At 52.4% G+C, this 42470-nt stretch carries 44 protein-coding genes, 1 pseudogene and 1 riboswitch; of the genes and pseudogenes, 26 read left to right on the plus strand and 19 right to left on the minus strand.

What is annotated here, in order from left to right:
• Nucleotides 1-191: 191 nt before the first annotated feature.
• The 6 genes from xerC to M0R33_RS20750 form a co-directional block, all read right to left on the minus strand.
• On the minus strand, nucleotides 192-1094 hold the full coding sequence (gene xerC / locus M0R33_RS20730) for a tyrosine recombinase XerC (RefSeq protein ID WP_292573796.1): 903 nt from the start codon (nucleotides 1092-1094) through the stop codon (nucleotides 192-194).
• Nucleotides 1095-1096: 2 nt separating this feature from the next.
• Nucleotides 1097-1786 carry a DUF484 family protein gene (locus tag M0R33_RS20735; protein ID WP_292573798.1) on the minus strand — a complete coding sequence of 230 codons (690 nt, stop codon included), beginning with the start codon at nucleotides 1784-1786 and terminating at the stop codon, nucleotides 1097-1099.
• Complete coding sequence (dapF, locus tag M0R33_RS20740) at nucleotides 1783-2613, minus strand: diaminopimelate epimerase (protein ID WP_366044417.1); 831 nt, start codon at nucleotides 2611-2613, stop codon at nucleotides 1783-1785. Before dapF ends, M0R33_RS20735 begins: the two co-directional genes overlap by 4 nt.
• Before the next feature lie 2 nt (nucleotides 2614-2615).
• The gene (gene lysA / locus M0R33_RS20745; RefSeq protein WP_292573800.1) at nucleotides 2616-3866 is read right to left on the minus strand and encodes a diaminopimelate decarboxylase; all 1251 of its coding nucleotides are present in this window, start codon (nucleotides 3864-3866) and stop codon (nucleotides 2616-2618) included.
• A gap of 2 nt (nucleotides 3867-3868) precedes the next feature.
• Nucleotides 3869-4021 (minus strand): lipoprotein, encoded by a 153-nt coding sequence (locus M0R33_RS24485; protein ID WP_366044419.1) that lies wholly within the window; start codon nucleotides 4019-4021, stop codon nucleotides 3869-3871.
• Nucleotides 4022-4182: 161 nt separating this feature from the next.
• Nucleotides 4183-4716: a septal ring lytic transglycosylase RlpA family protein gene (locus M0R33_RS20750; RefSeq protein WP_292573802.1), complete on the minus strand. Its 534-nt coding sequence runs from the start codon at nucleotides 4714-4716 to the stop codon at nucleotides 4183-4185.
• Between the two features lie 271 nt (nucleotides 4717-4987).
• On the opposite strand from M0R33_RS20750, the gene M0R33_RS20755 reads away from it, so the two are divergent.
• The 4 genes from M0R33_RS20755 to M0R33_RS20770 all read left to right on the plus strand — a co-directional run bounded on the left by M0R33_RS20755 (nucleotide 4988) and on the right by M0R33_RS20770 (nucleotide 8878).
• Entirely contained in the window at nucleotides 4988-6289 is a 1302-nt protein-coding gene (locus M0R33_RS20755) for an NAD(P)/FAD-dependent oxidoreductase (RefSeq protein WP_292573804.1), read from the plus strand.
• Between the two features lie 24 nt (nucleotides 6290-6313).
• A complete protein-coding gene (locus M0R33_RS20760; protein ID WP_292573806.1) occupies nucleotides 6314-6835 on the plus strand; it encodes a YcxB family protein in 522 nt (173 codons plus the stop codon).
• A gap of 299 nt (nucleotides 6836-7134) precedes the next feature.
• Nucleotides 7135-7686, plus strand: coding sequence for a FlgO family outer membrane protein (locus M0R33_RS20765; protein WP_292573808.1), 552 nt, complete (start codon nucleotides 7135-7137; stop codon nucleotides 7684-7686).
• Nucleotides 7687-7810: 124 nt separating this feature from the next.
• Nucleotides 7811-8878, plus strand: a complete 1068-nt coding sequence (locus tag M0R33_RS20770) for a TIGR03790 family protein (protein ID WP_292573810.1) — start codon at nucleotides 7811-7813, stop codon at nucleotides 8876-8878.
• Between the two features lie 55 nt (nucleotides 8879-8933).
• On the opposite strand, the gene M0R33_RS20775 is transcribed toward M0R33_RS20770, so the two are convergent.
• The 3 genes from M0R33_RS20775 to M0R33_RS20785 all read right to left on the minus strand — a co-directional run bounded on the left by M0R33_RS20775 (nucleotide 8934) and on the right by M0R33_RS20785 (nucleotide 10032).
• Nucleotides 8934-9320, minus strand: a complete 387-nt coding sequence (locus tag M0R33_RS20775; RefSeq protein ID WP_292573812.1) for a hypothetical protein — start codon at nucleotides 9318-9320, stop codon at nucleotides 8934-8936.
• A 61-nt stretch (nucleotides 9321-9381) separates the two neighbouring features.
• Complete coding sequence (locus tag M0R33_RS20780) at nucleotides 9382-9852, minus strand: RDD family protein (protein ID WP_292573815.1); 471 nt, start codon at nucleotides 9850-9852, stop codon at nucleotides 9382-9384.
• On the minus strand, nucleotides 9853-10032 hold the full coding sequence (locus M0R33_RS20785) for a hypothetical protein (RefSeq protein WP_292573817.1): 180 nt from the start codon (nucleotides 10030-10032) through the stop codon (nucleotides 9853-9855).
• A 192-nt stretch (nucleotides 10033-10224) separates the two neighbouring features.
• Here M0R33_RS20785 and pcnB point away from each other — a divergent pair, with 192 nt between their 5' ends.
• From pcnB to panD, 5 genes are all read left to right on the plus strand, one after another.
• Entirely contained in the window at nucleotides 10225-11652 is a 1428-nt protein-coding gene (pcnB, locus tag M0R33_RS20790) for a polynucleotide adenylyltransferase PcnB (protein ID WP_292573819.1), read from the plus strand.
• Nucleotides 11649-12149, plus strand: coding sequence for a 2-amino-4-hydroxy-6-hydroxymethyldihydropteridine diphosphokinase (folK, locus tag M0R33_RS20795; RefSeq protein WP_292573821.1), 501 nt, complete (start codon nucleotides 11649-11651; stop codon nucleotides 12147-12149). The genes pcnB and folK overlap by 4 nt, the downstream gene beginning before the upstream one ends.
• On the plus strand, nucleotides 12149-12958 hold the full coding sequence (gene panB / locus M0R33_RS20800) for a 3-methyl-2-oxobutanoate hydroxymethyltransferase (RefSeq protein WP_292573823.1): 810 nt from the start codon (nucleotides 12149-12151) through the stop codon (nucleotides 12956-12958). Before folK ends, panB begins: the two co-directional genes overlap by 1 nt.
• A gap of 4 nt (nucleotides 12959-12962) precedes the next feature.
• Entirely contained in the window at nucleotides 12963-13850 is an 888-nt protein-coding gene (gene panC / locus M0R33_RS20805; RefSeq protein ID WP_292573825.1) for a pantoate--beta-alanine ligase, read from the plus strand.
• Nucleotides 13851-13913: 63 nt separating this feature from the next.
• Nucleotides 13914-14294, plus strand: coding sequence for an aspartate 1-decarboxylase (panD, locus tag M0R33_RS20810; RefSeq protein WP_292573827.1), 381 nt, complete (start codon nucleotides 13914-13916; stop codon nucleotides 14292-14294).
• 44 nt (nucleotides 14295-14338) lie between these two features.
• On the opposite strand, the gene fliW is transcribed toward panD, so the two are convergent.
• A complete protein-coding gene (gene fliW / locus M0R33_RS20815; RefSeq protein ID WP_292573829.1) occupies nucleotides 14339-14797 on the minus strand; it encodes a flagellar assembly protein FliW in 459 nt (152 codons plus the stop codon).
• Between the two features lie 151 nt (nucleotides 14798-14948).
• Nucleotides 14949-15170: riboswitch (cobalamin riboswitch) on the plus strand.
• A gap of 109 nt (nucleotides 15171-15279) precedes the next feature.
• Here fliW and M0R33_RS20820 point away from each other — a divergent pair.
• From M0R33_RS20820 to cobD, 4 genes are read left to right on the plus strand one after another with little or no spacing between them, the layout of a single operon-like run.
• Nucleotides 15280-17097 carry a TonB-dependent receptor gene (locus M0R33_RS20820; protein WP_292573831.1) on the plus strand — a complete coding sequence of 606 codons (1818 nt, stop codon included), beginning with the start codon at nucleotides 15280-15282 and terminating at the stop codon, nucleotides 17095-17097.
• 16 nt (nucleotides 17098-17113) lie between these two features.
• Nucleotides 17114-17686 (plus strand): hypothetical protein, encoded by a 573-nt coding sequence (locus M0R33_RS20825; protein WP_292573833.1) that lies wholly within the window; start codon nucleotides 17114-17116, stop codon nucleotides 17684-17686.
• 42 nt (nucleotides 17687-17728) lie between these two features.
• Complete coding sequence (cbiB, locus tag M0R33_RS20830) at nucleotides 17729-18646, plus strand: adenosylcobinamide-phosphate synthase CbiB (RefSeq protein WP_292573834.1); 918 nt, start codon at nucleotides 17729-17731, stop codon at nucleotides 18644-18646.
• Nucleotides 18639-19655, plus strand: a complete 1017-nt coding sequence (gene cobD, locus M0R33_RS20835; protein WP_292573835.1) for a threonine-phosphate decarboxylase CobD — start codon at nucleotides 18639-18641, stop codon at nucleotides 19653-19655. The genes cbiB and cobD overlap by 8 nt, the downstream gene beginning before the upstream one ends.
• 14 nt (nucleotides 19656-19669) lie before the next feature.
• Here cobD and M0R33_RS20840 read toward each other — a convergent pair whose 3' ends face one another.
• From M0R33_RS20840 to M0R33_RS20850, 3 genes are all read right to left on the minus strand, one after another.
• Nucleotides 19670-20752: an AI-2E family transporter gene (locus tag M0R33_RS20840; protein ID WP_292573836.1), complete on the minus strand. Its 1083-nt coding sequence runs from the start codon at nucleotides 20750-20752 to the stop codon at nucleotides 19670-19672.
• A 114-nt stretch (nucleotides 20753-20866) separates the two neighbouring features.
• Nucleotides 20867-21244, minus strand: a complete 378-nt coding sequence (locus M0R33_RS20845) for a rhodanese-like domain-containing protein (protein WP_292573837.1) — start codon at nucleotides 21242-21244, stop codon at nucleotides 20867-20869.
• Between the two features lie 163 nt (nucleotides 21245-21407).
• A complete protein-coding gene (locus M0R33_RS20850; protein WP_292573838.1) occupies nucleotides 21408-22529 on the minus strand; it encodes an acyl-CoA dehydrogenase family protein in 1122 nt (373 codons plus the stop codon).
• Nucleotides 22530-23278: 749 nt separating this feature from the next.
• On the opposite strand from M0R33_RS20850, the gene M0R33_RS20855 reads away from it, so the two are divergent.
• On the plus strand, nucleotides 23279-24031 hold the full coding sequence (locus M0R33_RS20855) for a choice-of-anchor E domain-containing protein (protein ID WP_292573839.1): 753 nt from the start codon (nucleotides 23279-23281) through the stop codon (nucleotides 24029-24031).
• A 49-nt stretch (nucleotides 24032-24080) separates the two neighbouring features.
• On the opposite strand, the gene M0R33_RS20860 is transcribed toward M0R33_RS20855, so the two are convergent.
• The 4 genes from M0R33_RS20860 to M0R33_RS20875 are packed head-to-tail and all read right to left on the minus strand — an operon-like array spanning nucleotide 24081 to nucleotide 27659.
• A complete protein-coding gene (locus tag M0R33_RS20860; protein ID WP_292573840.1) occupies nucleotides 24081-25508 on the minus strand; it encodes an AMP-binding protein in 1428 nt (475 codons plus the stop codon).
• 3 nt (nucleotides 25509-25511) lie between these two features.
• Entirely contained in the window at nucleotides 25512-26804 is a 1293-nt protein-coding gene (locus tag M0R33_RS20865; protein WP_292573841.1) for a hypothetical protein, read from the minus strand.
• The gene (locus tag M0R33_RS20870; RefSeq protein ID WP_292573844.1) at nucleotides 26801-27043 is read right to left on the minus strand and encodes an acyl carrier protein; all 243 of its coding nucleotides are present in this window, start codon (nucleotides 27041-27043) and stop codon (nucleotides 26801-26803) included. Before M0R33_RS20870 ends, M0R33_RS20865 begins: the two co-directional genes overlap by 4 nt.
• Before the next feature lie 52 nt (nucleotides 27044-27095).
• Nucleotides 27096-27659, minus strand: coding sequence for an isoprenylcysteine carboxylmethyltransferase family protein (locus M0R33_RS20875; RefSeq protein ID WP_292573846.1), 564 nt, complete (start codon nucleotides 27657-27659; stop codon nucleotides 27096-27098).
• Nucleotides 27660-27739: 80 nt separating this feature from the next.
• Between M0R33_RS20875 and M0R33_RS20880 the strand changes: the two genes are divergently transcribed.
• The 8 genes from M0R33_RS20880 to M0R33_RS20915 are packed head-to-tail and all read left to right on the plus strand — an operon-like array spanning nucleotide 27740 to nucleotide 35202.
• Nucleotides 27740-28003: a phosphopantetheine-binding protein gene (locus M0R33_RS20880; protein ID WP_292573848.1), complete on the plus strand. Its 264-nt coding sequence runs from the start codon at nucleotides 27740-27742 to the stop codon at nucleotides 28001-28003.
• Nucleotides 28004-28005: 2 nt separating this feature from the next.
• The gene (locus tag M0R33_RS20885; protein WP_292573850.1) at nucleotides 28006-28626 is read left to right on the plus strand and encodes a hypothetical protein; all 621 of its coding nucleotides are present in this window, start codon (nucleotides 28006-28008) and stop codon (nucleotides 28624-28626) included.
• On the plus strand, nucleotides 28623-29252 hold the full coding sequence (locus M0R33_RS20890; protein ID WP_292573852.1) for an outer membrane lipoprotein carrier protein LolA: 630 nt from the start codon (nucleotides 28623-28625) through the stop codon (nucleotides 29250-29252). The genes M0R33_RS20885 and M0R33_RS20890 overlap by 4 nt, the downstream gene beginning before the upstream one ends.
• Nucleotides 29253-29255: 3 nt before the next feature.
• Nucleotides 29256-31559 carry an MMPL family transporter gene (locus M0R33_RS20895; RefSeq protein ID WP_292573854.1) on the plus strand — a complete coding sequence of 768 codons (2304 nt, stop codon included), beginning with the start codon at nucleotides 29256-29258 and terminating at the stop codon, nucleotides 31557-31559.
• Nucleotides 31556-32758, plus strand: coding sequence for a beta-ketoacyl-ACP synthase (locus M0R33_RS20900; RefSeq protein ID WP_292573856.1), 1203 nt, complete (start codon nucleotides 31556-31558; stop codon nucleotides 32756-32758). The genes M0R33_RS20895 and M0R33_RS20900 overlap by 4 nt, the downstream gene beginning before the upstream one ends.
• Nucleotides 32758-33492 (plus strand): beta-ketoacyl synthase chain length factor, encoded by a 735-nt coding sequence (locus M0R33_RS20905; protein WP_292573858.1) that lies wholly within the window; start codon nucleotides 32758-32760, stop codon nucleotides 33490-33492. Before M0R33_RS20900 ends, M0R33_RS20905 begins: the two co-directional genes overlap by 1 nt.
• 60 nt (nucleotides 33493-33552) lie before the next feature.
• Nucleotides 33553-33972, plus strand: a complete 420-nt coding sequence (locus tag M0R33_RS20910) for a hypothetical protein (RefSeq protein WP_292573860.1) — start codon at nucleotides 33553-33555, stop codon at nucleotides 33970-33972.
• A gap of 24 nt (nucleotides 33973-33996) precedes the next feature.
• Nucleotides 33997-35202 carry an NAD(P)/FAD-dependent oxidoreductase gene (locus M0R33_RS20915; RefSeq protein ID WP_292573862.1) on the plus strand — a complete coding sequence of 402 codons (1206 nt, stop codon included), beginning with the start codon at nucleotides 33997-33999 and terminating at the stop codon, nucleotides 35200-35202.
• On the opposite strand, the gene M0R33_RS20920 is transcribed toward M0R33_RS20915, so the two are convergent.
• Entirely contained in the window at nucleotides 35203-36201 is a 999-nt protein-coding gene (locus tag M0R33_RS20920; protein WP_292573864.1) for a hypothetical protein, read from the minus strand.
• 377 nt (nucleotides 36202-36578) lie between these two features.
• Between M0R33_RS20920 and M0R33_RS20925 the strand changes: the two genes are divergently transcribed.
• The 4 genes from M0R33_RS20925 to M0R33_RS20940 are packed head-to-tail and all read left to right on the plus strand — an operon-like array spanning nucleotide 36579 to nucleotide 39044.
• On the plus strand, nucleotides 36579-37133 hold the full coding sequence (locus tag M0R33_RS20925; RefSeq protein ID WP_292573866.1) for a flavodoxin: 555 nt from the start codon (nucleotides 36579-36581) through the stop codon (nucleotides 37131-37133).
• A gap of 2 nt (nucleotides 37134-37135) precedes the next feature.
• Entirely contained in the window at nucleotides 37136-37903 is a 768-nt protein-coding gene (locus M0R33_RS20930) for a 4Fe4S-binding leucine-rich repeat protein (RefSeq protein ID WP_292573867.1), read from the plus strand.
• Nucleotides 37893-38570 (plus strand): hypothetical protein, encoded by a 678-nt coding sequence (locus M0R33_RS20935; protein ID WP_292573870.1) that lies wholly within the window; start codon nucleotides 37893-37895, stop codon nucleotides 38568-38570. Before M0R33_RS20930 ends, M0R33_RS20935 begins: the two co-directional genes overlap by 11 nt.
• Nucleotides 38571-38585: 15 nt before the next feature.
• Nucleotides 38586-39044: an ankyrin repeat domain-containing protein gene (locus M0R33_RS20940; protein WP_292573871.1), complete on the plus strand. Its 459-nt coding sequence runs from the start codon at nucleotides 38586-38588 to the stop codon at nucleotides 39042-39044.
• A 411-nt stretch (nucleotides 39045-39455) separates the two neighbouring features.
• Here the strand turns inward: M0R33_RS20940 and M0R33_RS20945 are convergent.
• Nucleotides 39456-42359, minus strand: a pseudogene (locus M0R33_RS20945) (choice-of-anchor O protein); the annotation flags it as partial.
• Between the last annotated feature and the right edge of the window lie 111 nt (nucleotides 42360-42470).

Consider the following 42470-nt stretch of genomic DNA (forward strand, 5'->3'; position numbering starts at 1 on the left):
CCCGACACCAACGAACCACTTAAACACCGCCGCATCGCCCCGAGACTCCGTCAACCAAAACCAGTCAACCCCGAAGAGCCGCCCATTATACGGCCTCTTTCTTTCTCGTCAAGCAGTTATTTTCTGAAAACGCGGAAAAAACACATCAACCTACTTAGCTTATTGATGTAACGTGAATTTTTCTTTTTTGTTCAATCGATTTTCGACCGCTTGGCCCGGGGATGCGCCTTATCGTATACATTGGCCAAATGCTGAAAATCCAAATGGGTATAAATCTGGGTTGTGCTGACATCCGCGTGTCCGAGCAATTCCTGCACGGCGCGTATATCCTGACTGGATTCCAGCAAATGACTGGCAAACGAATGCCTTAACATATGCGGATGGATCTGTTCGGCCAAACCATTTTTACGACACCATTTTTCCAAGCGCAACTGCACGCTGCGCTGACCCAACCGCGCTCCACGCGCCGAAACAAATAAAGCTGGAGACTCGCAATCCGGCCGATAAGCCATCCATTGCTGAATTGCCTTGATTGCTTTCGATCCAACCGGCACCTGTCTTTGTTTTCCGCCCTTACCGTGCCGCACCCTTAAAAACCCATCCGACATACTCAAATCAGCATTATCAAGCATGACCAACTCGCTCAATCTGAGACCGGACGAATAGAATAATTCGAACATAGCCAAATCGCGGATTTCCAAAACGGAGTCCGGCTTGGCGTTTAATATGCCCGCAACCTGATCGACATCCAAGGTTTTTGGCAATTTTTTGCTTACTTTAGGTGCTTGTACACCTTGAGCAGGATTTTGATCGACTAACTGTTTTTTTAACAAAAACCTAAAAAAACTTCGAATTGCCGCCAATTCACGCTGTATTGACTTTGCGCCTATACCGGATTTATGTCTGGCGGCAACATACTGCCTGATATCTGTATTTGTTAAAAGCCGCCAACTACTTAAATCCCTCTCAGCACAAAACTTTTGCAAACGCACCAAATCACGACTGTAATTAGCCAAGGTATGTCCGGAAGCCCATTTCTCGCCGCGCATATAATCCAAAAACATTGCTATGGATTGCCGGGCTTCATTTACCATGTCTATTCCAAGTTTTGCAATAAAGAAATCAAACGCGTACCGACAATTTCACCCATCTGAGTCAGGAACACGCTTCCCATACTGTAATGAAACCGCCCCTCGTCTCGGCTGCCTATCGCCAGCAGGCCATCTAACTGTGTGTATAGCATGGGAATAATTGCGCACGAACGAACCTCGGCAGCTGCCTCGCCAAACAAAAACTGCGCTTGCGCTAATGTTGGTCGCCCGCACCTGGGCTGATGCCCCGATAATTCGCTTGAAAAATGCCCTAGACTCTTATCATCCGGATTCACAAACAGGTTGTTTAACGGCGAATCAGATTTTAGTTTGATAATCTTGACTGCCACGAAATCAGTTAAAAAGCTCTCTGCCAGCACTTCATTTAAATTAGCAATGGCCTCTTGCAATGAAGCAGCTTCCAGCATCGCCAATGTCAGCTCATGCATACGCTTAAAAGCCGCATCATTTTCGCGGGCTATATCAATCAGCGCAGTTAACTGATTCTCCTGTTCCTGATGCTTGGCCCTAAAAAGATCAAGCTGTTTAGCGATTAAGGAAATTGCATTTCCGCTGGGGTGCGGAATCAACATCTGCTCAAGCAAGCCTAAATGATTCTTAAAAAATCCCGGATGTTGCTGTAAATAGTCGACAATTTGCTGTTCGGCTAATTGCTCTTGCTGCTGCTCATTCATATCCGTATTTGTCCCTCGTAAACCGACACCGCCGGACCACTCATAAAAACCGGTTGCCCGCGACCGCCCCATTCAATCAATAAATCTCCGCCGGGCAAGCCAACAGACACACTACTATCGAGCAAACCCTGCTCAATCCCGGCCACTACAGCCGCACAAGCACCGCTGCCACAGGCTAATGTTTCAGCGGCGCCGCGCTCGTATACCCTTAGCTTAATCTGCCGCCGATTCACAATCTGCATGAAGCCTACATTAACTCTTTCAGGAAAAAGCTGATGCCGCTCTAACTGCGCACCCACGACCTCCAGGGGCGCGTTGCTCACATCAACCACCTGAATCACCGCATGAGGGTTACCCATGGATACCGCGGCAAATTTGATAACGCTACCATCGAGCTCCACAGGGTACAGCAATGCTTCATCCTCCATTAACAGCGGAACTTGCGCAGGAGCATGCTTTGGCGCGCCCATATTGACCGTCACTAGGCCATCCGCAATAAAGCGTAGCAGCAGCGGTCCGGCATCGGTATCAACCGTAACCTCATCTTTGTCGGTTAATTTTTTATCCCGAACAAACCGCGCAAAGCAGCGCGCACCGTTGCCACATTGAGCAACCTCGCCACCATCGGCATTAAAAATCCGGTATTTAAAATCAGCATTCTCTCTAACCGGCCTTTCCACCAATAAAAGCTGATCACAGCCTACGCCAAAATGACGATCCGCAATAAAACGAATTTGCTCGGCGGTTAAATGAATGACTTGATTGATGGCATCAATAACCACAAAGTCATTACCTAACCCATGCATTTTTGTGAAATTAATGATCATATTTAGACCGGCAACAGCTTTTCACCAGCCCACAACTGCTCGAAGCTCTCCCTGTCCCTAACTAAGTTGACATGCACTCCATCTACCATAACTTCTGCCGGACGTGGTCGCGAATTGTAATTTGAGCTCATGGTAAACCCATAAGCACCCGCCGACCGTATGGCTAGCAAATCGCCAGGCCTAATTTTCAATTCCCTGTTCTTCCCCAGAAAGTCTCCGGTTTCGCATACCGGCCCGACAATATCCCAGGTCAACGGCTCCGCAATACTGTCCGTGTCAGTCGGAATAATTTCCTGCCAGGCACCGTACAATGACGGCCGGACCAAATCATTCATCGCCGCATCGACAATCGCAAAATTTTTGCCCGCCGTCGGCTTCAGGTATTCCACTTTAGTCAGCAAAATCCCGGCATTTCCGACAATGGCGCGCCCTGGTTCCAACAAAATCTCGAAGCTCCTGCCCGCCAATTTAGCCAAGAGAGCCGATACATATTCAGCAGGCAGCGGCGGCCGCTCGTCTCGATAGCAGATCCCCAAACCACCACCCAAGTCCAGGTGATGCAAGCTTATTCCTTCTGAGCGTAGCTGATCGACCAATACCAACACCCTATCCATGGCATCCAGAAAAGGTGCGGTTTCAGTCAATTGCGAGCCGATATGGCAGTCGATACCCACTATTTTTATATGAGGCATTTGCGCGGCGCGGCGGTATTCATGGATAGCCGACTGTATGTCGACGCCGAATTTGTTTTCCTTGAGTCCGGTGGAAATATAAGGATGGGTTTTGGCATCGACATCCGGATTCACTCTAAAGGATACCGGCGCTATAACACCTAATTCTCCGGCCAAGCGATTGATTCTATCCAGCTCACCACTAACTTCTACATTAAAACAGCGAATACCAACCCGTAATGCCGCCCGAATTTCGTCCTCGCGTTTACCGACACCGGAGAACACAATTTTTTCAGGCATGCCGCCGGCCGCCAATACCCGCTGCATTTCGCCCATCGAAACAATATCAAAACCCGAACCCAAGCGAGCCAACACGTTTAGAACAGCTAGATTGGAATTAGCTTTGACGGCATAGCAAATCAAATGCGGATATCCGTTAAATGCATCATCAAATGCGTGCCAGTGACGTTCTAACGTGGCCCGGGAATAAACATAACAAGGTGTGCCGAATTTTGCAGCAATATCTTCAACAGCACGATCTTCGGCAAACAACTTAGTTTGTCGATAATTAAAAAAATCCATGATTATTGTTCTTCGTCGGGCGATTGTTTAGGAACGTAAACGGGAGGCTGACTATCGGGCAAGTACAGAGGACCAGTTTGGCCACAGGCCTGCATAAACACAGCCAATGAAACCAGGAAAAGTAGTGTGTTGACTCTCATAACTACGGCAATCATCCAAAACGCGGAAAGCTCCGCAATAAAGTTTTGGAAATATAGCACAGACCGCGCACTAAAAGCATGACCCAGAGCCCCGTAAAGACATGTTGCAGCCTTATCATGCCGCTAAAACAATACCCTCATTTTAAATACAGCCATTTTTTTAAAGTACTGAAACATTACGATTCCTCGCCCGAATCATCCATATATTCCACTTCAACTTCCGCCAACCCTTTAACACCTAATTGTTTTGCCGCAGCACGCGATAAATCGATCAGCCTATTTTTGTGAAAAGGGCCTCGATCGTTAACCGTCACCACAATAGATCGCCCATTTTTTATATTGGTTACTTTTACCTTGCACGGCAAAGGCAAGGTTTTGTGCGCGGCGGTCAATCGATTAGGATTGAACCGACTGCCCATTGCTGTCAGGTTACCTGATTCGGCACCATACCAAGAAGCAACGCCACGCATACGATATCCCTCCGCCGATAACAGGGGATAATATGTTTTACCGTTAATGGTATAGGGCTTGTTATAGGCCGCTTGACTATCGTAACCAGGCGTTTCCGCTCGATCCGGAATGGGCGGTTTCGGCGCATCGGAAGCACACCCCACCATCAAAATAATCAGTAAAATTTGCGGAATCAGGCGACTCAATAAGCCAGCAAAACGCCGCCAGTTCGCGCCTTCACCAAGAAATGTTTTCGTCATGGCGTAGCTCCTATGCCTAAGGATTGATATGTTTTTGAAGCAATGCCCGATCAATCTGACAAGCCAAACTTAACCGTCCATTAACTCCGCCGGTCGATTGTATAGGTACTCGGCTAATTGTTCGCCTGGATTAGCGGTTTTTGGGTTCAGCGTTTCAAACTCGGCCAGTCACGACGCGATTGGTTATAATGCCCGCCATGGAAATCAACAATAATAATGGACAATTTTTTATGCGCCTCAAGCGCCCGCCATCTTAAGGGGAAAGTACGACATGGCTGATGACATACACAAGATCCTGATTATCGGCGGAGGCGCTGCCGGCCTGGAATTAGCAACCCGTCTTGGTCAACAATTGGGCAAAACCGGCCTTGCGGAAGTTACCCTGCTGGATGCCGCATCCACGCATATATGGAAACCGCTGCTCCATGAAGTGGCTTCAGGTACCTTGGCGGAAGCTGAAGAAGTCGAATACTTGGCCCAAGCTCACCGCAACCATTTCCGCTTTCTGTTTGGCAGAATGGAAGGCCTGAATCGCGAAGCCAAGGAAATCATCGTCAGCCCCATCACCAATAAGCAAGGCGTCGAACTGATCCCGAGGCGCATCTTTAAATACGACACGTTGGTGATGTCGGTAGGCAGTGTCAGCAATACCTTCGGCATCAACGGCGTCGATCAAAACTGCATGTTCATCGACACCACCGCTCAGGCTTATCGCTTCCAAAAACAACTGGTCGAGACTTACTACATCCAATCGTACGCCAGTCAAAGCCATCAAAGAGACAAGCCTTTATCGATCGTGATCGTCGGCGCCGGCGCCACCGGTGTGGAATTATCGGCCGAGCTGCACGAAGTAACCAAATTACTGGCGACTTACGGCTTGGAAGGCTCAATCAAGGTCAATATCACCATCATCGAAGCCGCTAACCAGTTACTACCGGCCTTGCCGCCGCGACTGTCGCAAGCAACCCAGGAACAGCTGGTTAAACTGGGCATCAATTTGAAATTGGGCCGCCGAGTTACCGAAGTGACAGCGACCGCCGTGCACACTCATGACGGCGAAGTATTCGACGCGGACCTGAAAGTCTGGGCGGCCGGCATCAAAGCGCCGGACTGGATGAAAAACCTGGACGGCTTGGAAACCAATCATATCAACCAGTTGGTGGTCGATCAGACACTCAAAACTAGCGACGACAATATTTTCGCGATCGGCGATTGCGCTGCTTGCCAGTGGGTCGGTCATGGCGGCAACGTGCCACCGCGTGCCCAGGCCGCCCATCAACAAGCCTCGACCGTAGCGAAAACTATCGTCAACCGCCTGAAAAGCAAGCCGGCGGTACCGTTTGTTTATCACGATTACGGCTCGTTGGTGTCGTTGGGCAAATTCAGCACGGTCGGCAGCTTAATGGGCAGCCTGATGGGTACAGTTAGTATCGGCGGCTTTATTGCGTACGTAGTGTATTTGTCCTTATATAAGATGCATCAAGTTGCCATCCACGGCTATTTCCGTACCGCGATGCTGACACTGTCCAACCTGTTTCGGCGCAGTACCCACGCTAAAATCAAAATGCACTAACTTTAAACCCAAAGAGACAACTGAATGTTAGAAATAGAATACGAATTCCGCGAGAAAGATCTGGTCCACTTTAACGAATTAAGGCTGGCCAACGATCCGGTAATGCAGAAAAAAATCCGCCAGAATCGCTTATTGGTACCCGGCGTCATGCTGGTATTCGGCCTGTTTTACTATGTTTACTACGTCGACATGATGACCACCGCCTACATCACATTACTGGCGGTGGGCTGGGGTATTGCCTCCCCGTTTATCATGAAAATCGATCTGCGCCGACAATTTTTCGACAAATATACCGAGGCGGAAAAAAAAGCCATGTACGGCATCCATCAGTTAAAGATAGAACCCGAACATTTGCTGGAAAAATCACCCGGAGGCAAACATAAAACCCCCTGGAGCGACATGCTGCGCGTGGAAAGACATAAAGAATATGTCTACATCTACGTCGACATTGATGCCGCTATTGTCATTCCGCGCGAGACAGTCAAAAGTGGCGATCTGAAAGCGTTCGCCAAACAGGTGGAAAGCATGATCGATCGGTTAGGTTAAAACGCCGTCACGCCTCTGAATATATAACCGACAGGCATCGACACAATCCGCTTTGGTTTTGAATGGCCCATTGATTTTGTCCACGGTATAAAACCACCAACCCTGTTCATTCACAAAATAGCGGTCTTGCGGTTTGAATAACGGGTTGTGGGGTTTTTGGGTCCTCTGGATCATATATTCATTTTAGCAAGCTTTGACAGCGCGCAGCAGGTTGGGTTTGCTCTGCTACACTACAAACAGCATTGACTATCCAGCTAGTTTAAGTTCTAAATACCCACACTTTTAAAAGGAGATGCCTCATGAACAAAAAACCAATAATTGTTTCCTCGCTATTGGCGTTAACCCTGCTCGGCGGCTGCAGCTCATATTACCGCTACCAAAGCGAAGTGAAAGACGACGACTTGGTGGAAGTCAGTTACGAAGCGGTCGAACAATTGTTGCAACACCTGAAACAACCTTTGCCTAAAGGTAATCTGGTTGTAATCAATTCATTAGTCAACGTCGGTGATTTGGGGCAATCCATGCCATTTGGCCGTATCGTCTCCGATCAGATTTCTTCCGCCATCCATCGAAGCGGTTATCGGGTAATGGGCATGGAACTACCAACCGAAATTTTCAGCAAAAACGAAGCAGGCATTTTGGAATTGCCGGAAAAAACCAAACAAGCTTTGGATAATGTGCATGCGGATGCGCTGGTTATCGGTACCTATGCTGCCGGGCGCAAAAATGTTTATGTTTCCTTACGCATAGTAGATATTGCCAATCAAAACATTATCTCCACCACGGATTACTCCATTCCGATGGGCCCGGACGCCAGGGTTATGGCCTTACCTCCCGAGCCCAAGCAATAATCCCATTTTGATAGCGAGTGCATGCATTGCTGGTCCGCTTGCCATCCGCCTCTCCCTAGGCGGATTATCAAAATCAGGCTTATTTTAATAACTGCGGCATCATTATTGCTGCTGGGCGTAAACCATGTTTTTTTCTAATTCGATGCTCAGCCGATTAACCCTGATTTTGTTGATCGGCATCAGCATTGATTCAGTCCCGGCGCAGATCGCCCCGCTGTTTAGGCCTACTACAGCATTGGAAGCCAAAGATCTGGCTATTATTGTCAATGACAACGACCCATTGAGCCGACAAATCGCCGATTACTATCGGCTCAAACGCCAAATACCTGACGAGCAGGTGATTCATGTCCGCTTTGCGCCACATCACGCTTTTTTAAGTGCCGGCGAATTCAACAAAATCAAACAGCAAGTGGACCAAAAAACGCCTAAACACGTGCAAGCCTTTGCACTCACCTGGCTACAACCGTTTCGCGTCGAGTGCATGTCGATTACTACCGCGTTTGCCGCGGGCTACGATCCGTCATTTTGCGCCACTGGTTGCAAGCAAACCCGGAACAGTCCTTATTTTGCCTCTGAAGAAGCCAGACCCTTTGACAAATACGGCTGGCGTCCCACCATGGTACTGGCCGCGGAAAACTTTTCCGAGGCTAAAAAACTGATCGATCGCGGCATAGCGGCCGATTTCACTCGCCCGCAAGGCGCGGCTTATCTGCTAAGAACATCAGATAATGCCCGCAGCTCGCGCGCGGCGGCCTTTCCGGCCATAGCGGCAAACCTGAGGCCATTCTGGCAAGTCCATTATCTTGAGCAAGATTACATCGCCGGCCACGATGACGTGATGTTTTATTTTACCGGCCTGCGGACAGTGCCGTACATTAGCAATAATCATTACTTGCCCGGCGCTGTTGCGGATCATTTGACCTCTGCTGGAGGGGTGATGTCGGGCAGCAGCCAAATGAATATTATGGAGTGGCTGAAAGCCGGCGTTACGGGTAGCTATGGAGCGGTGGTCGAGCCTTGCAATTTCCCGGCGAAGTTTCCTAACCCCGGCATATTGATAACTCAATACCTGCGAGGGAGTTCTTTAATTGAAGCATATTGGAAAAGCGTGGCCCAGCCTGGGCAGGGGATTTTTGTTGGTGAGCCTTTAGCAAAACCGTTTGCGTATTTAGCGCATCAACCAACCCAATAAGTATTGACTTTATCAGGCAGAAGGAACCGATTGCCCGCCTGCCTGGAATAGATATTTATTTGCGGGTCAGGAAAAAATACAGATATTTGCACTTTAAAATCATATCTTTGCCACTCAACTCCACCACGCGGCAATCTTCATATTTTTCCCGGCCAGGTGCGGATTGTTTTTTGATCACGCCATCAACCACACTATATTTAATTGGAATATCCATTTGTTTGGTGCGCCCACCGACATCTTCACCGATAGTCATTAAAGTACCGTCTTTTTGAAAATCCCAGGTCACATTGAGAGCTTTCTTTTCTTTATCAAGGGCGGCCGCTTCCGCAGTGACGCTCCATTTACCCAAAATTTTGGCGTTATCGTCTAATTTGATTTCGGCATTGGCTGAAAAGGCCACAAGCGCTGCAAAAAGGGATAAAAATGTTGTTATAGTTTTCATGAAGTTCTCCCGACTGAGCGAAAAGATAAATTGAATCACGAATATAGCATATTCATTTTTGCTACCCGCTTTTTTCTGAAGAAAGGAAAACCAGGCGGGTTTTCGACAACCGGTCATGCCAGCACAGCCGTTTTTTATCGAAAATGCACCAAACAAACCCCAAACCTAAACAAGCCCAAGAGAGCATGCCGGCAAAAAACCGTATCGATACCTGATACCAATTAACAGCCGCATCATCTGAATTGACCAGTTTGATTTTCCAGGCTCTGAGCCCCAAAGTTTGCCCACCATGCGTCCAGAACCAGCCATAAAAAAAATAGCTGACCGCAAGCAGGTAAAATGGAAAAAAATATTGATCGGCCGAGAAGGCCTGGCCGGAATTGAAGGGAAGGAGGATGGCGGTAGCAAAAAACCATACCGCCAACAACAACAAAGCGTCGTATACCACAGCGCCTATTCTACGCAAAAAGCCCGGCGCCAAAACTTGTTCGGCAGCGGGCTTTTTAGATGTTTCTTTTTCGAACGTCTGCAATTATTTGCGGAATAATTCGAGTTTTTGCCCCATATACATACTCATAGCGACTAGCGCGCCCACCATCACCACCGAAAAGAAAAACGGCGGTCTATGGAAAAGCAGTATGGCAAAGTCAGTTACAAATAAACTGGTAAATAAAGGCTGGTCAACAAAACCGATCAAAATTTTCTTAAACATTTCCCCTCGCTCCTAAATATTTGCCGATCGCACCAAGCAAAATGATGAACCCACTTAATTTTTCAGTGCCATCAGACCATGACACAACCAACCTGCTGATTCTACTATATTGTCACACAATGTAAAAGATGAAGCTGGATTGAGCACTGATCTTGCCCAGTGTTATCATAAAGCCCTAAACGGCCTGACTTTGTGGCTCACGCGCATAACAAACAGGGATTAAAAATTATCTACAGGGTTATTGTCATTTTTAAATTCTTCAAAAAAATTTTTTCGGCGAATGAATCAGCCGTAAGCGAAATAGGCGCCGGACAGGAAAGCCAGGCAAGAATCTATCCCCGCTCGGAACATTGCATCTCGCGCGCCCAAATCAGCGAAAACGCATTAAAGGTATTGCAACGTCTGAAAAGAGCCGACTATGAAGCCTACTTGGTCGGCGGATGCGTCAGGGATTTATTGCTGGGCCGCGAGCCTAAGGATTTTGATGTCGCTACCAATGCCAGCCCCGAGCAAGTCAAACAAGTGTTTAGAAACTGTCGCATTATTGGCCGTCGATTTCGGTTGGCGCATGTATTCTTTGGCCGGGAAATTATTGAAGTCGCCACATTTCGCGGCTCGGAAACGGCGGAGTCCGACCAGCAGGTCGTGCACGAAGACGGTCGTTTGTTGCGCGACAACGTGTTCGGCACCCTGGAAGAAGACGTTTGGCGCCGTGACTTTACCGTTAACGCACTGTATTACAACATCCGCGATTTTTCCGTGGTGGATTACACCGGCGGCATGCAAGACCATGCCAATGCCGTGTTGCGCCTAATTGGCGATCCTGGCGTGCGTTATCGGGAAGATCCGGTAAGAATGCTGCGGGCAATCCGTTTTGCCGTCAAGCTGGGTTTCACCCTACACCCGGATACCGAACAACCGATTCATACCCAGGCAGAGCTACTAAAAAGCATTCCCGCCGCGCGTCTTTACGATGAAGCATTAAAGCTGTTCTTGGCCGGCTATGGCGTGCAAACTTTTGAAATGCTCAGACACTACGGCTTATTCGCCATGCTGTTTCCCGCCACGGATAAATGCCTGGAAACTCAGGACCAAGATTTCCCGCGCCTGTTTTTGATCAGAGCCCTGGAAAACTCCGACTCCCGCTTTGCCGACGGCAAAAGTCTGACGCCTTATTTTTTGCTGGCCGCTTTGCTATGGGAACCGTTGCAACTGGCCGCCGAGAAACGCATTCAGCAAGGCGAGCACGAAACCATCGCCTACCAAAACGCAGCTAATGAAGTATTAAGCCGACAAATCAAAATTACCGCCATGCCTCGCCACATTACCCAATCGATGCGTGATGTATGGTTCTTACAAAATAAATTCTCCAAAACCTTTGGCGCCAGACCTTATCGTTTACTCGAACAGCCGAAATTTCGGGCCGCCTACGATTTCCTGCAATTGCGGTCGGAGACCGGTGGCGCCGATCCGCAACTGGTCGACTGGTGGACACGCTTCCAGGCGGCCGACGAAGACTTGCGCAGAAAAATGACAGCACCGCCCAAAGGTAGCGCAACCAAATCCAAGGGCAAACCCCGTCGCTACCGTAGTCGAAACAAACCGGATACCCCGCAATGAGCCAGGCTTCGAATTGGCATGAGGCCTATATTGGCCTGGGCAGCAATCTTGACGCCCCTTTACAACAGGTGCGTACGGCGGCTCGGGAAATCAGCGCCTTACCCGGCATTCGAGAGCCAAGACTTTCTCCGCTTTATAGCAGCTTCCCGGTTGGCCCCCAGGATCAGCCCGACTATATCAACGCGGTGATGCAAATTCGCACCGACCGATCGCCCCTGGAGCTACTAAGGCAATTGCAAGCCATCGAAAATCAACACGGCCGCTTGCGCTCGACTCGCTGGGGTGCCAGAACACTGGATCTCGATCTTTTACTCTATGACGACCTCATCTTAAACGAACCCGATCTGATTGTGCCTCACCCGGAACTGGCGAATCGCTCCTTTGTTTTATACCCACTGGCCGATATTGCTCCCGCCGATTTGCGGATTGCCGGTAAGGGCAGCCTGACCAACCTGCTTGCCAATTGTGCCGCGAACGGCATACACAGGATAGAGTGATGACACTGTATGCGGACGCCCCGAAAACCCTTTCGATTACCGACTTGCGCGCCATGAAGCAAGCCGGCGAAAAAATCGCCAGTCTCACCGCCTATGACGCCAGCTTTTCCGCTTTACTGGATCTGGCGGGTATCGACGTCATTTTGGTGGGTGATTCCTTGGGCATGGTGGTGCAGGGCCACAACAGCACCCTTCCTGTTACCATCCATGACATGGTGTATCACAGCCGTTGCGTCACTAGCGTTAGAAAACGGGCCTTTGTTGTTGCGGACATGCCTTTTGCCAGTTATGCCACGCCAGCACATGCCTTGAAGAATGCCGCTCAACTGATGCAAGCCGGTGGCGCGCAAATGGTCAAATTGGAAGGCGCTAAAATCGATGTGATTGAATTTTTGGTGGAACAGGGCATCCCGGTCTGCGGCCATCTAGGTTTATTACCGCAATCAGTCAATCGTATCGGCGGTTACAAAGTACAGGGACGGGAACCGACGCAGGCGCAAAAAATATTGGAAGACGCTTTGGCCATTGAACATGCCGGCGCCGGTCTGCTAGTTGTAGAATGCGTTCCGGCTTTACTGGCCGCGGAAATTACCAAAAACCTGACGATCCCGGTTATTGGTATCGGTGCCGGATCGGCCTGCGACGGCCAAGTACTCGTGCTATACGATATGCTGAACATCACCGCCGGCAATCGCCCGCGGTTTTCCAAAAACTTTATGGCCGATGCCGACAGCATTGAAGATGCAGTCAGACGCTATCATCATGCCGTAAAAAGCAACCAATTCCCAGCGACCGAACATACTTACTGATTCGATGCAGATAGTCCGCAGCATAAAAGATTTAAGGTTCGCGATCACGGCGTGGCGGCAAAACGGGCAGCGTGTCGCGTTCGTACCCACCATGGGTAATCTGCATGCCGGTCATATCCAGCTGGTAAAAACAGCCCAACAACAGGCTGACCGGGTCGTCGTCAGCATATTTGTCAATCCGGCCCAGTTCGGCCCCAACGAAGACTTTGCCAGTTACCCGCGCACCGAGCAACCGGATCAAGCAAAATTGGCCGATTGCGGTACCGACTTGCTTTTCCTGCCCAGTGTTGTGGAAATGTACCCGACACCGCTACAAACTCAGGTCTCGGTAAAGGGACTGTCCACGCTGCACTGCGGAGCCAGCCGACCCGGGCATTTCGACGGCGTGGCGATTGTAGTCTGCAAATTACTGAACATGGTACAGCCGGATTTATTGCTGCTGGGCGAGAAGGATTTCCAGCAATTGGCGGTGATTCGCACCATGGTCGCCGACCTGAACATTCCGGTTACCATTCAGGGCGTGCCGACGGTGAGAGAGGCCGACGGTTTGGCAATGAGCTCGCGCAACAGCTACCTGACCACACCGGAAAGGCAACACGCCCCGCTGCTGTATCGGGCGCTATGCGCAACCCGAGACGCGGTTTTGTCGGGCTCAACCGATTATCAATCCGCCATAGACCGGCAAACAAAAATCCTACAGGATGCAGGCTTTTTATTGGATTATTTTCGAATTTGCCGCAGCGCGGATTTATTGCCGGCCACGGAAAACGACGCGGAATTGGTCATTCTGATCGCGGCCAAACTGGGTAAAACCCGCTTGATCGACAATATATATTTCACTCGCGGCAATTGGGCCCGAGCGAAATCCGAAGCGGCTGTAACGGGCGCTTAAATTTGATAGCCTGCTTCGTTTCGGGCATAATTTGCAATCCCTTGGTATATTACGAAGTTCACTATGCACATAAACATGCTAAAAGCCAAGTTACACCGGGCGCGTGTAACGCATTCCGAACTCGACTATGAGGGTTCGTGTGCCATTGACGGCAAAATACTCGATTTTTCAGGGATTCGGGAATACGAGCAAATTCACATCTACAACATCAACAATGGCCAACGTTTCACCACCTATGCGATTAGGGCGGAAGAGGGCTCCGGGGTATTCTCCATCAACGGTGCCGCGGCACGTTTAGCGTGTCCGGGTGACTTGATCATCGTGGCGGCTTTTGCCAGCCTGGATGAAAAGGAATTGAAAAATTATCACCCCACCCTGGTTTACTTTGACGGCAACAACAAAATCAGCCATTCCAGCCACTCCATCCCGGTTCAGGCCGCTTGATCGACTAGCAACCGCCGCGGACCGCGGCGGTTGACCTTTCCTAATTACGCTTCAGACACATCGATTTCACTGACTTTTTCGGTCAGCGTGATACTTTGCTCGATATTCACCAAAACCTTTTGCAAGCCAATCCGTTTACTGCTGTTAATGACCAAAGGCGATTTAATCGAACCTTTGATGGTGGGCTTACCGGCTCCGTCCCCCTCTTCCTTATGCAACACGAGCAGAATCACCAGCTCATCGCTATTATCGGCCTGCAATAACTTTTGCTCATCGTCGCTCAAAACAAAATTGTAATTGATATTGAAATGCGCAGGACTCGCTACTGACAGCGTCAATTCGTCGCTATCTACCCCTTGCAACCAAAACACAATCTCACTGCCTTCCTGATGAAAAAGTTTAAAGCGAGTTTGATCCTCAAAACCGGGAATCCCTTTGGGAAAAGTAATGATGGTATCGGGATTAACTTGTTGATCGCCTAGCAGCTTAGATTGAATATCCATAATATCGCCCGTGTTTGTTTTTTTAAGAAGAATTACGTTTAAATATAGGCCAATTTATAGCATGGAACAGGGTATTTGCAATTATTAACCTAACATAGCACCTGACTCACAAAAGCAAATTCACTTGTCATTCAAAACTTAACCGCCTAAAATTGCCGTCCCTCTTTCAGGTGCCCGGATCAGTACGTTGATCCGGCTTAAACAGGAAGTCGGTGCCGCGCTTTATCAAAGCCGCCATGCCGACGCTGCCCCCGCAACGGTAGATAAGTAAAAGAACTGCGTGAACGCCACTGTGCATTGCATGGGAAGGCCGCGGTTCAGGCCACAAAGCCACTTATAAGCCCGGAGACTGGCCGGAAAGATCATTCGAGACAGCGGAGGGCTGTTGACGAAATGGTCGCAGCCTGTCTTCGCCTTTTTCGTTTGCGGTTTTTTCCTCTGTCCTTTATTTACCCGGATGCGCGGTGGGCGCAGAGGACAACATGCAAAAAATCTTATTCGGTTCAATAATGCTGGCCGGCGCCAGCACCTCTTTAATTTTTTCGACGAATGCATACAGCGAGGACATCAACCTGCCAGAAACCGTGGTCACGGCAACCCGCACGGAAACCGCCCGCCATGAATTGGCAACCGCCACCACGGTCTTCACCCGCGAAGACATCGAAAAACGTCAAGTCAGAACCCTGCCGGAATTATTAAAAACCGCCCCCGGCATCGATATGACCGAACAAGGCGGTTACGGCAAGAACACCAGTATCTTCATGCGCGGCACCAATTCGGACCATATTCTGGTATTGATAGACGGCATCAAAGCCGGCTCGGTGACTTCCGGTTCGGCGGCATTCCAATTCATCCCCATAGATCAAATCGAGCGGGTCGAAATTATTCGCGGCCCGCAATCCAGCCTATACGGCTCAGAAGCCATCGGCGGGGTGATTCAAATTTTCACCCGTAAGGGCACGCAAACCGACAAACCCAGCGTCACCCTGGAAACCGGCGCGGGCTCGTTCGACACATTTACCACATCCGGCACCGTGAGCGGTAAATGGCAAAATAGCTGGTACACCCTGGGCGCTTCGCATATGAATAGCCAGGGCATCGATGCCCGACAACCCACAACAGGGTTCTTTGCTATCAATGAACCCGACAGAGACGGCTATTACAATACCGGCATTAATGCTCGAGCCGGCCATCGCTTCGACAACAACTCGGAAATCGAGGCGTTTTTTATGCGCTCGTTCGGCAAAACCGAATTTGACGGCACACCGAATAAAACCGATTTCGTCAATCAGGTAGTGGGCAGCACGGCCAGCTTCGACATTCTGGATAACTGGCGCTCTACTTTGCGGTTCGGTCAAACCCAGGATGATGGCGATAGCTTTCACCCCAACGGCAGCTTTTTTAGCCGCTTTAACACCAGTCGCTGGAACGCTACCTGGCTGAATAATATTACGATAAACCCTAATCATCGGGTCACTTTGGGCACCGACTACCGGGTCGACGAAGTACAAAGCTCAACCCGCTACTACGAAACCTCTCGTTACGATGTCGGTGTTTTCGGCGAATTGCACAGCAGCCTGTTTGACGACCATTTCCTGAACGCCTCCTTGCGCTGGGACGATAACCAAGCCTTCGGCGAAAGCGTCACCGGCAATTTCGGCTGGCGTTATAACTGGGATTACGGCCTCAGCGCCTTCGCCAGCTTCGGCAACGCCTTCAAGGCACCCACCTTCAACCAGCTGTATTTTCCGAATTACGGCAACCCGAATTTGAAGGCTGAACAATCCACCAGCTTCGAAGCCGGTATTGCCGGCAACCATGAAATAGCCAGCTGGGAGCTGCGGGCCTACCATACCAACATCGACAATTTGATCGCGATTTTCCCGGTGGAAAATGTCGATAAAGCCCAAATCGACGGCATAGAAGGCGAACTCTCGACTCGGATCCTTGGCTGGAACAACAGTTTGAATATGGCCTTGCTGAGCCCTAGGGATAGGGTTACCAACCTGAATTTGGCGCGCCGATCCTCGCAGACGCTTTCATATGATTTGTCCCGTTCCTTCGACGCGGTCGATGTCGGCGCTCATGTCATCGCCCAAGGCAGCCGCTTCGATGACCGTGCCAATCTCACCAAGGTCAGTGGCTTCGTCACCGTCGACCTGCGCACCGCCTACCACATCAACAAAAACTGGATGCTCAGCGCTAAATTAAACAATCTACTGGATAAACAGTATCAAACCGTCGATACTTACAACAATTTCGGCCGAAACTTCTTTTTTACCATTCATTACAACAATTGATTCTTGGGAGACACTCATGAGCTTACCCACACTAACCGTAAAACCCGGCGCAGTTGCCCTGATGGCCCTGATGGCCGCCACCCGTTTCCATCATTTCGGCACACCCTTCGCGTTGCCGGATGCTTCCTTGGCCATCTTTTTCCTGGCCGGCCTGTGGCTGGGCGGCCGTTATTTATTCGCTACTTTGCTGATAGAAGCCGGCCTGATCGATTATCTGGCCATCACCAAACTAGGCGTCAGCGATTTTTGCGTCTCGCAAGCCTATCTGTTTTTGATTCCGACTTATGCCGCCATGTGGCTGGGTGGTAAATGGTGCCGCCAGTTTACAAGATTGGCGCCTGCCGCACTGGCCAAACAATTTGCGGCATTAGTCGTAGCCACCTCGTCAGCCTTCCTGGTTTCCAACGGCAGCTTTTACCTGCTGTCCGGTCGCTATCCCGAAGGCAACTGGGCTCAATTCGTCGAGCGCTTCGCCATGTATTACCCACCTTATATGAGCTCCACGCTGGTCTATGGTGTAGTCATTTTCGCGGCAGTTAGCGCCATCAAACACATGATCGCTCAACGAGCCTCTCATCAAACCGCTTAAACATCCATGGGAGGGCAGATATTGCCCTCCCACTTCTCTTGCATGACACTCACATTAACCCTGCTCTGCGCCGTTGCTCTCGATTATTGGCTAGGCGAACCACGTAACGCCTATCATCCTTTGGTTGCTTTCGGCCGCTGGGCTGCGTGGCTTGAAAGGGTTTTCCGTAAACCGCAATATTCGCCGCAAGGTCAAAAAGCACTGGGCATGATGGCCTGGCTTTGCGCTATGTCTCCGTGCCTATTCTTTCTGCTCTACCTAACCCTGCCGCCCAACCAGCAAACTATTTTTAGTATCGCCGTCCTGTATTTTTGTATCAGCGCCCGCAGCCTGCGGCAACATGCCCATGCCGTTCACCAGGCATTGACCGCCGATGATTTATTAGCGGCCCGGCTACAAGTCGGCAAGATCGTCAGCCGGCAAACAGCAGACATGACCATGGATGATGTAAGACGAGCAACCGTCGAATCGGTATTGGAAAACGGCGCCGACGCCGTGTTTGCGCCGCTGTTCTGGTTTGTGTTGCTGGGACCGTTCGGCGCCCTGTTGTATCGATTTTGCAATACCTTGGATGCGATGTGGGGTTATAAAACTCCGCGTTATCGGCATTTCGGTTGGACAGCGGCCCGTTTCGACGACCTGTTAAACTGGATTCCCGCCCGTTTGACCGCTCTAAGTTATGCCGCTATCGGCAATTCCCGCCAAGCTATTGATGCCTGGCAAAACCAGGCGCATTTACTCGACAGCCCCAATGCCGGTCCGGTGATGACGGCGGGTGCGGGCGCATTAAATCTACAACTGGGCGGCCCGGCCTGCTACCACGGACAACTAAAACAAAAACCCTGGTTCGGCGGCAATCAGACACCCACGGACGCCGATATCCAACTTGCCACAGGCTTGATTTATCACACCCTGGGGTTATGGCTTTTACTCATTGGCTTGGGAGAAAGCCTTGCTTGAACATGGCGGGCGTTTACGCCAGGCTGCCGGCCGTTACGGGATACCCTTGTCCGACTGGCTAGATTTATCCACCGGCATCAACCCCCACGGCTGGCCGGTACCGGCCATACCCGCCGCCTGCTGGCAACGGCTGCCGGAGGACGACGATGGCTTGCTGATAGCCGCCCGCGCCTATTATCAAAACGATGCCATACTGGCGGTGGCCGGTTCCCAGGCGGCCATTCAAACCTTACCGTTATTACGGCCCGCCTGCCGGATCGGCGTGTTGCATCCGGCTTACGCCGAGCATGCCGCCGGCTGGCAAAAAGCCGGACACCAGCTGCGGATTGTCGAAGCAGACAATCTGGACCGGCAATTGAATGACCTGGATGTGCTAATCATCATCAACCCCAACAATCCCACCGGTAAACTTTGGCGTCCCGAGCGATTGCTGGCATGGCATACTCATCTTAGCCGACGCGGCGGCTGGTTGATCGTCGATGAAGCGTTTATGGACGGCATACCGGAATACAGTCTGACCAGCATGCCGGTCCGCCCGGGTTTGATTCTGTTACGCTCGATAGGCAAATTTTTCGGCCTGGCGGGGATTCGCTGCGGTTTTGTAATAGCCGAACAAACCGTGCTGGCGCTGCTGGCGGAACTTCTGGGGCCCTGGACTATCAGCCATCCGGGCCGTTTCGTCGCGGCACAAGCGCTGGCCGATCGCGACTGGCGACAACAAACGGCCGCCCTGTTGCAACAACAGGGCGGCCGTTTGCGCAAATTGCTGATAAAAAGCGGCTGGCCGCCTCAAGGCGGGTGCCACTTGTTTCAATGGCTAAAAACCGATGATGCCGCTGAATTACATACATTACTGGCTGAACAAGGCATATTGACTCGCCTGTTCCACAACCCGGCCAGTCTGCGAATTGGCTTACCTGCCAGCGAAACCGGCTGGCATCGCTTATCGGCAGCGTTATCCCAGCCGGTGATCAAGTCGCTAAAAAAACCTGCCCTGGCAAGCACCTGAGCGGGCGGAAGCCGTCAATCGGCCTGCTCGTCATCAACCGGGACAGCCAATGTTTCCTGCTCCTTGCGGATCAGCCAATCCAGCATCAGCGCATAGCTGGTGGCCAGCAAAGTCGGCCCGATGAAAACACCGATAAAACCGAAGGCCAATAAGCCACCGAAAATTCCAAACAGAATCAACACAAACGGCAGTTCCACTTCCCGGCTGATCAAAATGGGCCGCAACCAATTGTCTATGGTGCCCACCAACAGCAAAAACCACAGGGCAATAAAAATAGCCCAACCGGTTTCGCCTTCCATCAGCAACCAGATGGAAATCGGCAGCCAGACCAGAGTGCCCGCGGCCGGAATGATCATCAAAAAGAACGCCACCACACCCAACACAAACGCATAAGGCACACCGGCAATCACGAAACCCAATATCGACACCAAGGCCTGCGCCAGTGCCGTGCCGAGTATGCCATACACCACGGCCCGCAAACTGGTACGAACAATATGCAGAATGCGTTGGGTTTGCTCGCCCGCCAATCGTTCGACCACGCTGATGGCGTGTTCAGCGACACGCTCACCATCGCGATAAAAGAAAAACAGCACCAGTATGCTCAACCCCATGTGCATCAGCTCGCCCGCCAAACTGATGCTTTGCTTTAAAATCCAGCTACTGACGCTTAAGGCATACTGGCGGGCCATATTAATAACCCGTCCCGAATCTTCACCAAAACTTTTCCAGGATTCGACGACGCTTTCAGCAACCCAAGGCAGGTTTTTTAGCCAGTCCGGCGGTGGCGGCCAGGTGTGGGAATTATCCCCCAGCCAACGCAACACCCGGTTGATGTCGTCGGTAAAGTTGAGTGCGGCAGCCACGAAAGGGGTCAGCACCAACAGTCCTATCGGCAATACCATGCAAATCGCCGCCCAATCGCGACTCAAACGCCAATCCCTCAGCCCAGCATACAGCGGCCAAGTGACATAACACAAAATTGCCGCCCAAAGCAGATCGAATATGAACGGTTGCAGCACCTGATAACAAGCAAACAACAGTACGCAAAGCGCGGCAAAACTGGCGATTCTTTCGTAACGGGTAATGGCTGGGCTCATAGGTTTCCCCGCGGGGTGGTCTCGACAAACTTCGACCCCCATGATACGACAAGTTCGCGCCTCCTTAATCTGGTCGACGCTTGTAAGCCGCCAACGGCAATGACCCGCAACGGCTTATTCGAACTCCAATCCGGCATTTTCCCAGGCGTGCGTACCGCCATCAAGATTGAATAAATTATCGTAACCCAAGGCATGCAACGACCTTGCCGCCGCATTGCCCATCGGTCCACCCTCGCAATACAAGTAAATCGGCGTATTTTTGTCCGCCGGCAGTTTGTCCTGATTCGCCTCGATTTGGTTATATGGAATCACCAAATCGGTACCCTTGATGTGCTTTTGTTCCGGCGTATGCACATCGATTAACAGTACATCCTGATTTTGCAAAATATTATGCAATTCAGTTGCCGATACCATCTGTAAATAGCCGGGCTGTTGAAATTGGCAGCCGGCCGCGGCCAGAACCAACACCAAAATGGGATAGTATTTTTTCATGTCTAAAATCTCCGAATTCAATTGCTACCGATACACACAATGCCTGAATAAGGGTTTGCTTGTAAATAAATAACCGACCAACAGGCGACAGCTGGTTTGGCTAGACGCTACCATTAATGGAGTACAAACCTAGGTTTGTACTCCGAGAAACTGCTCAAAACCCCTAAGACAAGCCCGCCGCTGCACCGCCCCGATACGCATCGCCAGTCCCCAACAAAGCGGCGATCAAGTTTTTCTGCACTTCCGAGCTGCCGGAAAATAGTCGTCCAGCCAGCGCATCTTGCACCAATTCGGCCATCGTATTTCCCGGCTCCAGTCCTGCAGCACCCATGATTTGCACCGCATCCAGACTGGATTGCAAAAAAGCCTCGGCGGCATACAGCTTGGTTTGCGCCGACGCCATGGTCAGCCTTTGCCCCGCATCGCAAAGCCGGGCGCATTCGTTAAGCCACAATTCGATAGTATCCAGCCGTAGCTTCATATCGGCAATCCGATGACTAATGGCTTGATGTTTACCGAGATGCACGCCGCCGGAGCGCCTGTCCCGGCTATGTCGCACCACCTCATCCAACTGCCATTGCATGATGCCGGCGATACCGGCAAATACAAAGGCTCGCTCGTATTCCAGAGCCTTTTGTATCATCTGCGCCCCGGCGCCAGCCTTGCCTAGCAGCCTGTCGGTATCAATTTTACAGTCTGCCAAAATCACGCTACCGGTCACGCTACCTCGGCAAGCATGCAAACTGCCGACATTGCTGAATGTACAACCCTGATCCTGGCTCGAAACCAGAAAAGCCGTGATCTTGCCGTCCAGTTTGGCATACACCACCAACCAGTCAGCCAGCGGCACATTGGTGATGTAGCGTTTTTCGCCGGTTAAGATGAAACCTTGCTCAGTGCGCTCGGCATGGCTAGTCATCGCTTGCACATCGGAACCACAGCTGGGCTCGGTGATGGCATGCCCTCCCAGCCAGTCGCCGGAAATCAGCTTGGGTAAAAACTGTTGTTTTTGTGTGTCGGTGCCATACAGCAAAACCGGGAAAACAGTACCCCACAAATGCGCATTGACCATCAACAGCAAACCCGGATCGCGGCCGGCCTTACCCAGCTGGCGATGGGTTTGGCACAAGGCGGCAAACCCATCGCCAAAACCGCCGAAGTCTTTGGGTAGTGCATTGCGCAAAGCGCCTTGTGCCGCGATCGTGCAGAAACGAGAGAGGATTTGCGCTTGGTCCCTTGGGTCGACATAAGGCGATAGTTCTGAAAATTCGGGGGGAGTATTCATGGTTTTGTTTGTAGCTACGATTAGCGATAGCGTAATCGTACGCAAGAAGTTGTTCAACATTCCTCCGATTACATTTTCGCTAATCGGCGGTACGCAGACGACAATACGCCGGTTCTTGCGTATTGCCGAGCGGCGAATATTCCTTAAGGGTTATAACACGAGTAAATGTGCTTTTTTATTCCTCAGCGATTGACGTCCTTTTTGTGGTTACCACGCTCCGCACCTTCAAGGGCATAAATGGGAACACTTCCCCAGATGATCCAGTATCCTTTGCCATAAGTCTAACCCAGGCAATCTATTCTGTCCCGCGCTTCATGGGTTCGTCAGGTAGGTCACGTTGCCGCGATAGCGGTTACCTGACAATGCAAGGCAAAAGACCGCATTCGTCACGGAACGCCGCCCCCCCTTTAGCGCATTAAAAACTGTCGAAAAATTTTACACCTTGCTATTTTATTTTTACTTTAATTCTGTAAACAATTGTAATAAAGGTAGTATTTCTTACGGCACTTAAATTGCTAATACTATCTGGGCGTAATAATTGTCAGTCTAATCATTCACTCAACTCCGCTTCGTTGACTGATTGAACAATACCCAGACATGTAATCCCGTTAGCTGTTGCGTGATATTTCGAACCCATACGCCTCGGTTTAACCAAGGAATTGTTATCGCACATCCCTGACTGACGAACCGGCGAACTTCGGTGATATAACCGTCACGTAAAATAGTAAATAATTTAAGAGGATTAAGTGATGTACAAAAAAATAGCCTTAAATGTAGGCTTGGCTGTAATGCTATCTCAGTCTGCAATTGCCGCTGTAAAAAGCACCTCAACGACCCTAGCAGCTACTAACGGAAGTGTTGATGGTGGAAATGGGAATTTTTTCACTACGTCCGTAACCGGACTGGATCAATTTAATGCCGCATTGGGAACATTAACCGGCGTCAGCTTTACAGTTGAGAACGCCTATAACGTTAATGGTTCAATATACAATGTATTTGTCAATGATGATTCGCTTGATCATGAAATCGCTGCAAATATTAGCTTTCAAATTTCATTGAGCAAGGTTTCCGGTAACAGTGGGTATTTCTTTGCTACCGGAGTAGACTCCATTCAAATCTCCTGCAGTGATAGCGGCCAGGATGCTTGTACTGATTTCACCTCTGAATCAATCAGTAACGCCTATTCAAGTACTGAAGACGGTACTAACAAACTGCAGACGAATAACTTATTCAACGACTTTATTGGTACGGGACAGGTCGAGAACCTAGAACTTGCATTCGTTCATTTTTCTGATTTTCAATTTGAAATTTTATCCGCTAACAACCTAGATACATTTGATGCCGCAGCCCTACTTGAATTTGAAATGGGCCCGACATTAATAAAAATAGACTATACCTACACCCCCGTACCATTACCGGGTGCCGCATGGCTTTTTGGCTCTGCTATCATTGGCTTAATCGGCTATCGTTTACCAAAACGCAATTCCGGCTTCACTTTTTAACACCAGTCGCATTCGTCAGGGAACGCTGCGCGTCCCCTGACCTACCCATTTAAATTTCCAGCAGCTCTTTCAACTGCTGATAATCCAGCTTGCCGTTAGGTAACCGGTGCAAGGCGGCCGTTACCTGATAACGACTGGGCTGCATATAGGGCGGTAATTGCCGGCTCAGAACCTTACGTATCTCGGTGAGTTCCATTTCCGGCTCCAGCACCATAAATAAGGCGGGCCGCTGACCGGCGGTCGGGTCATCGACACCCAGCACCGCGCATTCCCGCACCCCGTCAATGGCATTAACCACCGCTTCGATTTCCGCCGGCTCGACCCGATAGCCGGAACATTTCAACATTCGCCCCAAGCGACCATGGAAACGGTATTCGCCACGGTCGATGCTAACGCGGTCGCCGGTGGCGTACCAGCCTTGTTCATTTAATAACGACGCTAACCGCCCCTTACGCCAATATCCACTGGCTACGGTGGAGCCGCGTACCCACAGCTCGCCGCTTTCGGCATCGATATGCAATTCGCAACCGGCGGCGGGCTGGCCGATGGGTATATTTTGGTCGGCTTGTAACTGTTCGCGCCGCACCAGCCAATAGCAGCAGACGTTGGTTTCGGTGGGGCCGAAGAAATTGTATAACGCCGTGTTCGGCAAGACGTCGGCCAGATCGATCAAGGCCGAGGTGGGGAACACCTCGCCGGCGAAGATCAAAAAGCGCAGCGACTCCAGCGGCGTTTGGGCCAGATTGCCTTTGTAAGCCAGAAATGCCAATAGCGATGGTACGGTGTACCAGCCGCTAATAGCCTGCTCGCCGAGCCAGGCGCTCAAGCGGGCCGGAGCCAGGGCTAATTTTGCCGGCAAGAAATGCAGACTGGCACCCGCGCCTAACACCGCGTACAGATCGAAAGTGGACAGATCGAAAAACAATGGCGCACTGCTGGCTATACGGTCTTGGGGCGTTAACGCCAGCAAACCGGCCGCCCACCCTGCAAACGCCGCAATCGCCGCATGACTCAACGCCACCCCGCGCGGCCGGCCGGTGGAACCCGATGTATACAATATGGCCGCCAATCCGGTGAGTGAAGTCGCTACCGGCTTGGGTTGAATTCTTGGGCTGTCGGCAATGTTCAACCATAATTCCGCATCCAGCCAGATTGGCACATCGCCCAAGCCCAATACCGCTTTGACCTGGGCATCGCTAACGATAAACACCAACCGCGAACTAGGATTTTTTAAGTCCAGCGGCACATAACAGGCCCCGGCGAGTAATGCACCGAACACGGCAATCACGGCATCCACGCCTCTATCCAGATGAATAGCCACCGGCTGGCCGGGTTGTACGCCGTGCGCTTGCAAAGCCGCGGCCACAGCCTGCGCGCGACTCAACAACTCGGCGTAGCTAAGCTGCCTAGCATTTTCCGCCAGTGCCACTCCGCCGGGCTGTTGCCGGCATTGCTGTAAAAAGCCGTCCAGCAGCATCCGTCAGCCTGGGTCGCTTTCCAGCAATTCGGCATCCATGCGGGTTATCACCGCCTCCAGCCACGCTTCATCGATGGCCGGCGATAAATAATTGTAAGACAGGGTCAAGCGGCCGTTGACTTGTCCGATCAACATCGCCAAGCCGGGCGGCAGCGTCATCCAGCACATCATGGACATATCAGTGACCGGCACGCCGAGAAAACCGTTTTTGGCCCAGGATAAATCGCCCACATCGGAAAACCACAGCGAGCTCAATTCGCCGCCGCTGTGCTGTTTGCGCAAAAATTTCGCGTACTTGGCCGGTTCCAGCCATTGCCCCAGCCACATCAAGGGCAGATAGGCAAAATCCAGCTCTTCCCGCACCACCTGCCTATGTTCCGCCAACAAATGCTCGAACAAGGCTTTTCTATCCCGTACCTGCTCGCGGGTGGCGCGGGCGAACAGACAGCCGACATGATTGCCGAATACCGGGGTCGGCGCATTCTGCCGGCGCAGATTAAAGGCGTATGGAATGCAATAGCCGGCTTTGGCGGCCGGCGGCCCGACCAGTTCCATGGCCCGCATGAAACAACCCAAATAATATAAGGTGCGGCCGGCCATGCCGGTGTGCTGTTGCGCCAGCTTGGCGATGCGTTTGGACTGCTCGTTATCGTAACAACGCACTTTTAAACCCAGCGTTTGCGGACCGTGCTCAAGCTGGGTAGGCAGGCAACTGTCCAGGCTGTTGGCTTGGTTATTGTGGCGCTTGGCTTTTAACAACAGCCACAGCTTTTTCCATAAGCTCCATTGCGCCAATTTGGCCCCTATCAGCGAGGCCGATTCCTTAAAACTGTCGGGGCGCTCCGAGCCCAAAAAATCCAGCAGAATTTTCGCCCCCCGCGCATCCAGCAAGGGATGATTCCAATTCAGCAGCAAGATACCGCCGCTGTTATGAGCGATCCAATGTAAGGTCAACGGCAGGGTTTCCGGGCGATTGAAAATCCGCAACTGAATGCGTTGTGACTCCGCGGCAGCGTCGACAGTGGCTTCGCATTGATGGCGTTCCAGCAGGATGCGCTGCCCGGTCGGCAACCAAGCATGGCGTTTGCCTAACCGCTCGATGCGGGCCGAGGCAACAGGGAAGCGTTCCACCAATAAATCCAGGCGTTGCTGCAGCTGCGCCAGATCGGGTTCCGCGGCCAAATGCAAGGCAAACCCGCAGTATCCGCCGGGCATGCCGGCCTCGCGAATTTCCTGATCCAGCACATAGGTAAAATAGTCGGCCGGATTAAAAAATAGCGGTGCGGGCTGACTCATAGGTTTTGCGGTGCCTGTTTGATCCAGTTTTCCAGCGCATTCAGGCTTTGCACGTTGTCGGGTTCGATTTCGGTGTCCGGCAAGGTCACGCCGAATTCCTTCTCGGCGAACATGATCAAACGCATGATGCCCATGCTGTCCAGACCGGCTTCCAGCAAATCGTCGCCGTCGCCGAATGCGGCCGGATCTTCATGGTAAATCAGCTCGGAGAAAATAAATGCTTTGAGTTTTTCCTTCATGGGCTTGAATAGTCGAAGTGAATAAAATATCAGCCGGGCCGGTTGATAAGGCCTATTTAGAGGACGAATCCCGCACGGCAAACCCCCAACGCGGCACTTGCCGGCAATAATCCGCGTAAGCCGTACCAAAACGTTTCCTGAGTGCCGGCTCTTCATAAAACACCACAAACGTTTGAAAAACCAGCGCGATCGAGCCGACATAAATCCACAAGCCGGCATGCGGAAACAATAGGCATTCGGCCAGCAATAACAGCAACACCCCCTGGTACATCGGGTTACGACTGCGGCGATATAGCCCGCTTATCACCAGGTGTTTGGGCGGGTCTATGGGCGCCGGGGTACCCAGACCGTCCACCGCAAAATCCCAGGCGCAACGCAGATAAATCGCCAGGCCAACCAGAATAAAAACCCCGGCCGGCAGCGCCAGCAGCAGACTGGCTATATGCAAGCCGGTGGCGGACCCTAAAACCATGGAATAGGGAAAATAAAGAATCACTGTCCCCGGGATCAATAAAGTGAACAGTAAAACTTTTAAGCCTAGGAATAATCGCACGTCGGAATGATTCTGAATTGAAGGGTTAGGGTAACGCAGGTCGCAAGCAATTTTGGCACTCATTGCCCGGCAATCCAAGTGTTTTTGGTGCTTATCTGAATTTTGTGTAGAATCTCGGCTTTATAAATGGAATGTCACCTACCATGTCAGACGACTTGATCGGCCAATTGAAAACCATGCTCATCGAGGGCCTGCGCCTAGAAGATATCGTTCCGGACGACCTTTCCGCCGATGCGGCCTTGTTCGGCGGCGGTCTGGGCCTGGATTCCATTGATGCGCTGGAAATAGGCGTGATGCTGGACCGCCAATTCGGCGTCAAAATCACCTCCGGCGACGAACGCAACAACCAAATTTTTGCATCCCTGCGCTCACTAGCGGATTTCGTGGCTGAAAATCGCACCCGTTAAGCATGGGAAACGCACTCAAAGCGACGGGCATTACCGGTTTAATTCTTGGTTATCCTTTCCTTAGCGCATATCTGGCCCGACATGGTTTTGCCGGCTTGATTTTAGTGCTGTTCGCCGCACTGACTGTTTGGCGCGGCACCCATATCCAAAAATCCGTCTGGCGATTGGTCACGCTGGCTTTTGCCGTATTGTTATTGGCGGCGGCCTATTTTTCCAATGCTTATGCTATTTGGCTGATACCTTCATTCGTCTATGCCTGGCTAACGGCATTATTCGGACACACTCTGCGTGTGCCTCCATCGATCTGCGAACGCTTGGTACGCCTGCAATTTCCGGAATTCAAACCGGGCATTGCGGAATATCTGCGCGAAGTAACCTGGGTCTGGACGCTGTTTTTTGCCGTCAATGTTCCGGTATGCGCCTTGCTGCCCTTGCTGGCCGGACCGCAAATCTGGTCTCTGTATACCGGCTTGGTGGTCTACCTGTTGATGGGAATACTGGTCATGGCGGAATGGTTATACCGTCACCGGCGCTTCCCCGATCTGGAGATTCCACCCATGCTGGAAACTGCCCGCTATTTTGCGCTACACGGCCATAAAGCCTTCAAGGACATCTGGTCATGAAAAAATACCCGGCCTTGCTATTGTGGCTTGGCATGTCCACGCCTGTTTTTGCCGACGACGCCACGCTGACCGAAGTACTGGCCCGGCTGCGTCAAAGCGGACAGGCAAGCTTCCAATACCAGGAAACCCGCCGGCTGGAGCTAGCCACGTCGCCCTGGCAAGCCAGGGGCGTGATGTTGACGGATGCGGCAGGCAGTCTAGTCAAGCTGCAACTGCAACCCAGCCGGATCATTATGGCGATCAGCGGCGATAGTTTGTACTATTGGGATGCCGCGCAAAATCAGCGCCATAGCCTGCCGATCAGCTATGCCGACGAAGCCGCGGAGCAGATTCTAATCTTTCGCAGCATTTTGCAAGGCCGTACCCAGGAATTTCAGGCCCGCTACGATCTCGCCGCGGATATCCAAGATCAGCACTGGTCATTGCATATGCAACCCAAACCCGATCAAGCCGATGAAAATGCGCCCAGCATCGATATCTCGGGCGACGCCGACCCGGACAAAAGACGGATTTTTATCCGCCAACCCGACGGCGAAACCACCGAATACCGTATCGAAAAAACCACCGATCAGCAGGCGACCGCGTACACCATTCCGCAATTGCTGCAGGAAGCCGGCGGAGAATAGCGGGTGTGTTTCGTTTGGAGAAAGCGCTGGTTTTTGCTGCTACTGCCGATACTTTTAGCCGTCACACTCTGGCAAATACGGGTTGAATCCGATCTCAACGCCTTTTTTACCAATACCGACGATGCCGATTCCAAACTGCTGTCCGGACTATTGCAATCCGGTGAATTATCGCGCCGCTATTTACTGGTGGTGGAAGCAGCCGTTCCGGACCGCACCGACTTATCCAGCCTAGCGTCATTCAGCGGCAAGCTGATCCAACAGCTCGGCAAACTACCGGACGTCGAACAAGTGTGGCCAGCCCATCAGCCACCGCGCGACTGGCTAAACGCCGTGCAGCTTTACGCCCCTTACCACGCCCGCCTCTTCAGTCTGAATCCCGCACAAGACGCCGAGACGCTATTCGCCGTTGATACCTTGCCGCGCCGCGCGGAAGGGTTGAAGCAGGCATTGCTTTCCCCCCAGGGCGGCTTTATCAAAGCCATCGCCAAACAAGACCCATTACTGCTGTCGCTGAACGGCTTCAAAGGCCTACAAAGCCAATTTCAACAAACCCACGACGATGCCGGCGCCTTGATTCTACAAAGCCGGCCGGCCGCGCTGGATTCCGCCGCTCACGGACGACTGCAAGCCGCCATTCGCGCCAGCTTCGATAGTTTGAATCAAACGTCGGGTCAGGCATTTCAGTTATCCATGGCCGGGGTGCCGGTGTTCAGCACGGCCGCGCGCAACGAAATTAGCCGCGACGTTACCTTGGTTTCGACAATCTCCAGCATCAGTGTGGTGTTAGTATTTTTACTGCTGTTTCGTTCCTTTGCCGCGCTGCATTGGATCATGCTGCTGCAGGCCGCCGCCTTCGTAGTCGGCACGTTGGCCACCACGCTGATTTTTCAGCAAGTACATAGCCTGACGCTGGCCTTGGGTGCCAGCCTGATCGGCATTTGTGTCGACTATCCGCTGCATGTGATGGTGCATAGCGCCAAACACCACAGCAGCCCGCTGGCCAACGTTCGCCTGTTAGGGCCCAGCCTGTTCCTGGGCGGCTTGACCACCGTGATCGGCTATGCCGCCATGGGCTTTACCGGCTTTCCCGGCTTCGAACAGATTGCCGTGTTCGCCCTGTTCAGCATCTCGGCTTCCTTGGCCCTGACCCGCTGGGTGTTACCGGCACTGCTGGAAAAAACAACCTTACGCGTCGTGGATTTACCCGGCATTGCCTGTTGGGTAAACTTTTGCGATCGACGGCGCAAACCGTTATTGAGCTTAATTGCCATCGCCGGGTTGCTGGCGCTGTTGTCGCTGCCGCAATTGCACTGGATGAACGACATGCAAAATCTGGCCATGAACATGGATGCGCTCAAGCAACAGGACCGAACGGTACGCGCGCATTTTTCCAGTATCGAGCCGGGACGCTTTGTGCTGATTCAGGCCGACAACTTCGAGACCGCGCTGCAACGCGCCGAAGCGGCCGAACGCCGTTTGCAAACCTTAAAGCAGTCCGGCGTGATTAGCGAATATCACGGCTTGTTTCCCTGGCTGAGCTCCCAAGTTTTGCAAGCCGAAAATGCCCGCGTTTACGATGCCGCGCTGACCCAATCTTTTCAACTGGCCTGGCATTCGGCGGTCGCTCAAGCAGGGCTTTCGACCGACAAACTCGGACACCTACAACCTGCCGGGGCGCAAGCTTTGTTGCCTGAAGCAGTGCTGGAGACGCCGGTACGCCATATTTTGTCCGGCCAATTGCTGCGGGAACAACAGGGCGTGGCGTTATCCATTTGGCTGGGTGATCACGATCCGGACCGATTGACAGCCGGCTTGCAAGGCCTGAAAGGCACGCGTTACTTCAGCCAAAAGGAACAATTAAATCAGCTGGCCGGCCAATACCGGGACCGCGCCTTGCGCATGCTGGCAATCGGCATTGCGATCATGGGCGTTTTGATCTGGCTGCAACAGCGCAGCTTCAGCAAAATGCTGCTGACCCTGCTGCCGTCGCTGTCGGCCGTGCTGTTTATTTTTGCCGCCTGGGCGCTGATCGGGGAGGAGCTGAGCTTTCTGCACGTAATAGGCTTGCTATTATCCATCTCGCTTTGCGTGGATTACGGCATCTTTTTCATGGAAAATCGCGGCCGGAACAGCGGGGTTACCTATCACGCCATCGCCGCCTCCACGCTGACCACGCTGGCGTCTTTCGGCGCCCTAAGTCTCGGCAAAACCCCGACTTTGCCGATTCTGGCCATGTCGGTCAGCCTGGGCGTCACATTGGGTTTCCTGCTCTGTCCCTTATTAATTCCCAAATCCGCTCGAGCATGAACCGAACGCCGCATATCCCCCCCGTTGCCATCACCGCCTATCAATGCGTCAGTGCGGCGGGCGACAATCTGAACGCCTTGCACGCGGCCTTGCTTGCCAACCGCAATTGTTTGCGGCCGCTACGATTGTTCGAACTGCCTTTTGAAACGGTAGTGGGCGAAGTAAGCACTTCTTTACCGGCGGTCCGCTCCACGCTACAAACCTACGCTTGCCGCAATGCCAGGCTGGCCCTGCACGCACTGAACCAAGGTAACATTCGCGCCGCGACGGAACAGGCCATTGCCCGTCATGGCGCCGCACGGGTGGGCGTGGTGCTGGGTACCAGTACCTCGGGCATCTACGAAACGGAAATAGCGTATCAAGCGCTGCTGCGCGACGCCGCGATGCCAAGCGACTTTAATTTTCTGCACACTCATACCGCTCAAGCCAGCGCCGAATTCTTGCGGCACGAGTTGGGACTGCGCGGCCCGTGTTACAGCATTTCCACCGCCTGTTCGTCCAGCGCCAAAGCCCTGGGCGCGGCGCAACGCCTGCTTGTCGCCGATGTCTGCGACGCGGTGCTAGTTGCCGGGGTGGACAGCTTGTGTCGTTTGACTTTGTTCGGTTTCAACAGCTTACAACTAATCTCGCCTGATGCATGCCGGCCGATGGATATCCAGCGCAGTGGCATCAACATCGGCGAAGCCGCCGCCTTGCTGTTATTGGAACGCCCCGACCCCGGCAACACCGAATCCCCGCGCCTGCTGGCGGTGGGTGAAGGGTCGGATGCCCACCATATGAGTGCGCCGCATCCGGAAGGCCTGGGCGCGGCGGCGGCCATGAGGCAAGCGTTGCAACTGGCGGACCGCCGGCCGGAACAGATCGATTACATCAATCTGCACGCCACCGCCAGCATCCTGAACGATTTATCCGAAGCCAAGGCCGTCCGCCGGGTATTCCGCAACCCGCCGCCCTGTGCCGGGGTAAAAGGCCTGCTCGGCCATACCCTCGGCGCGGCCGGCGCGGTAGAGGTGGCGATCAGTCTGCTGGCTTTGGATAAAGGCTTTCTGCCCGGCAATTGCGGCTTGCGGCAAGCGGACCCACAATGTGCGCTACCTATCGTCGCCGAACCCAACCTGAATCATCAGCCCCGCTTGATCCTGAGTAATGCCTTCGGTTTCGGCGGCAATAACGCCAGCGTTTTATTGGAGGCGGCGTGATGGAACGCATCAGCCTGCTCGGTTTCGGCGCTTGCGCCCCGGACTGCGATTTTCGGGCCGGCTTGCCATTTCCCGCCAGCGAAATTAATCGCGATGCCATGCCGGTCATGCTGCGCCGACGCAGCAGCCAGGCCACGCAAATGGCTTTCAGCGCCGCCACGCAGGCCTGCGCGCAGGCAGAGCGTTCGCCGGCCACGCTACCGGCGGTTTTTGCCAGCGTAGCCGGGGAAATACAGACCACTGACCAGCTTTGTCTCGAACTGTGCAAACCCGACGCCATGGTCTCGCCCAGCGCCTTTCATAATTCGGTACAAAATACCGCGGCGGGTTACTGGAGCATTGCCCAGCAATGCACCCAACCGGCCACGGCGTTGGCGGCCGGAGCGGATACGTTTGCCATGGCCTTATTGGAAGCCTGGTGTCAACTGGCCTGCCATGGCGGCGAACTGCTGTTGGTTTGCTACGACGAGCGCTGGCCGAACTATTTGGCAACGGAACGGGGGCAAACAGCGTTTGCCTGCGCCATGGTGTTGGCGGCGGGAACCGGGCCGAACGTTTTTTTAAGCCTAAGCCGGCCTTATGCAGTTGTCGGCGAAGACCTCATACCGGCGACGGAAGCCGACCCGCTCTTGGCGGCCCTCCCATTGCTGACATTGGCGGCTGCCGGCGGCAAGCGGCAACAATTATGCCTGTCCATCGGCTCCGATTGGCGGGTCGACGTGCATGGTCGCTGAAAAAATTTATAAAATGCACTACTTTTGATCTATCTCAAATTACACATAAGGCGGAAACCGATGAAACAGTTTAAATTGTTGGCCATTTCTACAGCACTAATTTTGGCGGCTGGCTGCGCCTCATCCCCAAAACCTTCGACGCAAGCCGCGGCACCGGCCTCGACTCAAGTAGCCAAATCCAGTCGGGCCGCCGAATCGACTATCGAGGGTGATTTCCCCGCCGACAGTCCGTTCGCAAAAATTCAAATCGGCATGACGCAAGGCCAAGTGCATGAAATCCTCGGCCAACCAACAGACACCAAGTCTTATCAAACCGGCAAAGCCTGGATTCCGTTTTACTTCGGACCGGACACCATGCGCACCGACGAATTTTATAAAGGCGTCGGTTCCGTCACTTACACCGGCGCCGGTATCGGCGGGGTGCATTGGAAGGTGTTCCGCGCCGTTTACAATCCGGCCGAAGACGGCTTCGCCAAATAATTGATTGAGCATAGGTCTTTATAGATGTCCGATAACATGCAAAACGGTTTTGATTACGATGTCATAGTAATTGGCGGCGGCCCGGCCGGCTGCACCGCGGCGACTTTGTTGGCGCAACACGGCCGCAAGACCTTGCTGCTGGAACGCGACAAACACCCGCGTTTCCATATCGGCGAATCCATGCTGCCATTCAGCGAACCGGTGGTACAGCGCCTGGGCATCGATTGGAGCGAAGGCAATCAGTTCAAAAGCGGCGCGGTATTCATCGACGAACTCACCGATCAGCGCATGTATTTCCCCTTGAGCATTTATCGCAAGACCTATCAGCTGGAACGCGCGCCTTTCGATCAATTATTGTTCGAAAACGCCGCCAAGCACGGCGCAGAAACGCATCAGGAAGAAACGGTACTGGAAGTGGACTGCCAAGCCGACGGCGTAAATATTGTCTCCGATAAAGGCCGCTACCGCTGCCGCTATCTGGTGGATGCCAGCGGTCGTGCCGCCATGCTGGGCAAGCAGCACAAAGGCATCGATAAGATAGAAAATCTGGGCAAGTTTGCCGTGTTCACCCATTACGAACAGATTCAATCCGGCCCGGAAGCCGACGAATTGTTCGGTTCCGGCAGCATCTACGTGCCGGTGGTGGACATCGGCTGGCTGTGGATTATTCCACTGTCGGGCAAGCGGTTGAGCGTGGGTTTAGTGGTGCAAAAAGAACGCCCCAAGGATTGCAGCGTGGAAGAACTGCTGCAACGCTATCTGGCCGCCTCGCCGATATTGACGCGTTTATTAGACGGCGCCCGGCAATCGGCGCCGATCCGGGTGGAAGCCGATTTCAGTTACAGCAACCAACACCGTTATGGACTGCGTTATGCCTGCTGCGGCGATGCCGCCGGTTTTCTCGACCCGGTATTTTCCTCGGGCGTGTTCCTGGCATTCACCAGTGCCGCCCGCATCGCCGACCGGGTTCACCAGGGTTTAAGCGAAGGCCGCGAAGCCGACCCACTGCTGCACGCCGAAGATGATGAAGCGTATTTGCTGGGCTTTAACACCATGCGCCTGTTCGTGGAACGCTTTTATCAATCCAGTATTGTACATAATCTATTTTTCGAAGCCGACCGCGACCCGGACTTAAAAAGCCAGATTGCCAGACTGCTGTCAGGCGATTTGTGGGTCGACGATAATGCCTTGCAGAAAAGCCTGCTGGCGGGCCGCAGAATGGCGGGTTGATTATTTAGCCATCAAGCTTGCAACATGGGGAATAAAGCTTTTTTCGTTGACAAAGGTAATGTCATACATTTTTGTTAAGCCCAGCATCTGCTCGTCGCTGATCCCAAAAACCAGCAATAGAAAGTTGTCTTTGTTGATATCCAGACGGCGGCGCAGCTTATTGTATTTTTCAATATAAGATCTGAATTCACCGGATTTACATTCGATAAATACCGGAACACGGCTATTCAATAAGAAAAACACATCCACTTCATATTTATCCTCATTCGCGAATTGAATATTGAAATTTCTCAGGCAGGAAAAAAGCCCGTTATTTTCATAACAAAGCTTTAGTAATTTCATAAAAACATACCACTCCAACCATTCGCCGTTGAAGAATCCCACAATGGCTGGAGCAGTTTGCAAGGTCAGACGGGCTCTTTTTTCATTTTTATCGTAAAAATATTTGGCCACAAATGAAAAGTCGTACAAATTTTTACAAAAAGTAGTCATCGTTTTGATTTGATTCTGACTGTAGTTACTCAGATTCAACGTCACGGAGGTATAGTTATTTCTTTGGGTTTTTCTGATTTTATCCAAGACCTCCTGCAAAACATCAATATTGTCACCCAGCTCCACGGCGATTTCATCGTAAAAACCCTGCGTATCCAGCGCTTCATGATTGACTTCAATTTGAATATTTTTACCCTCGAACCAATTTACAATCGGCTGATATTGCTTGCTGTTACCCATCACTGCCGTATTGTGCAAATCCAGGCCTTCTATTTTGCCGGGAAAATTCATCGCCGGCGCGGCATCGGCATCTTGGCTGGCAGACCGTGCCAGATCACGATATTTACCGAGTAATACGCCGTATTTTTCGATCAGCTTTTTAATAAACGCCACGCTATCGTGAATAACCGCGGTTTGTTCACAAACAGGGCACTTCACGGATTTCCCTACATGCTCATTAGAAACTTCCCTTAAATAAGCGCAACTGTTGCAGCGAAGAATGGCCATGCGTATTCCTTACAGAATGAGTTCAAGAAAAGCGTGCAGGCATGGCATTAGTTTCACCCCCGCCTCCACATAAAATAAAACGCTGCCTCGAAGATATGAACGGCGCGTTAGGTTACTAATAATAAGATACCTGCTGCTTAGGCCATCACTTTCTAGCATCAACCGTTATGCGCGAAGTATACAAATTGTTGTATTTCGCTGCAATTGTAGCCATACCGTCATTTACAAGAACATTTCTCAGCCACTTTTCACAGCAAGTTACTGATAAGTATTAAAAAAATATTTTTATACCGCACTCTAAAACCTGGATCGAATTTTGCTGACTTGAAATCAAAGGCTGTTTGACCTAACCCAGCAATTTCGATTACAGGTGATTTATGAGCAAAATCGGCATTTTTTTCGGTACCGATACCGGTAGCACCCGCCTGGTTGCCAAAAAGATTTATAGCCTGCTCGGCGATGAGTTGGCCGACAAACCCAAAAACATCAACCGTACCAACCCCGCCGAACTGCTGCGGTACGAGGCGCTGATATTGGGCACGCCCAGTTACGGCGTGGGCGATTTGCCGGGCATGGCGGTGGGTTGTCAGGAAGCCAATTGGGCGGAATTTGTTCCACACCTGGACGATGCGGATCTCAGCGGCAAACGGGTAGCCTTGTTCGGCCTGGGCCATCAGGAGCGCTACGCCACCCGTTTCGCCAGCTCTCTGATCAAATTGTATCAGGTGTTTTATGGCAATGGTGCCAACATGGTGGGACGCTGGAGTACCGAAGGCTACCAATTCGAACATTCCGCAGCGATTATCGACAACGAGTTCGTCGGTTTGGTTTTAGATCAACGCGGCCAGCCTCATTTGACCGACGAGCGGATCAAAACCTGGCTGGAACAAGTCAAGCCGCAGCTGTTACCGGCATTAGCGCAGGCGGCTTGATTATGCTGCCCGCCGACATCGAAGCCGATCTAACTCCGCTTGCCGACTGCGGCGGTTGTCAATTCCAGCACAGTTTGCTGGCTGCCGGCAATTGCAAACCGGGCGACCGTTGCGTGGCCGCCAGCAGCGGTCGGCAGATAGACCGCTTTTTTAAGGCCCATCCCGGCATGGCCCCGCAATACAGTCAGGACCCGTTTTGGGAACGCCGCGCCATCGCGGCCCGCTATCTGCCCACTAATAAACTGGAACCGTTATTAAGCGATCCCGACGAAGCGGTACGCCGCGTACTCGCCTACCGGGTGCCGTTGGAATGGCTGACCTTGTTGCGTCACGATAGCGATCGCGAGGTTAGAATCACCGTCGCCGACCGCTTGCCGGAACACGATCTGGAGCTGATGGCCGACGACCCGGACTATCTGGTGCGCGTCTACGTTGCACGGCGCCTGCCGCAAGGCCGCTTGTTTCGTTTGGTTGCCGACCCCGACAGCGAAGTACGGCGCATCGTAGCCACTCGCATTCCCCGAGTCAGCCTGGGTTTAATGGCGCATGACGCCGAAGTGGAAATACGCCGTATCGTTGCGCAGCGCATGGAAATCGATGACTTGGGCATGATGAGCCAAGATCCCGACTGGACCGTACGCTACGAAGTAGCTTTACGCGCGGATGCCGACTTGCTGCAGCAGATGCTGGAGGACCCGGAACAAGACGTCCGCCAGACTACTCAACAACGCCTGGAAACACTCACCCACACTTACAGCCATGACGACTGAATTTATAGTCGGCCTCACTTACGCCGACCGTTTGAATCTGGCCACTCAGGCCCGCCACGAGGCGATAAAAGCCCGTTTTAATTCCGAAGTCGCCGCACTCACCTCACTGATGGGTCCGATGAGCGACGGACCGGAATGGCCGGCCGGCGCGGCCTGGTTGGCCGCACGGCACGCCCAGAACGCCTGTATTATTTCCGACGGCTTGTCCGACCCCTGGGTAGAGCGCGACAAACCCGAAACCGGCCTGGGCCTGGAAGTATTCATAGAAACGCCGGATGCCGGCCTCGCCGGCGATGTGCCATTGACCAAGTTGGCCGACACTTGGCTGTTTCCGTTACTAGCGGAAGTCAGCCATACCCTGGCCAACTATGCCAAATTGTGCGAAAAGCTCTTAGCCGACGAATTGTTATCGCTGGAGTTTAATATTGACCATATTAAAGACGGCCGAGGACGGGTAGGCGCCTTGTTAAACAAACCGCGCCAAGATGCGACAGATTTGAGCATGCCCGGCGGCACGATCAGTTTGATCGCCGCCACCTTATTAACGGTGGACGAACTGAAATTCTTGCGCGGCAAAGGGCTGAACGGACGCCTGGCTCTGGCGGACAAGCTGTATGCGGCCGGCGTCGGCCACTTATCTCTACTGCACCGGCCATCTGTGGTTTGAACAGGCAAGCATACGATGAATATATCCGAGGAAATTGCCGGCTGGTTTACCGCTAATGATTTTAACCGCCAAGCGCCGCAGGCGACTAACGGCAAGGGCCAACATGCCCTGATTATTTCGGCGCAGCAAGCCCGGCCCGACGTACTGGCTTATCTTTTAGATAACGGCGCGGATTTAAGCGTCTTGGACCTTTACGGCAATAATGCCTTATGGGCGGCCTGTTTTGCCGAGTCAAACGATTGTATCGCCCTACTGATAAGCGCTGGTATTAATGTCGATTACCAAAATCCCAGCGGCGCCACGGCCTTGACCTACGCCTCTTCCAGCGGCAAGCACACGGTGGTGGCGCAACTGCTGCAAGCCGGCGCCAATCCCTTATTAACCACCCAAGACGATTTTAGCGCGCTGGATTTGGCTGCTAACCGTGCTTGCTTACAGTTGTTGCGTCAGGCAACCAGAGCCCTAAAGGTGTAATACCGCGCCTTTACGCAGCATCGACCTGACGGGTACGTTAATCATGCTTTTGGCTTTCAACTTGCTGAAGCGATAGGCGGCATTTACCCCAAAAGCGACATTAAACTTAGACATATGCAAGACTAGTATGTGGCGCCAAGCTGACAACCAAGTTGAGAGGATTTGGGCGTTAAAAAAGGAGTAAAAATTTCGTGAATATAAAAAAGCCAAACAAAACATTCTGAACTGAGGGACTGGGCAGTTGGGGAAGACTACCAGTAAACAGGAAGTCAGCATAGGATCCCGATCGGAAGTTAGCATGGTACGAAACCTTTTATGTTCGCAGAATAAGACCGATCTCCGGTAGATATTACCCATTATTTTTAAGGACTCCTGCCCGGGCTCGAATCCGGGCAGGATGCGATAGCGAGGTTACGGATTGGCTGGTGTACCGTCACCGCTACCCTGGCCAAATTCCCAGCCCCAGTTGTCGGAGATGTAGCTGTCTATCCACCATACCCTGCGGGCCATGGCGTCGGACGATTCTACTTCGTCCCACAGCGTTTCACCATTCGCCACTGGATGCTGCAACTGTGCCCAAACACCATAAAGGAACTGGCCACCTGGGTTAGCCGTCAAACTGCCTTCGCTAGCTTCCAAGCCAGGTTTTCCCTGCTCCATTTGGTCAAACTCGTTACAAAAACCTGAGCCTATCTGCTCTGCAGGGACCCCCTTGTCAGGGTCGATGTCACCATGCGGATCAGACGGATAGCAGGTACTTAGGTCATTCTCTGCCCATACCTGGTAGTCATCGCCAAAGTTCACTGCGCGGCTATAAAATAGATCTAGTGGCTCTGGCTCGCCCTCGGCGGCGGTAGTGTTGTCACCAGTTTCGTACACTACGAAGAAGCGCGATGGATTCCTTACGTCCTCACCGTATGGGTTGGAGCTGTAGCCGAACGGATTCAACGTGTTGCTGACACCTTGCGGCGAGCCAGTTATGGCGAAGCGTGGGTCGAGGGTAGTGATCCGCATCGACTGGTGCTGCGTCACGTTACGGGCCTGCTCTGCGGCACCTGCCGTATAGCTATTGCACACCCGGGGCTCTAGTAAGTCACCGCTGGCCTGGGTCTGGTCGCTACGGAAAGTCTCGCAGGTGACCGTGCCATCTCCAACATAACGGTTTCTGTCAGTAGGATCCCAGTACTTGTATTTCGCCGGCAAGGTGGTCCAGCTGGTGGCGCCTGCGAAGGAGCGGCGGATGTACAGCTCGTAGCGGTCGTGACCATTCACGTTGAGACGCCAGTTAGGCGACCAAGCGTACAGCATCATCACCATATCGCCGTCCAGGAAGCCGCGATGGCCCTTCGCCACGTCCAGCGGGTTGTACCAGGACTGGTCGGCCAGGGTGCTGGCGTCGTTGGTCCTCGTGTCGTTATCGCAGGTATATAACACTGTCCCATCGGTGGATTTTACCGTGCTGAAACTGGCTGGGCACTGGTGCCAAGACAGAACCTTGGTTTTATTAGGCTCGACCGAACTTCCCTGCAGTACCGGGTTAGTAGTCGTTTTACCAAAGGGGCTACTACCTATGGTAACCGTCGGGCAGTCAACTACTTCACCGGTTTCTGAATCCGTGCAGGTGTCGGGAATAGTAGCCGACAGGTTGATGGCGGAATCCATACAGAGGCCGCCTGGGTAGTAAGGATTATCTTTCTCGGCCAAGTTATCGCAAGCCATATTACGGAAGGCATAAGGATTGCCGTCGTTGGTCAGGCTCCAATTACCTCTATTGGGGATCACGATACGACGTGACATTACGTCCGCCGGGCCACCCTGGTTCATGATGCCTTGTTTCCAGGTCGGCAAGGCTAGCAGACCGTAGGCAGCCTTCGATGTGGCTAGATGCACCTTGTAGATGTCCTGCCCCAACCAACTACCGCGGCGAGCAATCTCGGTATTGTAGATGTTGAAGTTGTAATCCCCTGAGTCGCCAACGAAATTCCAAAACTCGTTGGTATTGCGGGCCGGATAGAAATCACCGGATTGCCAGTCTACTTCCGGCTGGTTGAGCTGATGGCCGGGTTGTGTCAGGTTGGCCAACAGGACGTCCTGAGTCTTACCGCCAACAGTGTCCTTGATCGACATGCTGAAGGTAAAGTACTTGATGTTCTTGCCTTCGTCGAAAGTAAAGCAGTCAGGGTCGTTGTTGCCTTCCTGTTCGCAGGCATTGCCGCTGGCATCGAAGGTAAATGCGCCAAGACCCTTATCTTCCTCCGCTACCACCGCGACGAAAGCAGTGTCAATGACGGCATCTCTTACTTTGCCGGTGGAGTCATAACCGTACATTGCCAGCCGCGGGCGGGTGGCTGCGGTATTGCCGACCAAAGGTAAACCATCCTGGGTCACGCAGAGTACCGTCTCTTTGGGGTTCTGCTTGCCGGTCATAACCGTAACCGTATTTTTGCACATATCCTTTAGGCCGTAGCTCATCGGCGTCGCGTTCGCGACTGGGAAGACCGGTTTATTTTCCTCGGCGACCGTACCTAAGATGGCCGAGCCATAGCAGTAAGGTTTAGGATTGGTCACGTTGCACTTTGCGTTATCGGTCAGCCGCATGGGCATGGCGAAGGGTACGAAGGGTTTGGGCTTTTGCGTAATATCGCCGGTGGCGGCAAGCTCGTAGTTCGCCAAGGTCATGGGCAAGCTTCCATCCTCTTTAGACGGATCCTGCACCACATCAAAATGCTCCGCGTCGACATAGGTATACCAAACGTCGGTCTGACTGTTGGCGACCGCGCCGCTCCAGCCCTCGCCGGGGCCTTCGCCCTGACCACCGCGCAAGCCATCGGGATCTTCTTGCCAAGTGATACCGCAGCCGGCACCGGCCACGCAAACGGTTTCGATGCGATTGACATCTCGAACGCCAGAAGTCAAGCGCTCGGGGTTGAACCAACGCATATAGCTCGACTCGGTGACATCTGTGGTGCGCGGGTCGTCGCCTTTGTTTAATACGCCGCGGGCGGTCCAGAGGCAGTTATAGGGCACCTCGCCAACCGCCTGGTTTGGCACGTAGTCGTCCTCTTCTGCGTAGTTGACGGAACCCTGTGAGCCGCCGACGCCGTACATATCGATCAGGTAGAGGTCATCCTGTGTGGCTGTGGCCAGGTCGATGCCAAGAAACGCGGCGATGGCGGCGCGGCGAGCTTTCTGCTCGTCAGATGCTTGCGGATTGTCCAGCGAATAGTTGGGCTGACCGCTGCCGCAGTAACGACTCTGCCATGCCACCAGCACTTTGTTGCCCATGATGCTATGGAACAGGTTGGTCACATCGCCAGGGTATTTAGAGTCTGCTCAGCAAATCAGCCTGTGCAATCGACCAACCGTCCGGGCAAATTGAAGATGACTCGCAGATATAAAAACATCTGTTCCCCAGCTTGGCTTAAA

Source organism: Methylomonas sp. (genome assembly GCF_023228165.1).
In the GTDB taxonomy this organism is placed as follows: Bacteria; Pseudomonadota; Gammaproteobacteria; order Methylococcales; family Methylomonadaceae; genus Methylomonas.

Excerpts from the sequence above, each read along its gene's own strand:
- xerC (WP_292573796.1), bottom strand. The coding sequence starts at position 1,094 with ATGGTAAATGAAGCCCGGCAATCCATAGCAATGTTTTTGGATTATATG.
- M0R33_RS20735 (WP_292573798.1), bottom strand. The coding sequence starts at position 1,786 with ATGAATGAGCAGCAGCAAGAGCAATTAGCCGAACAGCAAATTGTCGAC.
- dapF (WP_366044417.1), bottom strand. The coding sequence starts at position 2,613 with ATGATCATTAATTTCACAAAAATGCATGGGTTAGGTAATGACTTTGTG.
- lysA (WP_292573800.1), bottom strand. The coding sequence starts at position 3,866 with ATGGATTTTTTTAATTATCGACAAACTAAGTTGTTTGCCGAAGATCGT.
- M0R33_RS24485 (WP_366044419.1), bottom strand. The coding sequence starts at position 4,021 with ATGATTGCCGTAGTTATGAGAGTCAACACACTACTTTTCCTGGTTTCA.
- M0R33_RS20750 (WP_292573802.1), bottom strand. The coding sequence starts at position 4,716 with ATGACGAAAACATTTCTTGGTGAAGGCGCGAACTGGCGGCGTTTTGCT.
- M0R33_RS20755 (WP_292573804.1), top strand. The coding sequence starts at position 4,988 with ATGGCTGATGACATACACAAGATCCTGATTATCGGCGGAGGCGCTGCC.
- M0R33_RS20760 (WP_292573806.1), top strand. The coding sequence starts at position 6,314 with ATGTTAGAAATAGAATACGAATTCCGCGAGAAAGATCTGGTCCACTTT.
- M0R33_RS20765 (WP_292573808.1), top strand. The coding sequence starts at position 7,135 with ATGAACAAAAAACCAATAATTGTTTCCTCGCTATTGGCGTTAACCCTG.
- M0R33_RS20770 (WP_292573810.1), top strand. The coding sequence starts at position 7,811 with ATGTTTTTTTCTAATTCGATGCTCAGCCGATTAACCCTGATTTTGTTG.
- M0R33_RS20775 (WP_292573812.1), bottom strand. The coding sequence starts at position 9,320 with ATGAAAACTATAACAACATTTTTATCCCTTTTTGCAGCGCTTGTGGCC.
- M0R33_RS20785 (WP_292573817.1), bottom strand. The coding sequence starts at position 10,032 with ATGTTTAAGAAAATTTTGATCGGTTTTGTTGACCAGCCTTTATTTACC.
- folK (WP_292573821.1), top strand. The coding sequence starts at position 11,649 with ATGAGCCAGGCTTCGAATTGGCATGAGGCCTATATTGGCCTGGGCAGC.
- panB (WP_292573823.1), top strand. The coding sequence starts at position 12,149 with ATGACACTGTATGCGGACGCCCCGAAAACCCTTTCGATTACCGACTTG.
- panC (WP_292573825.1), top strand. The coding sequence starts at position 12,963 with ATGCAGATAGTCCGCAGCATAAAAGATTTAAGGTTCGCGATCACGGCG.
- panD (WP_292573827.1), top strand. The coding sequence starts at position 13,914 with ATGCACATAAACATGCTAAAAGCCAAGTTACACCGGGCGCGTGTAACG.
- fliW (WP_292573829.1), bottom strand. The coding sequence starts at position 14,797 with ATGGATATTCAATCTAAGCTGCTAGGCGATCAACAAGTTAATCCCGAT.
- M0R33_RS20820 (WP_292573831.1), top strand. The coding sequence starts at position 15,280 with ATGCAAAAAATCTTATTCGGTTCAATAATGCTGGCCGGCGCCAGCACC.
- M0R33_RS20825 (WP_292573833.1), top strand. The coding sequence starts at position 17,114 with ATGAGCTTACCCACACTAACCGTAAAACCCGGCGCAGTTGCCCTGATG.
- cbiB (WP_292573834.1), top strand. The coding sequence starts at position 17,729 with ATGACACTCACATTAACCCTGCTCTGCGCCGTTGCTCTCGATTATTGG.
- M0R33_RS20840 (WP_292573836.1), bottom strand. The coding sequence starts at position 20,752 with ATGAGCCCAGCCATTACCCGTTACGAAAGAATCGCCAGTTTTGCCGCG.
- M0R33_RS20845 (WP_292573837.1), bottom strand. The coding sequence starts at position 21,244 with ATGAAAAAATACTATCCCATTTTGGTGTTGGTTCTGGCCGCGGCCGGC.
- M0R33_RS20850 (WP_292573838.1), bottom strand. The coding sequence starts at position 22,529 with ATGAATACTCCCCCCGAATTTTCAGAACTATCGCCTTATGTCGACCCA.
- M0R33_RS20855 (WP_292573839.1), top strand. The coding sequence starts at position 23,279 with ATGTACAAAAAAATAGCCTTAAATGTAGGCTTGGCTGTAATGCTATCT.
- M0R33_RS20860 (WP_292573840.1), bottom strand. The coding sequence starts at position 25,508 with ATGCTGCTGGACGGCTTTTTACAGCAATGCCGGCAACAGCCCGGCGGA.
- M0R33_RS20865 (WP_292573841.1), bottom strand. The coding sequence starts at position 26,804 with ATGAGTCAGCCCGCACCGCTATTTTTTAATCCGGCCGACTATTTTACC.
- M0R33_RS20870 (WP_292573844.1), bottom strand. The coding sequence starts at position 27,043 with ATGAAGGAAAAACTCAAAGCATTTATTTTCTCCGAGCTGATTTACCAT.
- M0R33_RS20875 (WP_292573846.1), bottom strand. The coding sequence starts at position 27,659 with ATGAGTGCCAAAATTGCTTGCGACCTGCGTTACCCTAACCCTTCAATT.
- M0R33_RS20880 (WP_292573848.1), top strand. The coding sequence starts at position 27,740 with ATGTCAGACGACTTGATCGGCCAATTGAAAACCATGCTCATCGAGGGC.
- M0R33_RS20885 (WP_292573850.1), top strand. The coding sequence starts at position 28,006 with ATGGGAAACGCACTCAAAGCGACGGGCATTACCGGTTTAATTCTTGGT.
- M0R33_RS20890 (WP_292573852.1), top strand. The coding sequence starts at position 28,623 with ATGAAAAAATACCCGGCCTTGCTATTGTGGCTTGGCATGTCCACGCCT.
- M0R33_RS20900 (WP_292573856.1), top strand. The coding sequence starts at position 31,556 with ATGAACCGAACGCCGCATATCCCCCCCGTTGCCATCACCGCCTATCAA.
- M0R33_RS20905 (WP_292573858.1), top strand. The coding sequence starts at position 32,758 with ATGGAACGCATCAGCCTGCTCGGTTTCGGCGCTTGCGCCCCGGACTGC.
- M0R33_RS20910 (WP_292573860.1), top strand. The coding sequence starts at position 33,553 with ATGAAACAGTTTAAATTGTTGGCCATTTCTACAGCACTAATTTTGGCG.
- M0R33_RS20915 (WP_292573862.1), top strand. The coding sequence starts at position 33,997 with ATGTCCGATAACATGCAAAACGGTTTTGATTACGATGTCATAGTAATT.
- M0R33_RS20920 (WP_292573864.1), bottom strand. The coding sequence starts at position 36,201 with ATGGCCATTCTTCGCTGCAACAGTTGCGCTTATTTAAGGGAAGTTTCT.
- M0R33_RS20925 (WP_292573866.1), top strand. The coding sequence starts at position 36,579 with ATGAGCAAAATCGGCATTTTTTTCGGTACCGATACCGGTAGCACCCGC.
- M0R33_RS20930 (WP_292573867.1), top strand. The coding sequence starts at position 37,136 with ATGCTGCCCGCCGACATCGAAGCCGATCTAACTCCGCTTGCCGACTGC.
- M0R33_RS20935 (WP_292573870.1), top strand. The coding sequence starts at position 37,893 with ATGACGACTGAATTTATAGTCGGCCTCACTTACGCCGACCGTTTGAAT.
- M0R33_RS20940 (WP_292573871.1), top strand. The coding sequence starts at position 38,586 with ATGAATATATCCGAGGAAATTGCCGGCTGGTTTACCGCTAATGATTTT.